At 40.3% G+C, this 57,671-nt stretch carries 49 protein-coding genes and 1 pseudogene (1 of these 50 running past the window's edge); 12 read left to right on the forward strand and 38 right to left on the reverse strand.

Going from position 1 to position 57,671, the window contains the following annotated elements:
- Positions 1–845: 845 nt before the first annotated feature.
- Positions 846–1,400 carry a thioredoxin family protein gene (locus M3183_RS18995; RefSeq protein ID WP_251472144.1) on the reverse strand — a complete coding sequence of 185 codons (555 nt, stop codon included), beginning with the start codon at positions 1,398–1,400 and terminating at the stop codon, positions 846–848.
- Between the two features lie 226 nt (positions 1,401–1,626).
- On the opposite strand from M3183_RS18995, the gene putP reads away from it, so the two are divergent.
- Positions 1,627–3,123, forward strand: coding sequence for a sodium/proline symporter PutP (gene putP / locus M3183_RS19000; RefSeq protein ID WP_251472146.1), 1,497 nt, complete (start codon positions 1,627–1,629; stop codon positions 3,121–3,123).
- A 678-nt stretch (positions 3,124–3,801) separates the two neighbouring features.
- Here the strand turns inward: putP and gatB are convergent.
- From gatB to gatC, 3 genes are read right to left on the reverse strand one after another with little or no spacing between them, the layout of a single operon-like run.
- Positions 3,802–5,229 carry an Asp-tRNA(Asn)/Glu-tRNA(Gln) amidotransferase subunit GatB gene (gene gatB / locus M3183_RS19005; RefSeq protein ID WP_251472147.1) on the reverse strand — a complete coding sequence of 476 codons (1,428 nt, stop codon included), beginning with the start codon at positions 5,227–5,229 and terminating at the stop codon, positions 3,802–3,804.
- A 13-nt stretch (positions 5,230–5,242) separates the two neighbouring features.
- Complete coding sequence (gene gatA / locus M3183_RS19010; protein WP_251472148.1) at positions 5,243–6,700, reverse strand: Asp-tRNA(Asn)/Glu-tRNA(Gln) amidotransferase subunit GatA; 1,458 nt, start codon at positions 6,698–6,700, stop codon at positions 5,243–5,245.
- Positions 6,701–6,711: 11 nt separating this feature from the next.
- Positions 6,712–7,005: an Asp-tRNA(Asn)/Glu-tRNA(Gln) amidotransferase subunit GatC gene (gene gatC / locus M3183_RS19015; RefSeq protein WP_251472149.1), complete on the reverse strand. Its 294-nt coding sequence runs from the start codon at positions 7,003–7,005 to the stop codon at positions 6,712–6,714.
- A gap of 276 nt (positions 7,006–7,281) precedes the next feature.
- Between gatC and M3183_RS19020 the strand changes: the two genes are divergently transcribed.
- Together M3183_RS19020 and M3183_RS19025 are read left to right on the forward strand one after the other, a co-directional pair.
- Positions 7,282–7,734, forward strand: coding sequence for an OsmC family protein (locus tag M3183_RS19020; protein ID WP_251472150.1), 453 nt, complete (start codon positions 7,282–7,284; stop codon positions 7,732–7,734).
- A gap of 14 nt (positions 7,735–7,748) precedes the next feature.
- Positions 7,749–8,405, forward strand: a complete 657-nt coding sequence (locus M3183_RS19025; RefSeq protein WP_251472151.1) for a lysozyme family protein — start codon at positions 7,749–7,751, stop codon at positions 8,403–8,405.
- 354 nt (positions 8,406–8,759) lie between these two features.
- Here M3183_RS19025 and M3183_RS19030 read toward each other — a convergent pair whose 3' ends face one another.
- The 6 genes from M3183_RS19030 to aceB all read right to left on the reverse strand — a co-directional run bounded on the left by M3183_RS19030 (position 8,760) and on the right by aceB (position 14,707).
- Positions 8,760–9,194 (reverse strand): YueI family protein, encoded by a 435-nt coding sequence (locus M3183_RS19030; RefSeq protein ID WP_251472153.1) that lies wholly within the window; start codon positions 9,192–9,194, stop codon positions 8,760–8,762.
- Between the two features lie 263 nt (positions 9,195–9,457).
- Positions 9,458–9,697 (reverse strand): hypothetical protein, encoded by a 240-nt coding sequence (locus tag M3183_RS19035; RefSeq protein WP_251472154.1) that lies wholly within the window; start codon positions 9,695–9,697, stop codon positions 9,458–9,460.
- Entirely contained in the window at positions 9,688–9,993 is a 306-nt protein-coding gene (locus tag M3183_RS19040; protein ID WP_251472156.1) for a hypothetical protein, read from the reverse strand. Before M3183_RS19040 ends, M3183_RS19035 begins: the two co-directional genes overlap by 10 nt.
- Positions 9,994–10,058: 65 nt before the next feature.
- Positions 10,059–11,594, reverse strand: a complete 1,536-nt coding sequence (locus M3183_RS19045; protein WP_251472158.1) for a peptide MFS transporter — start codon at positions 11,592–11,594, stop codon at positions 10,059–10,061.
- 192 nt (positions 11,595–11,786) lie between these two features.
- Positions 11,787–13,070 (reverse strand): isocitrate lyase, encoded by a 1,284-nt coding sequence (gene aceA, locus M3183_RS19050; protein ID WP_251472160.1) that lies wholly within the window; start codon positions 13,068–13,070, stop codon positions 11,787–11,789.
- 44 nt (positions 13,071–13,114) lie between these two features.
- Positions 13,115–14,707, reverse strand: a complete 1,593-nt coding sequence (gene aceB / locus M3183_RS19055; protein ID WP_251472162.1) for a malate synthase A — start codon at positions 14,705–14,707, stop codon at positions 13,115–13,117.
- Between the two features lie 279 nt (positions 14,708–14,986).
- Between aceB and M3183_RS19060 the strand changes: the two genes are divergently transcribed.
- Positions 14,987–15,622, forward strand: a complete 636-nt coding sequence (locus M3183_RS19060) for a hypothetical protein (RefSeq protein WP_251472164.1) — start codon at positions 14,987–14,989, stop codon at positions 15,620–15,622.
- A gap of 51 nt (positions 15,623–15,673) precedes the next feature.
- Here the strand turns inward: M3183_RS19060 and M3183_RS19065 are convergent, their stop codons facing one another.
- Together M3183_RS19065 and M3183_RS19070 are read right to left on the reverse strand one after the other, a co-directional pair.
- The gene (locus tag M3183_RS19065) at positions 15,674–16,654 is read right to left on the reverse strand and encodes a hypothetical protein (RefSeq protein ID WP_251472166.1); all 981 of its coding nucleotides are present in this window, start codon (positions 16,652–16,654) and stop codon (positions 15,674–15,676) included.
- 21 nt (positions 16,655–16,675) lie between these two features.
- Positions 16,676–16,903 carry a hypothetical protein gene (locus M3183_RS19070; RefSeq protein ID WP_251472168.1) on the reverse strand — a complete coding sequence of 76 codons (228 nt, stop codon included), beginning with the start codon at positions 16,901–16,903 and terminating at the stop codon, positions 16,676–16,678.
- Between the two features lie 330 nt (positions 16,904–17,233).
- Here M3183_RS19070 and M3183_RS19075 point away from each other — a divergent pair, with 330 nt between their 5' ends.
- On the forward strand, positions 17,234–17,425 hold the full coding sequence (locus M3183_RS19075) for a hypothetical protein (protein ID WP_251472170.1): 192 nt from the start codon (positions 17,234–17,236) through the stop codon (positions 17,423–17,425).
- Positions 17,425–17,511, forward strand: a pseudogene (locus M3183_RS19080) (hypothetical protein); the annotation flags it as partial. The gene M3183_RS19075 and the pseudogene M3183_RS19080, both read left to right, overlap by 1 nt.
- Positions 17,512–18,150: 639 nt before the next feature.
- Here M3183_RS19080 and M3183_RS19085 read toward each other — a convergent pair.
- The 14 genes from M3183_RS19085 to M3183_RS19150 form a co-directional block, all read right to left on the reverse strand.
- Entirely contained in the window at positions 18,151–18,798 is a 648-nt protein-coding gene (locus M3183_RS19085) for a DUF6198 family protein (RefSeq protein WP_251472172.1), read from the reverse strand.
- A 570-nt stretch (positions 18,799–19,368) separates the two neighbouring features.
- Positions 19,369–20,394, reverse strand: coding sequence for a proline racemase family protein (locus tag M3183_RS19090; RefSeq protein ID WP_251472174.1), 1,026 nt, complete (start codon positions 20,392–20,394; stop codon positions 19,369–19,371).
- 276 nt (positions 20,395–20,670) lie between these two features.
- Positions 20,671–22,191 carry an alanine/glycine:cation symporter family protein gene (locus M3183_RS19095; protein WP_251472177.1) on the reverse strand — a complete coding sequence of 507 codons (1,521 nt, stop codon included), beginning with the start codon at positions 22,189–22,191 and terminating at the stop codon, positions 20,671–20,673.
- An 887-nt stretch (positions 22,192–23,078) separates the two neighbouring features.
- Positions 23,079–23,678, reverse strand: coding sequence for a short chain dehydrogenase (locus M3183_RS19100; protein ID WP_251472179.1), 600 nt, complete (start codon positions 23,676–23,678; stop codon positions 23,079–23,081).
- Positions 23,679–23,771: 93 nt separating this feature from the next.
- Positions 23,772–24,521 carry an SDR family NAD(P)-dependent oxidoreductase gene (locus M3183_RS19105; RefSeq protein ID WP_251472181.1) on the reverse strand — a complete coding sequence of 250 codons (750 nt, stop codon included), beginning with the start codon at positions 24,519–24,521 and terminating at the stop codon, positions 23,772–23,774.
- A 136-nt stretch (positions 24,522–24,657) separates the two neighbouring features.
- Positions 24,658–25,341, reverse strand: a complete 684-nt coding sequence (locus M3183_RS19110; protein ID WP_251472183.1) for an SDR family oxidoreductase — start codon at positions 25,339–25,341, stop codon at positions 24,658–24,660.
- 66 nt (positions 25,342–25,407) lie between these two features.
- Positions 25,408–26,892: an alanine/glycine:cation symporter family protein gene (locus tag M3183_RS19115; protein ID WP_251472184.1), complete on the reverse strand. Its 1,485-nt coding sequence runs from the start codon at positions 26,890–26,892 to the stop codon at positions 25,408–25,410.
- Between the two features lie 137 nt (positions 26,893–27,029).
- Complete coding sequence (locus M3183_RS19120; protein WP_251472185.1) at positions 27,030–28,241, reverse strand: NAD(P)/FAD-dependent oxidoreductase; 1,212 nt, start codon at positions 28,239–28,241, stop codon at positions 27,030–27,032.
- Positions 28,238–28,570: a (2Fe-2S)-binding protein gene (locus M3183_RS19125; RefSeq protein ID WP_251472186.1), complete on the reverse strand. Its 333-nt coding sequence runs from the start codon at positions 28,568–28,570 to the stop codon at positions 28,238–28,240. Before M3183_RS19125 ends, M3183_RS19120 begins: the two co-directional genes overlap by 4 nt.
- Positions 28,567–28,839 carry a (2Fe-2S)-binding protein gene (locus M3183_RS19130; protein ID WP_251472187.1) on the reverse strand — a complete coding sequence of 91 codons (273 nt, stop codon included), beginning with the start codon at positions 28,837–28,839 and terminating at the stop codon, positions 28,567–28,569. Before M3183_RS19130 ends, M3183_RS19125 begins: the two co-directional genes overlap by 4 nt.
- Before the next feature lie 20 nt (positions 28,840–28,859).
- Entirely contained in the window at positions 28,860–29,654 is a 795-nt protein-coding gene (locus M3183_RS19135) for an aspartate/glutamate racemase family protein (protein WP_251472188.1), read from the reverse strand.
- Between the two features lie 81 nt (positions 29,655–29,735).
- Positions 29,736–30,665, reverse strand: a complete 930-nt coding sequence (dapA, locus tag M3183_RS19140) for a 4-hydroxy-tetrahydrodipicolinate synthase (RefSeq protein ID WP_251472189.1) — start codon at positions 30,663–30,665, stop codon at positions 29,736–29,738.
- A 57-nt stretch (positions 30,666–30,722) separates the two neighbouring features.
- Complete coding sequence (locus M3183_RS19145; protein WP_251472191.1) at positions 30,723–31,916, reverse strand: NAD(P)/FAD-dependent oxidoreductase; 1,194 nt, start codon at positions 31,914–31,916, stop codon at positions 30,723–30,725.
- Between the two features lie 38 nt (positions 31,917–31,954).
- A complete protein-coding gene (locus M3183_RS19150; protein WP_251472193.1) occupies positions 31,955–33,475 on the reverse strand; it encodes an aldehyde dehydrogenase family protein in 1,521 nt (506 codons plus the stop codon).
- 166 nt (positions 33,476–33,641) lie between these two features.
- Between M3183_RS19150 and M3183_RS19155 the strand changes: the two genes are divergently transcribed.
- The 4 genes from M3183_RS19155 to M3183_RS19170 all read left to right on the forward strand — a co-directional run bounded on the left by M3183_RS19155 (position 33,642) and on the right by M3183_RS19170 (position 39,479).
- Positions 33,642–34,523, forward strand: a complete 882-nt coding sequence (locus M3183_RS19155; protein WP_251472195.1) for a LysR family transcriptional regulator — start codon at positions 33,642–33,644, stop codon at positions 34,521–34,523.
- Between the two features lie 67 nt (positions 34,524–34,590).
- Positions 34,591–36,183, forward strand: coding sequence for a PucR family transcriptional regulator (locus M3183_RS19160; RefSeq protein WP_251472197.1), 1,593 nt, complete (start codon positions 34,591–34,593; stop codon positions 36,181–36,183).
- Positions 36,184–36,362: 179 nt separating this feature from the next.
- Positions 36,363–37,820, forward strand: a complete 1,458-nt coding sequence (locus tag M3183_RS19165; RefSeq protein ID WP_251472199.1) for a CoA-acylating methylmalonate-semialdehyde dehydrogenase — start codon at positions 36,363–36,365, stop codon at positions 37,818–37,820.
- Between the two features lie 324 nt (positions 37,821–38,144).
- Positions 38,145–39,479, forward strand: a complete 1,335-nt coding sequence (locus tag M3183_RS19170) for an aspartate aminotransferase family protein (protein WP_251472201.1) — start codon at positions 38,145–38,147, stop codon at positions 39,477–39,479.
- 1,501 nt (positions 39,480–40,980) lie between these two features.
- On the opposite strand, the gene M3183_RS19175 is transcribed toward M3183_RS19170, so the two are convergent.
- The 7 genes from M3183_RS19175 to M3183_RS19205 form a co-directional block, all read right to left on the reverse strand.
- Entirely contained in the window at positions 40,981–42,144 is a 1,164-nt protein-coding gene (locus tag M3183_RS19175) for a CamS family sex pheromone protein (protein ID WP_251472203.1), read from the reverse strand.
- Between the two features lie 17 nt (positions 42,145–42,161).
- Positions 42,162–44,168 carry an NAD-dependent DNA ligase LigA gene (gene ligA / locus M3183_RS19180; RefSeq protein ID WP_251472205.1) on the reverse strand — a complete coding sequence of 669 codons (2,007 nt, stop codon included), beginning with the start codon at positions 44,166–44,168 and terminating at the stop codon, positions 42,162–42,164.
- A gap of 240 nt (positions 44,169–44,408) precedes the next feature.
- Positions 44,409–46,664, reverse strand: a complete 2,256-nt coding sequence (gene pcrA, locus M3183_RS19185; RefSeq protein WP_251472206.1) for a DNA helicase PcrA — start codon at positions 46,662–46,664, stop codon at positions 44,409–44,411.
- 216 nt (positions 46,665–46,880) lie between these two features.
- Entirely contained in the window at positions 46,881–47,564 is a 684-nt protein-coding gene (gene pcrB / locus M3183_RS19190) for a heptaprenylglyceryl phosphate synthase (RefSeq protein WP_251472207.1), read from the reverse strand.
- A gap of 412 nt (positions 47,565–47,976) precedes the next feature.
- Positions 47,977–48,288, reverse strand: a complete 312-nt coding sequence (locus M3183_RS19195) for a YerC/YecD family TrpR-related protein (protein ID WP_251472208.1) — start codon at positions 48,286–48,288, stop codon at positions 47,977–47,979.
- A gap of 6 nt (positions 48,289–48,294) precedes the next feature.
- Positions 48,295–49,347, reverse strand: a complete 1,053-nt coding sequence (locus tag M3183_RS19200) for a DUF3048 domain-containing protein (RefSeq protein WP_251472209.1) — start codon at positions 49,345–49,347, stop codon at positions 48,295–48,297.
- Between the two features lie 67 nt (positions 49,348–49,414).
- Positions 49,415–51,160 (reverse strand): adenine deaminase C-terminal domain-containing protein, encoded by a 1,746-nt coding sequence (locus M3183_RS19205; protein ID WP_251472210.1) that lies wholly within the window; start codon positions 51,158–51,160, stop codon positions 49,415–49,417.
- Positions 51,161–51,326: 166 nt separating this feature from the next.
- On the opposite strand from M3183_RS19205, the gene M3183_RS19210 reads away from it, so the two are divergent.
- Together M3183_RS19210 and M3183_RS27475 are read left to right on the forward strand one after the other, a co-directional pair.
- Positions 51,327–51,644: a YgaP family membrane protein gene (locus M3183_RS19210; protein ID WP_251472211.1), complete on the forward strand. Its 318-nt coding sequence runs from the start codon at positions 51,327–51,329 to the stop codon at positions 51,642–51,644.
- 558 nt (positions 51,645–52,202) lie between these two features.
- Positions 52,203–52,307 (forward strand): EYxxD motif small membrane protein, encoded by a 105-nt coding sequence (locus tag M3183_RS27475; RefSeq protein ID WP_396953738.1) that lies wholly within the window; start codon positions 52,203–52,205, stop codon positions 52,305–52,307.
- A gap of 121 nt (positions 52,308–52,428) precedes the next feature.
- On the opposite strand, the gene purD is transcribed toward M3183_RS27475, so the two are convergent.
- The 5 genes from purD to purF form a co-directional block, all read right to left on the reverse strand.
- Positions 52,429–53,697 carry a phosphoribosylamine--glycine ligase gene (gene purD, locus M3183_RS19215; protein WP_251472212.1) on the reverse strand — a complete coding sequence of 423 codons (1,269 nt, stop codon included), beginning with the start codon at positions 53,695–53,697 and terminating at the stop codon, positions 52,429–52,431.
- 145 nt (positions 53,698–53,842) lie between these two features.
- On the reverse strand, positions 53,843–55,384 hold the full coding sequence (gene purH, locus M3183_RS19220; protein ID WP_251472213.1) for a bifunctional phosphoribosylaminoimidazolecarboxamide formyltransferase/IMP cyclohydrolase: 1,542 nt from the start codon (positions 55,382–55,384) through the stop codon (positions 53,843–53,845).
- Positions 55,359–55,961 carry a phosphoribosylglycinamide formyltransferase gene (gene purN, locus M3183_RS19225; RefSeq protein WP_251472215.1) on the reverse strand — a complete coding sequence of 201 codons (603 nt, stop codon included), beginning with the start codon at positions 55,959–55,961 and terminating at the stop codon, positions 55,359–55,361. Before purN ends, purH begins: the two co-directional genes overlap by 26 nt.
- Positions 55,958–56,992: a phosphoribosylformylglycinamidine cyclo-ligase gene (gene purM, locus M3183_RS19230; protein WP_251472217.1), complete on the reverse strand. Its 1,035-nt coding sequence runs from the start codon at positions 56,990–56,992 to the stop codon at positions 55,958–55,960. The genes purN and purM overlap by 4 nt, the downstream gene beginning before the upstream one ends.
- 6 nt (positions 56,993–56,998) lie before the next feature.
- Positions 56,999–57,671, reverse strand: partial view of an amidophosphoribosyltransferase gene (gene purF, locus M3183_RS19235; RefSeq protein ID WP_251472219.1) — the final stretch only. Its footprint extends 737 nt past the window's final position; the window shows 673 of its 1,410 coding nt (coding positions 738–1,410); its start codon lies beyond the right edge, outside the window — the gene reads right to left on this strand; its stop codon occupies positions 56,999–57,001.

Raw genomic sequence — 57,671 nt, forward strand, 5'->3', positions numbered from 1 at the left:
ATTTAGGTTAAACTGTACTTGAGTCATTTTATTCCTCTTTTCATTGTTTATCGTGGTTGAAAACAGTGTTGCCAGGAATGAATAAAATGACTCATTTTTTTTTACACAATTATACGGACTTTATCTTTCATCACGCTTATGATGGACAGGTTTCCTTGGTTTGTCGGTCATTTTGTCCTTCATCACACTTATGAACTACAGATTTCCTTGGCTCCCAGGTCATTTTGTCTTTCATCACACTTATGTAAGACAGATTTCCTTGGTTCCCAGGTGATTTTGTCTTTCATCGCACTTATGAAAGACTGGTTTCCTTGGTTGCCAGTCATTTTGTCTTTCATCACGCTTATGATGGACAGGTTTCCTTGGTTTGTCGGTCATTTTGTCCTTCATCACACTTATGAAATACAGATTTCCTTGGCTCCCAGGTCATTTTGTCTTTCATCACACTTATGTAAGACAGATTTCCTTGGCTCGCCGGTCATTTTGTCTTTCATCACGCTTATGATGGACTGGTTTCCTTGGTTCCCAGGTGATTTTGTCTTTCATCACACTTATGTAAGACAGATTTCCTAGTTTGCCGGTCATTTTGTCTTTCATCTTGCTTATGTAAGACAGATTTCCTTGGTTCACTTCAATTTTGTCTTTCATCACACCTATGAAAGACTGGTCTCCTTGGTTCCCAGGTGATTTTGTCTTTCATCACACTTATGTAAGACAGATTTCCTGAGTTCCACGATGATTTTGTCTTTCATCACGCCAATTAAGGACTGGTCTCCACGGTACCCCGAATATTTTATCTTTAATACCCTGCAAGTTTGCCCTCTATCCGTTAATACGAATCTAACCTATCTTCCAAGTGTAGATATAATACTTTCCGCCACCGTTTGCCAGATGGCTGGATCGGTTTGGTATCTTTTAGCAAGATTTTTGTACATGGCCAGCTGCTTTTCTTGGAAATCTGCAGCCTCCTTATCCGGTAATGCTGACCTCTCCTTTTCTACAAGAGCTTGTATTTCCGGTGCTCTTGGCCCCCACTTGGCGACTTCATTGCCTTCCTGATTTATAAAAACAAAGATTGGAATGGATCTGGCAGTGCCATTCGTTAAATATTGGTCCATTAATTCAAGATTAGAATCCCTTAGCAGAAATCGAACCTCGATGTCGGCTGCTTCAGCCACGCGAAGTAAAACGGGATTATTTACCAGGGCATCCCCGCACCAATCTTCGGACAACACAATTGCCCTTAATTTTTCCGGTCTTAGCCCCTCTAACTTCCTTCGGTCCTCTTCTTTTAATGTAAAACGCTCATAAATAGAGAGTGTCTCCTCCTTATTCTTTGTCATGGCATTTATGTACTCGTCTGCAGTCATTCCCTTTTGAAACCATTCATTTAATCCCATCACCATTTCACTCCTTCCATTTCTTATATCATAATGGTTTCGCCTGATGATTATCAAAGCTGGTGCTTACAGTTTGTCCCAAAAACTATTTCTACAACATTTTTCACTATGGTAAAAAAGTAACCTTTTTCCCTAGAAATACATATTACTTATTGATAGAATATAAAATAAGAAGAAAGGTATTATACAAATTATTATTTGAATTTTGAGAAAAGGGGGAAGTTATTTGTCAGAACAAACTCTACAGCTTGTTTCGATTTTAATTTATATAGCCGGCATGCTCCTTATTGGTTGGTATTCGTATCATAAAACAAGCAATCTTACAGATTATATGCTTGGAGGACGGTCATTGGGGCCGGCAGTAACTGCCCTAAGTGCCGGGGCGGCTGATATGAGCGGATGGCTGTTGATGGGGCTCCCCGGAGCTATATATGTAAGCGGTTTAGCTGAAGGATGGATGGCTATTGGTTTAACAATAGGTGCCTATCTAAACTGGCTGCTGGTTGCCCCGCGCTTACGTTCCTATACCAAAGTTGCCAATGATTCTATTACTATTCCAAGCTATCTGGAAAATCGTTTTAAAGACAGGTCTAAGTTATTACGTATCGTTTCAGGTATTGTTATTCTCCTATTCTTTACCTTTTATGTTTCTTCCGGAATGGTTTCCGGTGCTGTCTTCTTTGAAAGCTCCTTTGGCACAAGTTATCATACAGGATTACTCATTGTTGCAGGTGTTGTGGTGGCATACACATTATTTGGAGGATTCCTTGCCGTCAGCTACACCGACTTTATTCAAGGCTTAATGATGTTAATCGCCCTTCTGCTGGTACCCGCAATAGGAATTTTTAAGACGGGAGGACCATCAGAAACATTTGATACCATTCGTGCAATTGATCCTACATTACTGGATATGTTCAAAGGCACAACCTTTATCGGCATTGTTTCAGCTGCTGCTTGGGGGCTTGGTTATTTTGGACAGCCGCATATAATTGTCCGCTTTATGGCCATTAAGACTGTAAAAGAAACAAAAAGTGCCCGCCGCATTGGGATGGGCTGGATGATTTTATCCTTAATCGGTACCATTTTTACAGCATTAATCGGTATTGCATATTTCCATAACAATACAGTTCATACTCTGAATAATCCAGAGGCCGTATTCATTTCACTGAGCCAAATTTTCTTCCATCCACTGTTTGCGGGATTTGCTTTAGCCGCAATACTTGCTGCCATCATGAGTACGATTTCATCACAGTTAATCGTAACCTCCAGTGCACTTGTTGAGGATTTATATAAAGTTGTGATGAACAAAAATGCCACCGATCGCAGCCTTGTTTTCTTAGGAAGGATGGCCGTGCTAATCGTAGCTATAGTAGCTGCTGCACTTGCCTTTAAGCAGGATAATACCATTTTAAGCCTAGTTGCTTATGCGTGGGCAGGCTTTGGAGCTTCCTTCGGGCCGATTATTCTCTTAAGTTTATTCTGGAAAAAAACTACGAACTGGGGCGCTCTAGCAGGAATGATTGTCGGAGCTGTTACCGTAATCATATGGAAAAACGCCGACCTCGGAAAAGTCTTTTTCGGAGAATCCTTATATGAAATCATTCCAGGCTTTATCCTTAACTTGATTGTGGCTTTTCTTATAAGTTTAATTACTTATAAGAAGAATGATGCAATTGAAAAGGAATTTAATGAAAGTATCCGTTTATTAAAAGAAGAACGCTAATGAAGCAATACCCGAACAGGACTAATCAGCCTGTCCGGGTATTTTTTTACAAAAATTACGATAATTTCTCAAGTTGATTACGGATTTTCTGCTTTTTCGACAAAAACTCCCCCTAACATCATTTATCCAAACGTTTGATTAAAACAACTCTAAATATGAATCTCTCAATGATTTGTTCATTTTATACAGATGTAAACTGTCGATTTCAGGCGGTGAACTGACAATATAACCTCTATAACCCCATTTTTCAACAGCAGCAATGTTATGCAAACGTTTATTTAACCAGCTGTTTTTCCCCTCTACATTAAGCTTTTGAACACAAAACTGTATCGAGGATTGTCACAATTTGAATTTCAATTAAACGTTTGATTAAATCAACAAGAAAGCTTGTCCTTCTCAGGTTTTAGTAATGAATTACTGCAGAACTTTGTCGTCATATGCTCTAAATTATTTTAATCATTTTAAAAACTTGTAGAATGACAGCCTTCTATGGGATATCCCCCATCCTTCGACAAGTTATCTTATATTCCCTTATCAAACAAACGTTTAATTGAAAACATAACAATCCCCTGCTGTTAAAGGAACTTTACCCAGGAAATAATGAAAAGGATGTCGAAAACTGATTCGACATCCTCAAAAAAAAAGCTGGCAGAAACATCATTCTGCCAGCAACTCGTATTACCTTTTTTGTAATTCTTGCTGTAATAATTTGTTAACTACTTGCGGATTAGCTTTACCCTTTGTGGCCTTCATGACTTGTCCAACAAGAGAACCGGCTGCTTTCGCTTTACCGCCTTTGAAGTCCTCTACCGATTTCGGGTTCGCATCAAGAACCTCGGAAATAATTTTAAGAAGCGTGCTTTCATCGGAAATTTGCACAAGTCCTTTTTCTTTTACAATCGTCTCGGCATCGCCGCCGTTTTCAATTAATTCTTTAAACACTGTCTTAGCAATCTTCGAAGAAATGGTGCCATTCTCAATCAATTTGATCATGCTGGCAAGGCCTTCCGGTGTTAAGGCAACCTGATTCAATTCTTTTCCTTCTGCATTTAAATAACCCGAAACTTCACCCATAATCCAGTTGGATGCCTGTTTTGCATCAGCCCCCGCCTTAACAGCAGCTTCGAAGAAATCAGCCGTTTCTTTTGTCACTGTCAATACTTTGGCATCGTAAGCCGGCAGTCCCAGCTCTTCCACATAACGTTTTTGGCGTTCATCCGGCAGCTCAGGAATCTCGGAACGGATTCGAGCCTTCCAGTCCTCGTCAATATAAAGTTCAAGCAAATCTGGTTCAGGGAAGTAACGATAATCATCTGATCCTTCCTTCACCCTCATTAGAATGGTTGAACCTGTAGCCTCATCAAAGCGGCGTGTCTCCTGCTCAATTTTGCCTCCTGAAGAGACAACCTCTCTTTGACGTTTCTCTTCATATTCGAGGCCTTTTCGAACAAAATTGAACGAATTTAGGTTCTTTAATTCGGTTTTTGTCCCAAACTCTTTTTGTCCCACAGGACGAATGGAAATATTCGCATCACAACGGAGTGAGCCTTCCTCCATCTTACAGTCAGATACACCCGTATATTGAACAATCGACTTTAATTTTTCCAAATAAGCATAAGCTTCGTTTGGTGTCCGGATGTCTGGCTCAGATACGATCTCAATTAGCGGTGTTCCCTGGCGGTTAATATCCACCAATGAATACCCCTTTTCATGGTTCAACTTACCTGCATCTTCTTCTAAATGAATACGGGTAATGCCGATTTTTTTCGTGTAGCCATCTACCTCGATTTCAATCCAGCCATGTTCGCCGATTGGCTGATCAAATTGAGAGATTTGATATGCCTTCGGATTATCCGGGTAAAAATAGTTTTTACGGTCAAATTTCGTATGTGTCGCAATTTCGCAGTTTAATGCCATTGCGGCCTTCATGCCAAAGTCAACCACTTTCCTATTTAAAACTGGAAGTACTCCTGGATATCCTAGATCAATGACACTTGTATTCGTATTTGGTTCAGCACCGAAATGGTTCGGGCTGGATGAGAAAATTTTTGAGTCGGTTTTTAATTCTACGTGGACTTCAAGTCCGATTACTGTTTCAAATTCCATTATGTTTCACCCCCTACAATTGCGGCTTCTGATTATGGTAGTCTGTTGCCTGTTCAAACGCATGTGCGACGCGGTAAATGGTCGCTTCATCAAAATGCTTGCCGATAATCTGCAAGCCCAGCGGAAGCCCGCTATCAAAACCACATGGAACAGAAATCCCTGGTACACCGGCAAGGTTTACTGGAATAGTTAAAATATCATTCGCATACATTGTCATTGGATCATCAATGTTCTCGCCAATTTTGAATGCTGGAGTCGGCGTGGTTGGCCCGACAATCACATCATATTTTTCAAATACGTTTTCAAAATCTTGTTTAATCAAAGTCCGGACTTTTTGTGCCTTTTTATAATAGGCATCATAATAACCTGAACTTAAGGCAAATGTTCCAAGCATAATGCGGCGCTTAACTTCATCGCCAAAGCCTTCTGCTCTCGTATTTTTATATAAATCTAATAAGTTGTCAGCATTGGGTGTTCTGTATCCGTAACGTACGCCATCAAAACGTGCAAGGTTTGCTGACGCTTCTGATGAGGATAGCAGGTAATAAGCAGCGAGCGCATATTTTGAGTGCGGCAGTGATACCTCTTCCCAAACAGCACCAAGGCCTTCCAGCACCTTTAATGCATCTAGTACTGACTGGCGGACGGATTCGCTGACACCTTCCCCAAGATATTCCTTTGGTACAGCAATTTTTAAACCCTTTACATCACCTGTTAAGCTGCCCGGGAAATTAGGTACATCCACATTGGCTGAAGTTGAGTCCATTGGGTCTAGACCGGAAATAGCCTGCAGCAGATAAGCATTATCTTCAACAGTTCTCGTAATTGGTCCGATTTGGTCAAGAGATGATGCAAATGCTACAAGACCAAAACGAGAAACGCGGCCATATGTTGGTTTCAAGCCGACAACACCACAAAAAGCAGCTGGCTGACGAATGGAACCTCCTGTATCGGAACCAAGTGAAAATAAGACTTCCCCTGCGGCAACAGATGCGGCTGAACCGCCTGAGGATCCGCCTGGCACCCTGTCCAAATTCCATGGGTTATGTGTCTTTTTGAAACCAGAATTTTCATTGGATGATCCCATCGCAAACTCGTCCATATTTAATTTACCGATGGTCACTGTTTCTGCCTGGTTCAGCTTTTGTACAACAGCAGCATCGTAAATTGGATCAAAGTTTTCAAGAATTTTGCTGGCGCAAGTTGTCCTTAAATCCTTTGTGACAATATTGTCCTTCACACCGATAGGCATGCCAAACAGCAGCCCTTTCGCCGCATCGGTGCTTATTTTTTCATCAAGGGCTTTTGCTGTCTGCCGTGCCCGTTCTTCATCTAAAGTTAAAAATGCCTGTACCTTGCTCTCTACTTCTGTAATTCGTTTATACGATTCGTCTACAAGGTCAGATACTTTTAGCTCTTTTTTATGTAAAAGCTCATGAAGATCTGATACTTTATGATCAAATAAACTCACACTATTTCCCCCTACTCTGCTAAAATCGACGGTACTTTAAATTGTCCGTTCTTATGCTCTGGTGCATTCTTAAGTACAACTTCCTGCGGTAATCCCGGTTTTGGAATATCCTCACGCAAGACATTTTTCATATCAAGCACATGGTATGTAGGTTTAACATTTTCGGTATCTAGTTCATTTAGCTGTTCTGCAAACGTAATAATTTTATCAAGCTGCTTCGTAAATGTTTCAGCCTCTTCTTCTGTTATGGCAAGCCTTGCTAAATTGGCCACATGTTTTACCTGCTCTATTGAAATACGTGACATTACGGTCCCTCCGTTCCATTGATATTTTACTTTGATAATACCAAACTTTTTCGCTTTACCGCAATGATTCCTTCTTCAGTATGGACAAGTTCGTGATGTTTTAATTGAAGGTCAGTCCTTTTGAAAAAAACAATAGGAAATTAGAGAAAATATGGATGAATATGTAAGCGATAAGTTTTTGGAACCAGCCTGCTAACAATGGTAAAATAAAAGCCGAATCAGTACGAATATAAAAATCTATTATATGAAGATATCAAAGAGTAAGGAGAACCTAAAATGGCAGAACATATTTTTCATTTAAAAGCTAACTGGCCAGGCCTAAGGAACGATGTTGGTGAAATTGAAGCTGGAAATTTAAAAACAAAGATCTCCATCCCGCCGGAAATGGACGGACCTGGTGCCGGCACCAACCCAGACGAGATGCTGCTAGGGGCTGCTGCTACCTGTTATATCATCACACTTGCCGCAATGATGGAGCGCAGCAACCTTGAGAAAGAGAGCTTAACCATGGAATCAGATGCGGTAGTTGATGTGACCAACGGAGTGTTTACGTATAAAAAAATTACTCACCGGCCGCATATCATTTTAAAGGCAAATGCCGCTGAAAAGGATATTAAAATGGCGCAGCGTCTTGCTAAAAAGGCAGAAACCTCTTGTATGATCAGCAGGGCTGTTCAAGGAAACGTGGAAATTGAATTGCAGGCAAAAGTAGAAACAGCCGTTAACTAGTTTAGGAGAATCGCATGAAAAAACGAAAAAAGAAAAAATTTAAAACGTTTTTCGGTCTGTTTATCCTTTTCTGTGCCTTAGCAGCGATTCAAAATTACTTCCAGCACAAAACTCAGGAACCGCCGGTAATAGTTGACCCTTTTATGAAGGTAAAGGAATATCGGCCCCTGCTTGAAAGTGAGTTAGGAAAGTACAATCTTGAACAATACACGGATGTTCTGCTTGCATTAATGCAGCAAGAAAGCCGCGGACAGGGCGGCGATCCGATGCAGGCCTCCGAATCAGCGGGCCTGGCACGGAATACGATAAAGGACCCCAAGCAAAGTATTCAAGCAGGGGTAAAGCATTTTAAAGGTGTTCTATCTTATGGTAATCAGCAAAAGGTAGATTTCCCCACCATTATTCAGGCCTACAATATGGGCAGCGGGTATATCACCTTTGTTGCACAGCACGGCGGGAAGCACAGCGAGGAGCTGGCAAAACAATTTTCACGGATACAGGCAAAAAAGGAGCCAGATCTATATAATTGCAATGGCGATAAAAGCAATTTCCGCTATCCCTATTGCTATGGAGATTTTACCTACAGCACGAAGGTGTTGAAAAATATGCATTTGCTGGTAGACAGCATTCAGGTTAATGGGGATGACAAAAATAAAACCAGTGAGTTTTGAAAACAGCCACGGCAGCTATTTCGGCCGCTGACTGTTTTTTTGTATGGTTTCTTTCATTGAAAAGATTCGGCCTTGGGGAGGTCGACGGGGACCAAGTTACTCTGATGGTTTAAAAGAGTGTTGGCTGGGATTGTAGACCTTCCCTACGTTACTCTGGTGTTGCAATTTATAGCGGCTTAGGGCTCCGTAAACGGCTCCTGCGTTATTTTAAGGATTTATATTATTGTCCCTTGGGCACGTATATGGGCTTTATGTTACTGTGTTGGTTAGTTATTTTAGCTTTGGTTCGCAGGCGGCTCCTACTTTACGCTAAATGGTTTATCATGAAAAAAAGCGCACAATTCCAAGCTGGAATCACACGCCTTTACCAAATAATTTTGCAAAAAAGCCTTTTTTAGAAGCCTGCTGTATTTCCGGTGCCTTCATTGAAATAAAAATTTCATTCTTTTCAATGGCATAATCCATGGCTAACACCAGGCCGATGTTTGTATTCGATTCCTTATTTGTAACAATGGTATGCTTAATTTTATATTTAGCTGCCTTTTTTATATACTTTGATAGTTGGTCATAATTCAAATCCCCATTAAGGAAAAGATGTGCCTTTGGATATTCCTTCATATACTGCTCAACCTGCGGGTAAATCGTATCCTCCGCTACCTGTGCCTTCTTTAGGGCAACTACAATCCGTTCGCGCAGGGTCCCCAAATACTTTCGCCGTTCATCCGGCTTCGTTTCCAAGGCTCCATGGATTCCCTGCTGGAGAACCTCCTCAACGCTTGTTTTCTTCAATCCAATCAACTCCACAATAAGAACTACTATTACCTATGATTGGACCCAAAGGAATGTTCCATTATTTAGAAAATTTCGAGGTTATTCTTATGTAAACAGCTTTCATATTTTATTTTCGGTAATGGTAATTTACTTAGATTGACTCAATATGCCCTCTTTTTTTATTTTGGGGAAATCCAGCATGTCTGCTTGGACCGCAAATGCTCCTTTTTGAGTTTTTCGGGCAATCCGGCTTGTTTGCATTGACCGCGAACACTCCTTTTTTAGTTCTTCGGGCAATCCAGCTTATCTGCATTGACCGCGAATCCTCCCTTTGGAGCCTTTCGGGCAATCCAGCTTGTCTGCATTGACCGCGAACACTCCTTTTTGAGTTTTTCAGGCAATCCAGCTTGTCTGCATTGACCGCGAATCCTCCCTTTGGAGCCTTTCGGGCAATCCAGCTTATCTGCATTGACCGCGAATCCTCCCTTTGGAGCCTTTCGGGCAATCCAGCTTACCTCCATGGACCGCGAATCTTCTTTTTTGAGTTCTTCGGGCAATCCAGCTTGTCTGCATTGACCGCGAACACTTCTTTTTTAGTTCTTCGGGCAATCCAGCTTGTCTGCATTGACCGCGAACACTTCTTTTTTAGTTCTTCGGGCAATCCAGCTTGTCTGCATTGACCGCGAATCCTCCTTTTGAAGTTTTTCGGGCAATCCAGCTTACCTCCATGGACCGAGAATCCTCCCTTTGGAGCCTTTCGGGCAATCCAGCACATCGCCATAAGCCAAGAACATTTCTTTTTCATTCTGCTGGGCAACCAGGCCATCCCCCCATAAATGCAAAAAACTACGGAGCATCTAAGCATCCGTAGTTTTAACTTAATTACCTAATATCCTTCATAAAGGTCTGAATCCTTGGAGATAGAGCAAATAAAATAATCGAAAGAACGATTGCTACAACCCCAATTACTCCAAAGTAGGTCATTTGTGTTTCTGGAGTGTAGAATTTAACAATTTGTGCATTTAGTGCTTGTGCAGCCGCGTTTGATAACAGCCACATGCTCATCATTTGGGAAGAGAAGGCTGCCGGTGCCAATTTCGTTGTTGCAGACAAACCAACCGGAGACAAGCACAGTTCACCGATTACGACAATGAAGTAGCTAAGGACAAGCCATAATGGATTAACCAGTGCATGCGTACCGCCTAGCAAAGCAGGGACTAAAATAACGACGAATGATAAACCTGCAAATAAAAGGCCAAATCCAAATTTTACTGGAATCGTTGGCGCCTTTTTCCCCATTTTAACCCAAATCAAACCAATAATTGGTGCAAATACGACGATAAATAATGGGTTTAATGACTGGAACCATGAAGGATTAATATGAATTCCCGCAAAATCTAACTGTGTCCGTTTATCAGCAAATGCTGCAAGAATTGTTGATCCTTGTTCCTCGATAGACCAGAACATAACCGATGCCAAGAACAGCGGAATAAAAGCAATCAAGTGTGAGCGCTCTTCTTTCGTTGTTTTTGGGCTGCGGTACATATAAATAAAATAAATAGTTGGAATGACAAAACCGAGAATTCCGACAATATTAATAAAACTTTGGATGGTTAAAAGTCCTGCGTTAATGGCAATTGCTACAATTACAGCTATAATAACCGCTGCTAAGCCAAGTTTAGCAAATGTGCTTTTCCTTTCCTCTTGTGGTAAAGGATTATGAATAATTGAACCGGCAAGGCCAAGATTCTTTTTCCTAGTAAGAACATACGTAACTAATGCCAAGAACATCCCAATAGCGGCAATTCCAAAACCTAAATGGAAATTATAGTTCATTCCTATTGTTCCTACAACTAATGGAGATAGGAATGCACCCATGTTGGCACTCATGTAAAAAATACTGAAGCCGGCATCACGGCGGGCATCTTTAACATCGTACATTTCCCCTATAACGGCTGAAATGTTTGGTTTTAATAATCCGGTACCAAGGATAATCAGTATCATAGAAGCAAAGAACATGGTCATACTTCCCGGCACAGCTAAAGCGATATGACCGAACATAATAAGAATTCCGCCGTAAAAGATAGACTTAGATGAACCAATCAGTCTATCCGATACCCAGCCTCCGATAATACTAGACATATAAATCAATGCGCCATATACAGAAGCAATGGCAATAGCAGTCTGCTGATCAATTCCTAATCCGCCTTTTGAAACAGAATAATACATATAGTAAACAAGAATGGCTTTCATACCATAGTATGAAAATCTTTCCCAAAATTCTGTAAAGAATAACGTAAATAATCCTTTAGGATGGCCAAAAAAACCTTTTTGAGGAACGCTAGCCACAATTTTCTGTCTATTCGTGGTTTCTATCGGAACATTTTCTTCAATTTTCTGCTTTTTTATTGCTGACATTTTTTAATCCTCCAATCCTATATTAAAATAATATTTTAAACAGAGAAAGTTGTCAATTGTTAGTTTTTTCATGGTATAGTTATATTTTACCTCTAACTCAAATTATTTTAAAATAATGACTTATATAAATTTTTACACAAAAGGGGACCCCTTTCTCTATATAGAGAAAAGGGTCCCCTCTTGTCTGCAATATTATTTTGTATTTGTAAATTGCTCTTCTTCTGTTGAACCTTTAAGAGCAGTCGTTGATGATGTCCCTCCAGTGATAATCATGGATACTTGGTCAAAATATCCTGTACCCACTTCGCGTTGGTGACGTGTAGCTGAATAACCATACTGCTCGCTGGCAAACTCAGCCTGCTGCAATTCAGAGTAAGCTGCCATGCCGCGATCCTTATAACCGCGGGCAAGTTCAAACATGCTGTGATTAAGAGCATGGAATCCTGCAAGAGTAACGAATTGGAACTTGTATCCCATTTTGCCAAGCTCTCTTTGGAACTCCTCAATTGTTTTTTCGTCAAGTTTAGCTTTCCAATTGAAGGATGGCGAGCAGTTGTAAGCCAGCATTTTACCTGGGAATTTTTCATGAATAGCTTCTGCAAAGCGCCTTGCTTCCTCAATATTTGGTTCAGAAGTTTCACACCAAATCAAGTCAGCATATGGTGCATAAGCTAAGCCGCGTGAAATAGCCTGATCCAAGCCTGCTTTAGTCCGGAAAAATCCTTCTGGTGTACGCTCTCCTGTAATAAATGGTGCATCATACATATCGATATCACTTGTAATCAAATCAGCAGCATTAGCATCTGTCCGGGCAACTAAAACAGTTGGAACGCCCATTACGTCTGCTGCAAGCCGTGCAGCAATTAAATTGCGAACAGCAGTCTGTGTAGGAAGAAGAACTTTTCCGCCCAAGTGGCCGCATTTTTTCTCAGAAGAAAGCTGGTCTTCAAAGTGAACGCCGGCAGCACCTGCTTCAATCATACCTTTCATTAATTCAAAACAGTTCAGCTGTCCGCCAAATCCAGCTTCAGCGTCAGCTACAATTGGTGCAAACCAATCGATAGAGTCGTCCCCTTCAGTATGAGTAATTTGGTCAGCACGCTGAAGCGCCTGATTAATCCGTTTCACAACAGATGGGACACTGTTTGCAGGGTACAAGCTTTGGTCAGGATACATTTGTCCTGCAAGGTTCGCATCAGCAGCAACCTGCCATCCGCTCAAGTAGATGGCTTTTAAGCCTGCTTTTACCTGCTGTACTGCTTGGTTTCCTGTCAATGCACCAAGGGCATTGATATAATCTTCCTCATTGATTAGTTTCCAAAGCTTTTCAGAGCCTTTACGTGCCAAAGTATACTCGATATCCAGCGAACCGCGCAGCTTGATTACTTCCTCAGCAGTGTATGGTCTTGTAATCCCCTTCCAGCGTGCATCCATTTCCCAGCTTTCTTGTAATTTAGTTACTCTTTCATTTGTCATATTAAATTCCTCCTATTAAACTATTATTTTTTTATTTAAATTTTTTATAATTGCTCATAACCAGGCAGTGTTAAGAAATCAACAAACTCATCATTCAAAATTAGGCTGTCAAACAACTTCACCGCTTCGTCAAACCGGCTGTCGGCATAGGAAATATCACCGATTTCCCGCTTGATTTTTTCCAGTTCCTCCTGTTTCAGTTCTTCATACAGTTCCGCTGTTACTTTCCGGCCGTCACTCAAGACTCCTTTAGGGTGACGAATCCATTGCCAAAGCTGGGCCCTTGAAATTTCAGCTGTTGCTGCATCTTCCATTAGATTATAGATTGGCGCCGCTCCCCTGCCGGATAACCATGAGGCCACATATTGAATCCCGACATTGATGTTCGTACGAACGCCTTCCTCCGTTATTGTTCCATTAGGTACTTCAAGCAAATCCCCAGCAGTAATAGTGATATTCTGCTGCTTAGATGTATGGATTTGGTTTGGCGTCGGCATTTCACGGTTGAAAACTTCCATTGCTACAGGAACAAGTCCCGGGTGGGCAACCCATGTCCCATCATGACCGTCACGTGCCTCGCGTTCTTTGTCTGCCTGCACCTTTTCGAACGCCCCTTCATTTGCCTGCGGGTTATTTTTAACTGGAATCTGTGCGGCCATCCCGCCGATTGCCGGTGCTTTGCGCCGGTGGCATGTTTGAATCGTCAGTAAAGAGTAGGAACGCATAAACGGTGCTGTCATCGTTACCTGTGAACGATCTGGTAAAATCACATTGTCTTGATTCCGCAGCTTTTTCAAATAGCTGAAGATATAATCCCATCTGCCGCAGTTTAGTCCTGCTGAATGTTCTTTCAGCTCATACAGGATTTCATCCATTTCAAATGCCGCCATAATGGTTTCAATCAAAACCGTTGCTTTGATTGTTCCTTGCGGGATTCCTAGCTTTTCCTGTGCAAAGGCAAACACATCATTCCAAAGCCTGGCCTCTAAATGGCTTTCCAGTTTTGGCAGGTAAAAGTAAGGACCTGACCCTCTTGCCAATAATTCCTTTGCATTATGGAAAAAATAAAGTCCGAAATCGAGAAAGCTTCCCGAAATTGGTTTTCCGTTTACTAACACATGTTTTTCTTCTAGGTGAAGTCCGCGTGGTCTTACGATCAGCACAGCTGTTTGTTCATTCAATTCATACCTTTTTCCATTTGGGCTCTCAAAGGAAATTGTCCGTCTTACTGCATCTCTTAAGTTGATTTGTCCCTCGACAACATTTTCCCATGTCGGTGACGTGGCATCTTCGAAGTCAGCCATGAATAATTTTGCGCCTGAATTCAGAGCGTTTATCACCATTTTCCTATCTGTTGGTCCAGTAATTTCTACGCGGCGGTCCTGCAGATCCTGCGGCAGGGGAGCAATTGTCCAGTCACCGCTTCGAATATGCTTTGTTTCAGGAAGGAATTGAGGCAGTTTTCCATTGTTAATTTCTTCCTGGCGTTTTTGTCTGAACTGTAACAGTTCGACTCGTCTTGATCCAAAGTTCTGTTCTAATTCTTCAATCAATTTTAACGCTTCAGGCGTCAAAACCTCTTCATACTGGGCTTTCAAAGTCCCAAGCACTTCAATACCACGTGTCTGCGTCGACATCAACTTATCACCTCTTTGTTATAATACAGTAACTGTCCTCGTTTTGTATTATATAACACAATTTTCGAAAAAGGAACCACTTTTCTGAAAATTTTTATAAAAATAGGTAAATTTTACTCCCCCTTCGGAAAAGAAGTCCATAAACTATCTAAAAAGACTGTAAGGGATTGATTTTGCTTGGGCTTACAAAAAAATAATTGTACTCCGGTCGTGATAGGTAATTGGTCTGAAATTTACAGTGGATCAAACTTTCATATTCAATGCGGGGAGCAGCTGTTATTGTATGAAGCAATAATATTTCCTTTGCCGACTTTGACAATAAGCGGATATCAAATAACTGGGGAAACGGCGTGTAAGGCTGTAGTGGTTTTTGAACAAGGAGATGGAACAATTATTGAGGAAAACTTCTCTTCTGTCGATGTGCAGATTGCCTTAAATATTATGATTCCTAATGTTAAGAGGGTTTTCGTTCGATGTGATTCCATAACTGGCGGTACTGGGTGCCGGGGTCATCTTTCTTTTTCATTATCATATTGTGGTTGCAGCGGGGGCTGTTGTACATGCAGTGGAGGGGAAAAAATTAAATTAGGCGAAAACTCACTAAATACAGGTTTTCTCATTCCTTGCGGGACTGAAACAGGACCTCTATTTAAGTCATATTTAACCTGCGCACCCACTGTCACCATTATCCCTTATATTTATCAAGATACACCCCAATGCAACGCCACACTCCTAATCCAGTTGGAAGACGGATCTTTGGTTGAAAGGGATATTACACCACCTTTCGTTGAAGGCATCTATAATAGTCCGCCCATTTTCACAGTAGAAGGAGTTAGAGAAATTAGAATCCGCTGTCAAGAGGGTGAGGGAACAGGCTGTGAGGTTATTCTTCACTTTGTGGTAAGTTATTGTTAATTTATAGACCAAAATCAAGAGGGAGATCCTTAAAAAGGGTCTCCCTGACTTTTAAACAATTTGCCTTTTTATTGCCGGCAAAAACCTCAACTGTGAAATAACTACAGGAACTAATACACCTGTTACAGCAGCAGGGATCGTTTCCCACAAGACTAAAGGTGGCGTAATCAATATTCCCCATTCGTAAATGGCGAATAAACTTAGGAAGTATATGAGGCTTCCAATAAGACCCGCCATCCAATTAATTTTTCGAAATAATAAATAAACTAAAGGAATGAAAAGGATGGTCATTGGCACATAGGAGGTTGGATAGTTAACCGCGAAAAAGACACCCTTAAAAATAAATCGAATGAAAATATATAAAGCTGCTCCCATTAAGGGAATAGTAAAGCTGCGGCATATCCTAATTGTAAACACGGTAAGCAGGCTGACCATTAACACTGAATAAATCGGATATATCCACTCTGGGATGCCGCCGAATATTTGTGATGCAGGGTCAGAAATCAATTCTAAAATTTCATGGGAAGCAATGGATTTCCCGTGAATGTACTGATCATAAGAAATTGCCCCGTTTTCCTGCTGCATATTCGGAAACAAGAAGCATTCTAAAAGAAACATCGCAAACCAGGTATGCATAGACATCCATGCAGGCTGTACATTCCTGGTATAATGATAATAACCGCGCCAAACACCAAAAATCATAACAGAAGTGCCAATATAATAAATAAAATGGGTCGGGCTCCAAGTTGTCAGGTCAATCCCGTAAGCAATATGATACGTAAAATCGAGCGGTATCCCGATTAAGAATAATACATACCCAATGGTAATTAAGTTTCTTGAAAAAGGGTCCATAAACTCTTGTTTCCGCCATTCTTTAAACAGCAAATATCCCCCAAGGACAAATCCAATAAAATTGACGATATGAGGAATCGAATATTCTTCAAATAAGTATTTAAAATGATAGGATGCATCCCATGCTGAACCGATAAATTTTAATAAAAACGCTATTACCCATAATCGGTAATATTTCATTCCTTCATCTCCTCTCCCGCTTTATCCCAGAAGGTCAAATGGGTCTCCGAAAATCGCTATAGCGATATAATTGATGACAATAGCTGCTGCAAACGTAATGCCCGATTTTCGTACGTCTTTTTGGGTGAACAGTTTATACATGAAAATAATTCCCGATGCTACAACAAAAACATTACAAACAAGACAAGTCCAAAGTGCTGATTCACTATGTTCTACAGCGGTAACATGAAATAAATACAATGGTATCAAATATTCTATACCTCCATTTGCAGGATAGAGCTAAGCGGCGTTCTCATTCCTCTTATTTTAAGTCGAAATTCCTAGGAAAATGTTTCTACTTTTTATATTATCATCAACACCTATAGATTGGATACTTTTTACAAAAATGTCCTTGAATGAAGTTTGGTTGAATAAGGTAAAGTATTGAAATGGAAAGAAATGAAATGATCCAGAAAAAATAGTTGCTTTTATTTATCGTGCAAAGATTTATCTTATTTTCCCCATATTTATCCGGAATATGAAGGTAACGGCCTTTTCCAGTTGGCGGTGAATATAAATTGACTAACGGAGGTTACACCTGTGAGCGGGGTTGACGGCAGCGTTGAACATCACCTGGCAGAAGATTTCAGAGCGGGGGCACCTGTGAAGCCTGTTACGCCCGATAAGAATCTGACAAAAACAGTCGATGGCAATGACCGGCCAAACATCACCTTCATGAAAATTTTCCCCGAAAAAGACATCTACAAAATCCTGGGGCCATTTCCAGCTTGAAGGCGGAGAATAAGAACATTATTGAAATCATCATTGCCAAGAAGCCTAATGGCCCGGTTGGAACGAAGAGTCAGGCGTTTGTATAAGAACATAATAAATTCGTCAACTTAGAGAGATCATTTGATGACTTGTGAAAACCACAGAAAGATGCCTATGAATCCCTCCGCGAACGGAGTACATAATACCTTCAGTTAGGAAACCGTTCATTTTTTCGAGGTTAAGTGCTGCTACTTATCAATCAGGGTGGTAACATGGGGAACTTTCATCACTGTTTTGGGGCGGGATTTTTCAATTTACAAGCTGGTATACACTAGAACCCATTTTAAAAAAGGAGAGATCCTAAAAACCTCCACTCATGTGAGAAGAGGTTTTTAGGATAAGGATTACTACAGTACAGATATTGTTTTCCTTGCTTGAACAGAGTAAGAGTCTTCCACAATATCATTGTTGTTTAATCCGCCATATACTGCTTAACAGAAAATCTGCCATCAACAAAATCTGCATCCCTTTTATAAATGATGACTCATCAGACGAAAATATGAAGCATCACTTACTACATCACTCGGTTTCTTTTCCACTTTAGTACTGTAAGATTATCCCCCCTGTACTTATCAATGTCATGAAAAGTTATTAAAATATGATACATACAAAGGATGAAAGAAATAGAATGAAAATCCCACCCCTGCCTCTAGAACTATCTATACAGAAACCTGGCACATTCTTTCTCATGCCGGGTATGTATTTTGTTCTGGAACTTTATGAATCACAATCCAGCGATTATAATAATCAATTAAAACTCCCATTCCAAACATGTAAAACATCGTGCCTATTCCAAGACCAATTACCTTGTGTTGAAAGACTATAATAAGAATGCTGATGGATAACGGAATTGATGTACAAAGAATATTTCCCAATGTATAATTCTTCATTAGCTTTCCAAAAGCCTTCAACAAATAATCAGACAGCAAATACACCGAGCTTGATTGAAAATATATACATATTGCGACTGCCATAAGGTTGAGCCCTATAAATAAATATATATAACGAATCCATATGTTTTCCGGGACATATAAAATGTGATGTAAGTACACAAACAGATCAATAAATATTCCAAAAACGAAGGTGAGAACCATACTTTTGATAATCATGGACACGGTAAATTTTACTTTCATTAAATAACTGAGTATAAATGAAAAGCAATTCAAAAAAATAATGCAGACACCAACAGAAATCGGTAATACCGACGCAAGATTTTCCCTAGCAGCTGCCCAGGGGGCACTTCCTAAGTTGGATATGATCATAAAACTATTTGCTAAGGCATTTAACGAAATAGAACAAACAAACCATAATAAGTTTACAGGTAGACTCCTCATCGTGACCTCCGATAGTTCACTGCATTTTATTTGTACATCCCCAATAGGTATACTCCCTATCAGCTATTGGGATAGTTTCCCTCTGATTTCCATAGTTGAGTACGCTTCTTTCCAAAATTTAACCTAAACATTAAAAAAACTTTGGTTAGAATAACTCGTCATAACAGTAAAAAGCCCCTTCCAAAAGAATAGTGAGAAGAGGTTTTTACCTATAAGATTAATACAGCGGCCATATTTTCCAATCCTAAGCCTCTCAAACTCCATGCAAGTATTAGCAGACTTAAGCAACAATAGAAACATTAACCGCCCAAGTTAATTTCACTTTTCGGTTTATATAAATATATGCATTTCTGCCATGAAAGATGGGTCATTAGACTAGCTGGTAAGTGCGAATTAGAGCATAACTATTGCCGAAAAAGGAGTATTCAGATTCCTATTACTTCATCTTTTTCTATAGTGATATCGTTTTATCTTCTTTTTGACCTGGACACTCTTCTTCCCTATAGAAGCAATTGGATGTTAAACCTTTAGGACAGTTAATCTAAAAGTCCAGCTGCTATTTCTAATTGTCTAAAACCATATATCGCTTACCTGGTGACCATATGCAATTGGATCTGTTGGATCAGTTCCCAGCTCCATAATGCCAGTTATCCATGCTTGACCAGCAATGGCAGGCACTACTGCATCTTTATGCCCAACTTTCGTATAATCAACAATACGACTTACGAACTTGGTTCCAGTAATCGATTGATTTTCAAATCTTTCCCCCTTTTGGATTCTCCCTTTTGCCGCCATTACGGCTAAACGGGCACTGGTACCTGTCCCGCATGGTGACCTATCAAGCCTTCCGTGCAGCACGACAGTACCATTTTTACTTACCAGTCCTGATTCACTCCGCTGAACAGAACCTTCAAAGATAATATTTGAAACATCACGAATCTTCTCATTTTCTGGATGAACTATTGTGAGTTGTTCATTCACTGCTCGTTTAATTTTCTGACCTGCCAAGCACATTTCGTGGGCCTCATCAGGGGAAATCCTGAACCCAAGTTTTTCAGCGTTAACATGAGCGAACATCATACCGCCATAGGAAGTGTCAACCGTTACTGTTCCAATTCCAGGCACTTCAATAGGTACATCGAGGTCAATAGCAAAGGCTGGTACATTCGTAAACTCGACTTGAGTCACCTTTCCGTTTTCACATGTACAATCCACACTAATTACCCCGCAAGGAGCATCAAGGACCAACTTAGTAACAGGCTCCCGCATTGGCAGTATTCCTGTCTCCAAAAGTACCGTGGCTACACACATCGTATTCGAACCAGACATAGGCGGGTATTCCGTACTTTCCAGAATGACAAAGCCCATATCAGCCTGTGGGTTACTAGGCGCCAATAGTATATTGGCGTTATGGAATGGGCCTCCACGAGGTTCAAACAATAACATTCGCCTAATTTCGTCCATATGCCTCTCTAGATACTCCTTTTTTTCAAACATACTTTCACCTGGAATATGCGGGATACCACCCACAACTACGTTTCCTACCTCCCCCCCTGCATGTGCACCCACTACACTAACTTTTCGTGACCACCTCATGAATAGAGCCTCCTTGTTTTTTTACAAAATTCCATCAAACTATTTCATTCTGCAAAGAGCCGGTCAAATACGATTCTACTAATCTCATAGGAATTCCTCATCTTATTGTTAACTAAAAATTTTCAAGCAGGTAATCCCTTATTTGCAAATTTTCCCCTGAGGAATATATCTTTTTTCCTTTGCTTAAGTAATTGAATTGAGTTTTTGGCCATAAGAAAACAGAGCTGCCACGGCCTTAGCCCCATGGTATATAGGGCTGAATCCGCTTGGATATTTTTATAAATTCTGCTGACTACTCGACTGGGTGCTGTTTACAGAGAGGCCACTCTCTTTGTTATTTATGATTATTTCCTTTGCTTCTAGCTCCTCCCAGAAATCCGCATTTTTAATACCCACTTTACTTGGCCGGAAAACAGGATTGAGTCCTTGACTCTTTTGCTCATCATAGTCTTTTAGGGCTTTTACGGCTGTTTTTGATAGGAATAGTATCGTGATCACGTTCACCCATCCAAGAAGTCCAACACCTAAATCAGCAATTCCCCAAATTAATGCAGCTGAGTTAACTGCCCCAAAAATAACCATTGCGAAAAGACCAAAACGAAATAAATGATTTACAAAATTACTTGAGCTCTTAATATTGAGGGTTTCTTTAACAAACGCGATATTTGTATCCATTTTATAGAAATACGTAATTAAAGTTGTAAAACTAAACAAGAATAAAGAAGCAGTCATATAATATTGGCCGAATACTTGTGAAACTAGAGTTCCCATTGCGGACTGAGTATATAATTCTGGTCCTGAACCTGGCAGGTTATTAATAATCGGTTCCCCACCGTTTGGAATAACGTTATACTTGCCTGTAATTAAGATCATAAATGCAGTCGCAGTACAAATTAAAAAGGTATCAATATAAATCGAAAATGCTTGCACTAAACCTTGTTTAGCAGGGTGGGATACACTAGTTGCACCAGATTCAAATGTTTCAGTACCAAGACCTGCAGCACTCGCAAATGCTCCACGTTGTACTCCCATGGCAATAGCGGTACCTAATAGACCTGAGAATGTCGAATTTAAATTAAACGCACTAGAAATGATTAATGAAAACATAGCCGGAATTTCAGAAGCATTAATTGCTAATAAAATGATACAAATTCCAACATAACCAAGGGCCATAAATGGAACTAAATATTCAGAAACAGCAGCGATTCGTTTAACACCGCCATAAATGACAACAGCGATTAATAAAGCTAATAAAATCCCTGTCACTAAAGGAGAAATGTGAAAAGAATCTTGTACTGTTAATGCAATTGTATTCGCTTGCACAGTTGGCCATAAAATACCGATAACGACTGTTAAAATGATTGCAGAAAAAACAGCAAACCTTTTCAAGTTTAATCCTTTATAAATATAGAAAGGTGTTCCCCCACGATATTCACCCTCTAATTTACTTTTATAAATTTGAGTTAACGTAATCTCGATAAACGAAGTTGCACTTCCGAAGAATCCAGTGACCCACATCCAAAAGACTGCTCCTGGGCCGCCAAGGCTGATTGCAACAGCTACTCCAACGATATTACCTGTTCCAATACGACTTCCAAGAGACATCGCTAACGCTTGGAAGGACGAGATACCTGCATTATCATTATTTTTTTCAAAGAGTAACTTTATCATGTCTTTAAAGCGTCTGACTTGAACAAATTTTGTTTGAAACGTAAAAAATAGGCCGACGGCTAGGAATAGGAAGACAAGGGCCTTACCCCAAATATACCCATTCAAAAAGTTGACTATATCCGACATTAATATCACTTCCTTTTATATATTTTGATAAGCAAGAGACTGTTTGCGATTATGGTTAATAAGGTATAAACGATTTTCCAGTTTATTGAGCTACAGCCAAAAAATCAGCCCCAGGGCCGCCAAATGTTGTCGCAGTATCAATTCCAGTAATATCCCATGTATTCCCGCTGCTGCCTATTGACATTAAATTACCTGAAAGGATGATACTCCCCTCGCTGAGCATTTTCTTGGAATTGTCGATTTGGTCATTTCTTTTAAGCCTCTAACTTGTGCAAATCTCATTACTATTGTGAAAAACAAAAGACATCACAATTAAAAACAGTCAAGTTTAATTTTGAAAATAACTCCACATTATTTAAATATTCAATAAATTAAGTTTAGTATTATCCCACCCTGGCACTTAAATTTTTCCTCCGCTTTAGATGTTCCATAATGATATCAGCGAATACATATACTTCTTATAACTTCTTTCGGATAATGAATTCCCCATAAATTTGTTTTCATGCTTCCTGGAATAAAAATGGTTCCTTTTAAATGAATATCAATCATTTGATTAACTTCACTCTCATTCAGGTCCGCGGAAGACTAAAAATCCCTATCCCGGCGTTATTCAACAAACAATCAATTGACTCTCTGTCTTATAAAATTTTTGTTGCTGTTTTTTAACTTGGCTTTAGAAGAAACATCTACAGCAAAAATAGAATAGTCCTTTCCTAGTCCCATAGATGTTTCTTCAAGTTTTGATTTTGGTTTACCTGATTAACAGACTTTTCAGTCCAAACTGAAAAACTTTTTAGCCAAAGAAGAGCCAAATCCACAGCCTGATCCTGTAATAACAACAGTTGTTGGCAATTATAAACGCACCCATTCTATGAAGCTATTAACTTTTAGTAAACATAATAGCTTTGGCCTGTTTGAGCACCCAGAATGCTTTTTCTAAAGGCAAGTGCTGCCCTTTTAGCCGGTACAGGTTCAAATCCTACAAAGAAAGAGCCGTACTTTTCTTTCGATTCCTCAAGCATGTTCGGGCTTACGCTATTAATACGGATACCTCTTGGCATTTCAATAGATGCTGATTTAACAAATGCCCGAACCCCGCCATTGGCCATTGCAGAAGAGGCACCTCCAACCACTGGGTCGTCCATCAATATTCCCGTCGTTAACGTGATACTGCCGTTATCACGAATATAGGGAAGTCCAAGAAGCACCAGATTAATTTGACCTAGAAGCTTGCTATTTACTGCAATGCTATTGAGTTCCGGAGTTAATTCCTCAACACCACCGAAATGAGCAGCCCCTGTCGCACTTACAATCGCATCAATTTCCCCAACTTCTTTAAACATTTGCAGAATACTATCTGTTGATGTGATGTCTACTTTAATATCGGAATTACTCTTGCTTGCACTAATAATTTCTGCATCATTCTTCATTTCATTCACAACAGCTGTTCCAAGAGTACCCGTTGCACCTACTACTAAAATCCTCATTTTTTACATCACTCCTATATCTTCCTTCATAAACATCATTTCATGCCTTACCATTACGGGATAACCATATATTATTTTGCATCTCTTAATAGACTATTTCACTGAAAAGCCGCCATCTACAAATATATGAGTTCCCGTAATAAAAGACGATTCATCTGAAGCCAAAAAGATGGCTGGACCTACGATATCACTCGTTTCTCCAATTCGATTAAGCATGGTTAAATTACTTTCGCGCTCCATTACTTTTTGATCTGAAAGCCGCCCCTCAGTTAGATTGGTGCGAATGGTCCCAGGTGCAATCGCATTTACCCTGATATTCATATCTCCTAGATCTAACGCCATATGACGGGTCATAGCTGCAACTGCCCCTTTTGATGCACCATATTCCACGGTATTCGGTTCTGCTAGTACGGAAGTTGTAGATGATATATGAATAATTGCACCTCCGCCTTGTTTAGACATAACCCTGGCAGCTTCTTGACTGCAAAGAAAAACACCTTTTGCATTTACCTGCATGACTCGATCATAATCCTCTTCGGTTAATTCGAGGAAAGGTTTCCGAATTGTGATACCCGCGCAAGCCACAAGGATATCTAACCTTCCAAACTTCTGTACCGTCTGTTCTACACATTCCCTTACATCAACTAAATTGCCTACGTTGATATATTGTGCAAGACACACATCCTCTGGTGCCTCTGACTCTTGAATGGCTCTTTGTACTGATTCTATGGTAATATCTGCAAATACAACCTTCGCTCCTTCTTTCAAAAATGCTTTAGCAATAGCAGCGCCCATCCCCGATCCTGCTCCAGTCACCAAAGCAACCTTATCTTTCAGTCTCATCCTCTTCACTCCTAAAATATGAATTTAATCCTAAATTAAAAAATCAACCCTTCATTAAAAAATACTAACGTTCAAACTTAACGCAATTACTAACCATTCATTTTCAACCGCCGTTAGACAGCGCTTTCAAATCTTGCTATTTATTTTTAATTACGACTTCTTCAACTGAAACGTATTTTCGTGGCTTTATATTATCTATGATTATTTCAGCAACGTCATCAGGATCCATATACGTATCTTCTATACTATCATCACTAGTCCATAAGTTTGTTTTCATATTACCCATATAGGCTGCAAACACCCTTATGGCAGTGTCTTTGAGTTCGAGTGCTAAACTCTCAGTAAATCCTCTGACACCAAATTTACTTGCACTATAAACTGACTCGTTTATTTTTCCTCTTTTACCTGATAGGGATGCGACATTTACAATATACCCCATATCCCTATTTTTCATATCACCTAATACTTCTTGGGTACAAAAAATGGTTCCTTTTAGATTAATATCTATCATTTGATGAATGGATTCTTCTGATAAATTTTCTGTTAAACAAAAGTCACCAACACCTGCGTTATTGATTAATAGATCGATGGAGCCGTTCTCTTCTTTAATTAATTGAAAAACTCTTGCTGTATCCTTTTTAGACGAAACATCAACTTCGTAAATGGAAGAACTGTGACTTAATGTTTCAGCTGTTCTCATTAATTTTGCTTTTGTCCTTCCAAGTAAACAAACATGACATCCTTTATCAGAGATTTTTTTAGCCAATGAAGCACCTAATCCGCTCCCAGCACCGGTAATTACAACGACCTTAATGTTCAAACGGTGATCCTCCTTTCTACATAATTTTTAATGGATAAAAAGAGAAAAATACTGCAACTCCTTCTTTTAAGAAGAGATTTCTTCTTTTTGTTTAAAGTTATATTCATAATGTTCAGACCCTTTATATTCCTTTTCCCAATAATCTGCCCCTGTTATTCCCAGTTTTACAGGGTCAAATACAGGATCTTTTCCTTCCTTCTTCTGATTCTCGTAATCTTTTAATATTTTAAATGCTTGTTTTGAAAGGAATACAAGAGTAATGATATTTATCCAAGCCATACTTCCAATTCCTAGGTCTCCAAATGCCCAGGCAAGCGCCTCGGATTTAACACTGCAATAAAATACAATTCCTAATATGATGAATTTTAAAACACCCAGCACCCAAACTCGCTTTACTTTTCCCATAACATAAGAAAGACAAGTTTCAGCACTATAGTAATAGGCGATTAATGTTGTAAAGGCGAATAGGAGAATAGCAATTGCCACAAATGGAGAACCAAATCCCGGAAGAACAGACTCAACCGCTTTCTGAGTGAATGTTGTACCTGGATCAACATTTCCCAAGTTATTCACAATCGGTTTCATGCCTTCCGGCGTTACATTAAACATTCCAGTAGACAGAATCATAAAGCCTGTAGCTGAACAAATAAATAATGTGTCAACATAGACTGCAAAGGACTGTACTAACCCCTGTTTTGCTGGATGTGATACTTCTGCCGCAGCAGCTCCATAAATTTCGCTTCCAACGCCAGCCGCATTTGAATAAATACCTCTTCGAACTCCCCAAGCAATAGCTGAACCAATTATTCCTCCAAATGTTGCATCTGTTCCTATGGCACTTGATATAACAAGTGAAAACATATGTGGAATTTCAGTATAATTTGCACCTAATATAATAAAACACAGTAAAATATAGCCAATCGCCATTATTGGAACAAGTATCTCTGCACTTTTCGCAATTCGTTTTACCCCTCCAATAATAATAACTCCCAGGGCCAATACTAATAAAATACCGGTCCATGATGGCTTTATCCCAAATGCATTGTCCATACCCACTGCCACAGTGTTAGCCTGCAAAGCCGGTAATAACATACCTTGTGCAATTACAGTAACAATCGCATATAATACAGCAAGCCATTTCAGTTTTAGTCCTTTTTCCATATAAAACGATGGACCACCACGCAGCTGCCCGTTTTCCTTTACCTTATATACCTGGGCAAGTGTTGTTTCAACAAATGAAGTTGCCGCCCCTAAGAATGCCATCATCCACATCCAAAAAAGAGCACCTGGACCTCCATATGCAATAGCTGTGGCTACACCTGCAACATTCCCAATTCCAACCCTGCTAGAGAGTGTCATGGCTAATCCCTGGAAGGAAGATACTCCTGACGATGAACCTTTATTGTCAAAAATCAACTTCCCCATATCCTTAAGGTGTCTTACCTGAAGAAACCGGGTTGCAATAGAGTAAAACAACCCCGCTGCTAGGAAAACATAAACCAAGGCTGAACTCCAAACTATCCCATTTAGCCAATTAACGAATTCTTCCATAAACCAATCCCCCATCCGTAAATTAAAGTTCTTGAAAACACTTTCATTTAGATTTAAAACAAATCAAGATGAGGTTCTTAGCTGGGTGAGATCATACATTCCTTTGGAAATTTTTGTTCCTATACATAGATGGAGATTTAAATCATGCTTGCTTTTTCACTTGTTTCATAAAACTCGCTATAGAGTTTCTTTCGTGCTTCTTCAATGCCTGGCTGGAATTGAATGAGAGCATTTTTTCGTGTTTCCATTACTTCCATAATAGCTGCTTCAATTTTTTCATCAGCGTGGTCCGCTAAAGCGTTAAGTTCCCGTGCAATTGAAAGCCCGGCTGCTGTTCCCTGTGCCCTTGCCACTTTTGCACTTTCGACACCTGTGATATTGCCTGCTACATATAAACCAGTGAGATTCGTCTGCATATATTCGTTGTGCAATGGAACATGTCCTCCCAGTTCGGGAACAAAGCGGAAAGAACAACCAGCAACAGCTGCAAGTTCGGACAAAGGCGCAAGACCGCCCGCAATACAAACAAAATCTACAGATACTACCTTTTCCGTTCCAGATACAACTTCACCATTAGCAGTAATTTCAGCCACACGTACACCTTCCACTTGCTTTTCTCCCAGTATTTCAAGTGCAGATTTGCGAAGTTGGATTGGAATATCCCACATTTTAAATCCATTCTTCGGATACAAGCGGGCACCAAGTTTGGGGCTTACCCATTTTCCTCCAAACCTTATTAATGCTGAAGGGGCCAAATGAGATAATCGTAATAATGATTCCATCATTTTCTCTGGATTCGCGGCATCACCAGATAGAAGATTTGGTTGTGGAAGCAATATGCTTTCAATGTGAACACCGCATAATTGCAGTTCTCTCGCAATTGCTGCTGAAAGGACATTAACACCGATAATGATTCCTTTCTTCCCCGGTTTCACACGGTGCACATTCCCCATCACTTGAGCTGCTCCAATCGACATAACGCCTGGAAGAGTCCATCCTGGAATAGGAATAGGAGTTTCGGATGCTCCCGTAGCAAGCAAAAGACATTTACACTCCATTACATTATCAGTAGTATAAACACACCAGCCCTGGTCTAATTTCATTAAATCGTAAACGGATACTCCACATCGGATATTTACTCCAAGCTGAATGGCACGTTTATATAGTTTTTCTGCTTCAGCGATTCCGTTCACCCACTTGCCATCAGGCTCTTCATGCAGCTGCCCCAATAAGCGTCCCCCAGGTTTTACGAACTCATCTAGTATATATACTTCTAATCCATTTTCGGCTGCCGAAATGGCCGCACCTAACCCAGCTGGTCCTGCACCTATAATCACAAGATCAATCATAACTTACCTCCTTTAAAGGAAGCCGTTGCAAGTATACCTGATTCAATTCGCATCTTGTTTTCAACTGGAGTTAAACAAGCACGGACCGTATTTTGGCCGTGGACCCTGACCCGGCACTCAAAGCAATGACCAATATTGCAGTAAATCCCGCGTGGGGTTCCCTTATCCTCATGGCAGCGAAGGGTCCGAACTCCAGAAGCAAGTAAGGCAGATGCAATGGTATCTCCCTCATAGGCTGCATAGGGTTGGTCGTCAAAGTAAATCGTAATATTCTTTCGTTTTTCAAGACTGCCAAAAACCGGATGATTGTCAACTCTCATTGAATTCATTTTACGTCTCCTCCTAATACACCAAATGAAACTGGTCTGACCGGAGGACGATAGCTTAGTGATATTTCGTTAGAAATTGAGGGTCCGCCCAATTGTTCTACTAATCGATCAATCATACAGCGGCAAGTACGTCCCCCGCATGGTCCCATCCCTGCGCGGGTTCGTAACTTTACTTCACGTGCAGAACATTGATAACGCTCAATCGTTTCTTTAATTTCTTTCAATGTTATTTCTTCACATCTGCAGATAACGGTTTCATTATCTCCCATGGGATTTCTCCTCCATCTTATTAGATAAAACCATAATATGGTTTTTGACTTGTTGCATTATGAGCCCATTTAATCATTGTAATGAAATCAAATACAGGAAGTTTTACAGCTCTTTGTATATCAGCTGCATATGGCGGTAGATCACTGCATTCCAATAGAATCGCTCCAATATCAGGATTTTCATTTACCATCTTAACAGCTGCATCTACTACTTCTTTTCTAACCTTTTCGTTATCAAAAGATCCTCTGCTCTCAATGATAGCTGAAAACTCAGGCAGCCTGCCCAAATCTCTTACTACACAAATCCCTGGATCATCTATGCCGCAGCTTTTAAATAGGCGGGGGGTAATACCATGTGCATCTGCAGTCAACATGCCAATTTTTTGACTAGGTTTTAAACCTGTTTTAATCCATGGGATTTGAACAACACTTGAAAGATAGACTGGAATATCCACAGCCGCAGCTACTTTATCCTGGAAATTCCCAAAAAACCCACATGCCGCACAAATGGCACGTGCTCCCTCTGCTTCAAACTCTTTTGCCGCCTTTATAATATCCTCCAGTAATGTTTGGTCACCCGCATGGATTCTTTCTTGATTACAATTTGGTACTACCTTTAGTCTTACAGGAAAGTCATAGGTAGATAGATTTGCAACATTTCCGGGTAAAACAGGGTACCAGCATTCATCTAAATAAAGGATCCCAACTGAATATCCCGCTACATACTGGCCCTTTTTTATGGTAATGATAGTGCTCCCTTTTTCATTTCCTAAATAACCATATTCCCGTTCATCAAATAATGTTTTAGCGTTCAACTGTGGCTCCTCCTTAGTTTCAGAGAATACACTTGTATTCTCTGAAACCACCAATATCTTCATAAAAGAAAAGCTTTATTTTTACCCAGAAATAATAGATTCATCCAGGGATTTAACTTCATATCCTAACTTGATTAGTTCCTCTTTAATCAATGCTTTTATCTCATCAGTAGGTTGTGTTAAAGGTTTTCTCACCTTTCCACCTTTCATCCCAATCATGTCCATACCTGCTTTTACCGGACCCGGATATGGATTGCCTTCTGCCTCCATTAAGCCATAAATACCTGATAATTTTCGATTCAATTCACGAGCAGCAATTAAGTCATTCTTTTCAACTGTAAGTTCATAAAGAGATACAATTTCCTTAGGAAGCAAATTGACGAGGATTCCAAAAGCCCCCTGTCCCCCAATGGAGAGAGTAGGAAGTATAAAATGTTCTTCACCAGTAAATACGGAAAAATTATCGACATCTTTTGTTAAAACCATAACCTGACATAGGTGAGCAAAATCTGCAGATTCTTTGACAGATACAATATTTTCTTCCTGACTCAACTCATAAATCATTTCAGGCGTAATGGTAACGTTTGTTGCTCCCGGATAATTGTAAATGACGATTCCGACGTTTGAGTTTGCAGCTATTTCCTTGTAAAATTCAAGAATTCCTTCTTCACTTGTTTTATGATAATAAGGAGGCAGAACCAATCCCCATTTAGCACCGCATTCTGCAGCAAAATTGGCAAGTTCAATTGTTTCCTCAACAGTAGGGCATCCAACACCTGCCATAACAGGTACTTTTCCTGCGGCATATTCACAGCCGGCCTTGATTAAACTTTTACGTTCCTCTATTGACATCACATGATATTCTCCTGTAGTGCCTCCAACTAAAAGTCCATGAACTCCATTTTCAATTTGAAAGTCGATTACTTTTTTATAGGCCTGAAAATCAATAGTTTCATCGTCATTGAATGGGGTAATTAATGGTACAATAATTCCTTTTGGTGCATTGCTCATAACTTATTCCTCCTATTAAATAAACAAATATTTTGACCTAATTGATATTTATGAGTATTAGATATTAACAGCTTGATTGTTCTTGTATCTAGAAAAATTTAGTTTATCAATGTTAAAATCTGTTCGTTCACCTGTAATTAGCTGGGCTACCATTCTTCCAGTGATTGGAGACATACTAATTCCATCTCCTTCATGCCCGCTGGCAATATAAAAACCTGGTACTTCTTCCACTTCTGACACTATGGGCAGGTGATCTTCAACCCAAGGTCTTACACCTGCATAGGCTCTTATACAGTTAAGTTCTTTTAAGATTGGCAAAAAGCGAATGGCTCTTTCTGCTATTGCCCGCATGACTTCAATTTCCGATCGAATGTCAAACCCTCTAAAGGCCCGGTGCCCGCCTACCAAAAAGTTATTTGCATCTGTAGGCTCAATCGTAAACGCTACATTATGTTTTTCTACTAATTCACTTACATTTCTTTTAAAATGAATATCTTCGAATTTAGATAACATGTATCCAAATTCATGAACCTTTTGATGAGCCACTTTCAGCGGTGTTTTCTCAGAGATTAAGACCATGCCTTTTCTAGGTTTAATCGGTATGTGTACTCCTACCATTTCTGCAATTTTAGGCGACCATACACCAGCACAGTTCACAATCCTTTTTGTATGAAAGGTACCTCGGTCCGTTACAACGCTTTCGACCCTGCCTCTGTCATCCAATGTAATATTCTGCACAGCATGATAATCATAAACCTGCAAACCTAGCTTCTTCCCCTCTTCAACAAACGCATAACATAACTTATAAGGATTCATGGTAGAATCTACTTCCGTCCATATCCCGCCAGCCAAATCATCAGCTAAATAGGGTTCAATTTCCTGTAATTCATGGCGATCAACCATTCGCATTTCATAACCATCTTTAGCTTGTTGTGAAACATACTCTCTAGCAACTTCCAGCTCTTGTTCAGTTTCACAAACATATAAACTGCCTCGTGAGGAAAATTCAAAATCAACTGAAAATTCATTTGCCAACTGTTTAAAAAGCTGAATACTTGCAAACCCTATTTCCGTATCAATACCTGGTTTTTTATCACAAATTAATGCTACCGCGTCACATCTGCTTGAAGTTCCTGATGCAACACCGCCTTTTTCAACTAAGGCCACCTCAAGACCTTTTTTGACTAAATGATAGGCAACACTGGATCCGATTACCCCCGCCCCAATGACAATTACATCAAAACTCCTCATTTATAAGTCCCCTCTAAGAAAATATGGTCTCTATCCTGTTATTTCCCTTCAAAAAATCCAGATGGTTCTACTTTAAGATTTACATTGATTTGCTTTGTTTCTAAATATTCTTCGAAACCATATGTTCCTAAATCTCTGCCGATCCCGCTCTGCTTGTATCCTCCCCATGGAGCTTCGTTAAATGTTGGATGATACGTATTAATCCATGTAATTCCTGCACGCAGCCCGCGAATCACACGATGTGCTTTCGCTCCATCATTCGTGAACACCGCACCAGCTAAACCAAATGCTGTCCCATTCGCTAATTCAATTGCTTCTTCTTCTGTTTTAAACGTTTGAATGACTAACACCGGACCAAAAATCTCTTCCTGAACTATTCTCATGTTAGGTGTTGTATCCCCAAAGATAGTAGGTTCCACAAAATACCCCTTTGCCAAATCACCTTCGACAATTCGATTGCCGCCACAAAGCAGGGCAGCTCCTTCACTTTTTCCAATCTCAATATAATCAAGCACAGTGTTCATATGATCTTCTGAAACAAGTGGTCCCATTTCTACGCCTTCCACCCAGCCTGGACCTACTTTGATCATCTTGGCGCGTTTAACTAATTCGGGCACAAACTTTTCATACAGGCTTTCTTCAAGCAATAAGCGCGAGCCCGCTGAACACACTTGTCCTTGATTGGCAAAAATAGCAAATAACGCATAATCAACTGCGGTTTCAAAATCGGTATCAGCAAAAACTATATTTGGTGACTTTCCACCTAGTTCTAAACTAATCTTTTTCACTGTATCCGCTGCTGATTTCATTAACCTAATTCCTGTATCCGTACCGCCGGTAAAAGAAATTTTATCTACATCAGGACTAGAAACCAATTCCGATCCCACCTTGCCTCCAGATCCTAACACTAGATTAACGACACCAGGAGGGAATCCGACTTCATCTAGAATCTCAAATAAGCGAATGACTGAAAGTGGTGTTATTTGTGCTGGTTTTACTACCACGGTACAGCCGGCAGCAAAGGCAGCAGCAATTTTTTGATTTGCCATTACTAACGGATAGTTCCATGGAACGATTAACCCCACAACACCTATCGGCTCACGGACAACCATTGCTTGAATATCATCCGGAACATCATAGGTCTGCCCATGTGGTTTTGTTGCCAGTCCAGCGTAATAACGTAATTGATTTACGGCATCTTCAACATCTGCCAATGATTCTCTTAATGTTTTTCCATTATTCAATGTATCCAGATAGGCAAATTCTTCTTTTCTTTCTTCTAATTTATTTGATACTTGGAGAAGAAGTTCTGCACGATGTCTGGCTTTACTATTGATCCATCCATCTTTATAAAATGCCTTTTTGGCTGCACTTATTGCCTTCTTGGCGTCCTCTGCTGCACCCTCAGTAACAATACCAATTACTTCCCCATTTGCTGGATTGATAATCTCCTTCGTTTTCCCTGACTCACTTAAAACCCACTTGCCATTGATATACATTTTTTGCGGCGTCTCGCAGCTTCCTAACACTTCCTGAAATTCTTTCATTGCTAAAGCCATTTCACTCACCTCTTCATTATTGATGCTAAAAAAACGCTTCCAATATAATATTTAAATTTTCATTAAATTAAAAACTTTATATTTAAACTATACACTCCCCTCTTTTCATTAGTAAAATGAATATTTATAATATTAAACATGAGATAAACTGATTAAGGAGGATATTATGACACTAAGTAGATTCGAGGTTTTTAACGCTATTGTTGAAACAGGGAGCCTTACGAAAGCCGGCGAATTGTTAAAAATATCTCAATCGGGGATAAGCCATGCGATTACGAGTCTAGAAACAGAATTTGGATTTTCCTTAATCACAAGATCAAGAACTGGCATTTCCCTAACGAAGAATGGGGAACATATGCTTACATATGTAAGGGATATATTGGAATTAAATGATAAAATGAAACAAGAAGCAGCATTAGTCAATGGAATAGAAATTGGTGAAGTAAGAATTGGTACCTTTACTAGTGTTTCTTCACTATGGTTACCAGAAATCATTAAAAACTTCCAAAGCGAATATCCGCGAATTTGCTTAAAATTGGTTGAAGGTGATTATGCTTCTTTGGAACAATGGATTTTAAACGGGGAAATTGATTGCGGCTTTCTTACCTCGCCCACAATGAAAACGTTAGAATTTATTCCTTTAAAAAAAGATAAAATGCTTTGTATCGTATCAAATGAACATCCCCTTCATGATCAAAAGGAAATAACCTTTCAACAAATTGAAAAGGAACCTTTAATTATGCCAAAAGCAGGGTGGGATAGTGAGATTAGAAAGTTCTTTAATGATCATAACATTAAAGCCGCTGTTAAATTTGAACTATCGGATGATCAAGCAATCTTTGCTTTTGTACAAAAAAATTTAGGCATCAGTATACGGCCAGAAATGTCATTATCGCGGATGCCTGATAATATTGATATTCTTAATTTAGAAAGTGAGCCTTGTCGTTTAATAGGTATTGCTGCCAAACCAGATTGTTCCCCTGCTACAAAGAAATTTATTGATTACGTCCAATCGTGGCTAAGGGAACGCCATTTATCTGATTTTTAATCATTAGAATTCCCTTCATAAACTAGTTTTCAAGACTAAAACTTTCACTGAAAAGGGGAGAAAATGAATGAGCGCTGATAGTATAGTAACAGTACAGGAAATACTAAATAATAGAAATTTCAAACACGCAGAAGTGATTGCGGGTAGAGGCGGGCTCTACCGAACGGTTAAATGGGTTCATGTTATGGAAATTACAAGAATAGAAAAACTTCTTAACGGAGGCGAACTAATTCTTTCAACAGGGATTGGCTGGAAAGAAAATCATGAGTTCTTTCTGACTTTTTTTAAACAGCTGATTGATTCTAAGGCCGCTGGACTTTGCCTGGAATTAGGAACATATATCCATTCCATTCCTGAAAATATACTTGAATTAGCTAATGCAAACAACTTTCCCCTAATCATTTTTAAAGATAAAGTACGATTTGTTGATATTACTCAGGATATACATACACTGTTAATCAAAAAGCATTATCAAATGATCTCAGATTTAGAAACGTACTCACATCAATTGAATCAATTACTGCTTACATCTGCACCAGAAAAAAGTATTCTTCAGCTGCTGCATGAACATTTAAAAATATCAGTAGTTCTTATTCCCAATCAAGGCAAAATACAAATCTTATCTAAAAGTTCGCCGAAAGAAAAGGACCAAATACTTGAGCTTTTGAGAGAAAATAAGCTCCAAAGCTGCATGAATATTGCCCATCAATCTATACAAGCCTTGAATCAAAAATTAGCTGATTTATATATCCTATCTGAATCACATTTAATAACAGAATATGAATCACTTATTTTAGATCGTACGGCAACTGCTCTGGCGCAAAATACTTTGCGGGATCTTTATGTTGAAGAACGAAGAAAGGCAAAGGAAACGGAGTGGATACAAAAATGGCTGGAAGGCAGTCATAGTGAAGAACAGATAAAAAGATACTTACTAGATATGGAACCCGCTCTCAAGGCGAATGGCTGCCTGGTTTTACTACTTAAAAGCAATCAAATGGATGAAGGGAATTCTGCCATTACCCTTCTGAAAATACTATTTCGCTCCATATTTCAGGCACAAGGTTTTTATATGTTGTCCGCTTTTCAAAGGAACCAAATCGCCTTTATTTTAGTAAATGAGCGAAAAAGTAGTGACTGGAAACAAAGAATTCAGACTGGAATTAATCAAATTCAAAAAACAATGATGGAAAATCAACAATTTGATCAAACTAAAATTGGTGTTGGCAGATATATTAATAACCTTAAAGAAATCAAAAAAAGCTATAATACAGCTCAAGAAACCTTAATCATTCAAGAAAAAATGCAAAATAACTGCCTTAGTTATTTTTATGAAGATTTATATATATATCGCCTTATATCAATAGCCGATCAACAAGGAGCACTAGATGATTTTATTCAAGATTATTTAGGTCCTGTCTTCCAATATGATCAGCACAATAATGGAAAATTAATAGAAACATTAAGTACCTATCTTAAATGCAATGGTTCTAAAAAAGAAACGGCAGCAAATCTATTTATTGTCCGCCAAACACTTTACCAACGACTCGAAAAATTAAATGAGCTATTAGGGGAAGATTTTATGGAAAGCACTAAAAGGCAAGCGATTGAATTTGCTATCACAGCTTATGAATATATTTCATCCTCTAAACTAGACTAAAGATCTCCGAAACCAACTCGTTTGGTTTCTTTTTTTCCACTTTGTCTATTTTCCAACTTCCTATTCCAATTATGTTAAGAAATCCACATTAAAAAACTTACATTTTGTCTAATGAATGGGGTTTCCCCCATCGTTATAATAAGCACAAAGAGATAAATTCCAAAACGGGAGGTTTACAAATGGTTCTAACTCAAAATATCCAAACACTTAAAAACTATATTGGCGGAAAGTGGGTAGAGTCTGCCAGCTCTAAGATTGAAGAAATACCTAACCCAGCTACAGGTGAGGTCATTGCCCGCTTACCGATTTCTACAAGAGAAGATTTAGATGCAGCAGTTGTTGTTGCCAAGGAAGCATTTAAAAAATGGAAAAAGGTTGCTGTTCCGCAACGTGCCCGCATTCTATTTCGTTATCAACAGCTATTGGTTGAAAATTGGGAGGCATTAGCCAAACTTATTACTTTAGAGAATGGAAAAAGCTATTCGGAAGCTTACGGCGAAGTACAGCGAGGGATTGAATGTGTGGAATTTGCTGCAGGGGCACCAACCTTAATGATGGGCAGCCAGCTTCCTGATATTGCATCCGGAATCGAATCAGGGATGTACAGATACCCAATCGGAGTAATCGGTGGAATAACACCATTTAATTTTCCGATGATGGTGCCATGCTGGATGTTTCCTCTTGCCATTGCTTGTGGAAATACCTTTGTATTAAAGCCATCTGAAAGAACTCCAATACTTGCTAACCGATTAGCAGAACTATTCCAAGAAGCCGGGCTGCCAGATGGTGTTTTGAATATTGTGCATGGTGCACATGATGTGGTAAATGGAATTCTTGAACATGAAGACGTAACGGCTGTTTCCTTCGTTGGTTCTCAACCAGTAGCAGAGTATATCTATAAAACAGCTGCCGCTAACGGAAAACGGGTTCAGGCTCTTGCAGGCGCAAAAAATCATACCATTGTTATGCCGGATGCAAATTTGGACAACGCGGTTAAAAATATTATCAGTGCTGCATTTGGCTCTGCAGGTGAACGCTGTATGGCTGCCTCTGTAGTGGTAGCAGTTGGAGAGATTGCCGATGAATTAGTCAGCCGACTTAAAATAGCAGCAGATGAAATTACAATTGGAAATGGGATGAATGATGGCGTATTTCTTGGTCCCGTTATTCGTGAATCACATAAAAAGCGCACAATTGATTATATTGAGCTTGGTATAAATGAGGGAGCCGCCCTGATTCGTGACGGTAGACAAGATGTTGTGAACGAGCAAGGATACTTTGTTGGCCCAACTATCTTTGATCATGTTCAAACCAGCATGAAAATTTGGCAAGATGAAATTTTTTCTCCTGTCCTATCTATAGTCCGAGTGAAAAACCTGGAAGAGGCCATTGAACTTACCAATCAATCCGAGTTTGCAAATGGATCATGTTTATTTACAGATAGTGCTAAAGCAATTCGCGAATACCGCGATGAAATTGATGCAGGCATGCTTGGCATTAACCTTGGAGTTCCAGCCCCTATGTCCTTCTTCCCATTTTCAGGATATAAGAAATCATTCTACGGGGATCTCCACGCAAATGGCAAAGACGGAGTAGAATTCTATACCCGGAAGAAGATGCTTACTGCCCGTTACTAAAAAAAGACTGTTGATCTGCGGTCCACAAGAAAGTCTTCGGCAGAAAAGGTTTCACACGAATAAAAGCAATAGCTTTAGTCGGAGGCACTTCGCCTGCTGCGGGCAGTTCAGGATCTCTCCGGGGGCCTTCCCGGCGCTAAAACGCCTATGGGGTCTCCCCTCCTCCCGCAGGGCACTGAATTTGTATCCATGAATCTGCCTATACACAAGGAAATGCGTTAGCATTTACGTGGAGTCTTCGTGTCCTCCGCTCCATCGATATATTAATAGAATCTGGACTGACCTTTAAACACAGCCAAAAAATAAAAAACAGGGGTGATCCTTATGGAGGTACAAACAAAAAATCTGCAAGAGACCGATGAAAAATATCTCTGGCATGCAATGCGGGGGGCCGGTCCAAGCCCGTCAAATTTAATTGCTGTAAAGGGAGAAGGAGCTTGGATTACAGACATTAATGGGAATCGTTACTTAGATGGTATGTCAGGACTTTGGTGTGTGAATGTTGGATACGGCAGAAAAGAGCTTGCCAAAGCTGCCTACGAACAGCTTAAAGAAATGCCATACTTCCCCTTATCACAAAGTCATATCCCTGCCATTAAGCTGGCAGAAAAGTTGAATCAATGGCTTGGAGATGAGTATGTCATCTTCTTTTCCAATAGTGGATCCGAAGCCAATGAAACGGCCTTTAAAATCACGCGTCAATATCACCATCAAAAAGGTAATCCTGGGCGATTTAAATTTATCTCCCGTTATCGCGCCTACCATGGTAATTCAATGGGGGCACTTGCAGCAACGGGCCAAGCACAACGAAAGTATAAATATGAACCACTTGGACAAGGATTTTTGCATGTAGCACCCCCGGATTTGTACCGTAATCCAAGTGATGCAGATACACTCGAAAGTGCAGCAGAAATTGACCGAGTGATGACTTGGGAGTTAAGTGAAACGATTGCCGGGGTCATTATGGAACCTATTATTACCGGAGGAGGAATTTTAATGCCTCCAGAAGGATATATGGCAAAGGTAAAAGAGATCTGTGAAAAACATGGTGCCCTTTTAATATGTGATGAAGTAATATGCGGATTTGGCCGGACAGGGAAGCCATTTGGATTTATGAATTATGGTGTGAAGCCTGATATTATTACGATGGCAAAAGGCCTTACCAGTGCATATCTTCCATTATCGGCAACAGCCGTAAAAAGAGAAATTTATGAAGCTTATGTTGGAAATGAAGATTATGATCGCTTCCGCCACGTCAATACATTTGGGGGTAATCCTGCTTCCTGTGCACTGGCTTTAAAGAATTTAGAAATCATTGAAGATGAAAACCTGATCGGGCGCTCTAAGGAATTGGGCGAAAGACTTTTACGTGAACTAGAGGAGATCAAAGAACATCCATATGTCGGGGATGTTCGAGGAAAAGGGCTTCTCTTGGGAATAGAACTAGTGGAGAATAAACAGACGAAAGAACCTGCCTCCATTGAAAAGATGAATAAAGTCATTAGTATCTGTAAAGAAAAAGGCCTAATCATCGGGAAAAATGGTGATACCGTTGCAGGCTACAACAATATTCTGCAGCTATCTCCTCCATTAAGTATTACCGAGGAAGATTTCTCATTTATTGTCAAATGTCTAAAAGAAAGCATTATGCAGTTATAATTCAAAAAGATGATTCGTAAGTTGAATGGCTTAGTGCGGATATCTTCTATAGAGCTTAATAACTTACAAGTTAAAAACCCCTTCCTACTAGATTAACGGGTTAACTTATGGGGTGCAAAGCAGTAAATCACCGTTAAAATCAAACTGGTTAATTCCTAAGTTTTTTAATACTAAATTCTAAGGATAAATCACATTTATTATTGGCGACCAAAACCGGGTGAATCGAGCGTCTTGGGCAGCCAATTAAGACTATTGGCTACTCAAAGTGATTGTATGGAACCCTTTAGGTCGCCAATTAAGGCTATTGGCGACTCAAAGTGGTTGTATAGAACCATTTCGGGCGATAATTAAGGCTATTGGCTACTCAAAGTGGTTGTATAGAACCCTTTCGGGCGACTATTAAGGCTTTTGGCTACTCAAAGTGATTGTATAGAACCCTTTAGGTTGCCAATTAAAGCTATTGGCGACTCAAAATGGTTGAATAAAACCCTTTCGGGCGACTATTAAAGCTATTGGCTACTCAAAGTGGTTGAATAAAACCCTTTCGGGCGACTATTAAAGCTATTGGCTACTCAAAGTGGTTGTATAGAACCCTTTCGGGCGACTATTAAAGCTATTGGCTACTCAAAGTGATTGTATAGAACCCTTTAGGTTGCCAATTAAAGCTATTGGCTACTCAAAGTGGTTGAATAAAACCCTTTCGGGCGACTATTAAAGCTATTGGCTACTCAAAGTGGTTGAATAAAACCCTTTCGGGCGATAATTAAGGCTATTGGCTACTCAAAGTGGTTGTATAGAACCCTTTCGGGCGACTATTAAGGCTTTTGGCTACTCAAAGTGATTGTATAGAACCCTTTCAGTTGCCAATTAGGACTATTGGCGACTCAAAGTGGTTGTATAGAACCCTTTCGGGCGCCAATTAGGACTATTGGCTACTCAAAGTGGTCGAATAGAACCCTTTCGGGCGACTATTAAGGCTTTTGGCTACTCAAAGTGATTGTATAGAACCCTTTAGGTAGACAATTAAGGCTTTTGGCGACTCAAATTAGTTAAATAGAACCTTTAGGTCGCCAATTAAGACTATTGGCGACTCAAAGTGGTTGAATAGAGCACTCTGGGTAGTCAATGAGTATTGGCTGCCCAAATTTAATTGAAAGAACTAACGCCGTACCATTAAAATCCTCGCTTAAATTCACATTATAAATCAGACCAAATCCACATACTCTCCAATATATTTTTGCTTCCTTGTGATTTACCCCGGGATCTTTTATATAAAAAAATATTAAAAACGCCATTAAACCTTGATAATAAAATAAAAATGCACACGCTATATCCTAAATGCGGTAGCGTGTGCATTCCATTGTTTGGACCCCTAAAGTAAAGCCGTTGCTCTTAGATAGCTTTCTGTATTACTATACTAGATTATAATAGCCTTCAGTTTAATAGTAAGGTCATCGCCAAGGAAAACGAACAACCGTCCCGCTCCTAGGCAATTTATTGTTTATTGATAAATATACACAAAGGGTTCTGTTTCGTTTGCCTTTTTGACTATAAGCGCCTCTGGTCCATTAACGGAGGTGACACTTACCGATACTGGGAGATATTTAGGAAAATATTGCATAACCAATCCAGTCACATATTGGGTGAATCCAACCCCTTCTGTTTTTCCATAAAATTGGATTGGAATCGTGATCGATAGATCCTGCATTTGATCTCCCACATAAAAAGCTTTGCCAATCACACCGTTGAAATTTGGAAAATAATCTTCCACGTCCTGCTTAAAATTCAAAAAGGAAGTCACATCGTCACGATGATCATTTTGTGCATCGGCCGACGGAAACAAATAATATTTTTCATTAATTTTTTGCCAGCTATTTAAAGTGGAACTTCCACTGTCAACCGTTGTATAGGCAATAAAATTCCCAGGAACGACAGAAGATTTGACCTCCTGTTTAAAGATGGCAATCGTAATCGGAATGTTTGATAAACTTTTTATTTTCCTCATCCGGTTGACGACTTCAGCAGCAATCTTCTTCCCTTGGCTTTCTATTTCAGCTTTAGGAATAGTTTGATCCTTTTGAAGTGTCCCGCCACCGACAGGCACCTTATAATAATAGGTTGAGTTCATTGCCAGACCAATCGTAACACCGCCTAATTTTACATTTCCTTTATCATCCTTCGTTAGATAATCATGCTCCAATATATGAGCTAAATAGATAGGTGAACTTGGATTGGCAACTGTACCTGTATTAACCGGATTCAAGCCAATATTTTGAGATGCCTTCAGTTTATTTTCCTTTAATTGCTCTTTCGTATATTTTCGGTTTAACCATAATTGAACGGTTTCTGCTTTAATTTCCTGCCCCTCGCGGAAATAATATTTGTCCGTATCAAAGCTGTGCTGGGCAATACGCATTAAACCCATTTCAAATTCATTCAAATCATATCTTGTATTGATATTATTAACGACAAGTCCTCTGGCTTCCGCTGGTTTAAAGGGTAAAATCGTCCGATAATACTTGTCTGAAATATTATATTTTGGAATAATGGCTTTCCCCTTTGTTTTTTCCTTTGTCTGAACCTCTTCATTCGAATTTCCAAAATTCGGTGCGCAGGCACTTAGCAAAAAAACAAGTATAAGGGTAAGCAATGAGAGCTTTCTCATAAAATTGTGAACACCTCTTACTTATTTAGTTCCTCCAGCATTTTCTCTTCATCCCACACTTCAATTCCTAATTCTTGTGCCTTTGCCAGCTTCGAACCCGCATCGCTCCCTGCAACAACCAAATGGGTTTTTTTGCTGACGCTGCCGGCCACATTACCGCCGAGGGCTTCAATTTTTTCCTTCGCTTCATTTCTTGTCAACTGTTCAAGTTTCCCAGTAAGGACAACTGTTTTCCCGGCAAAAATTGAATCAGATTCAGCTGGCGAGACAGGTTTTGCCCCTTTATATTCCATATTTACACCAAAAGACTTTAATTCCTGAATAAGCTCCTTTGCTTCTTCCTGTTCAAAAAAGCTGACAATGGAATCGGCCATCTTATCGCCAATTTCATTGATGGCAATCAGCTCCTCTTTTGAGGCAGAGGCAAGCTGATCCATTGATCCAAATTCAAGTGCCAGTGTTTTCGCTGCTTTTGCTCCGACATGTCGGATTCCAAGTCCAAACAACAGCTTTTCAAGCGAATTACTCTTCGATGCTTCGATGGCTGCCAGCAGGTTTGAAACAGATTTTTCACCCATTCTTTCTAATGCTAACAGCTGCTCACGGGTGAGCCTATAAATATCCGCCACATCGTTGATTAATTTTTCTTTAAACAGCTGACTGATGACTTTTTCACCAAGACCGTCAATATTCATGGCATCACGGGAAACAAAGTGAATCAGCCCCTCGCGTATCTGGGCTGGGCACTTCGGATTAATACAGCGTAATGCAACCTCTCCATCCAATCGGACAAGCTCACTTTCACACTCCGGACAATGTGTCGGCATGTGAAAATCGACCTCTTCCCCAGTCCGCTGATCGGCCAGGACATTCACCACTTCCGGAATGATATCGCCGGCCTTTTTAATGACAACCTTATCACCAATTTTAATATCCTTTTCGCGGATAAGATCTTCATTATGGAGGGAAGCTCTCTGAACCGTTGTCCCTGCCACTTTAACCGGCGTAAGAATGGCTGTTGGAGTTATGACGCCTGTCCTGCCGACACTAAGTTCAATATTTAGAAGCGTCGTGACAACCTCTTCAGCAGGGAATTTATAGGCAATCGCCCAGCGCGGACTTTTTGCCGTAGTCCCCAGCTCTTCCTGCTGAGCGAGTGAGTCTACCTTCACTACGATCCCATCAATTTCATAGGGAAGATGTGGACGCTTTTCAACCCAGCCATTGACATATTCAATCACATCATCAATGGATGCACATTTGCGCCGCTCTTTATTTGTTTTAAAACCAAGCTTATCAAGGTAATCGAGACCTCCGCTATGTGTCGATGCCCTAATTACCTCAGGATTGCCTATTGCATACAAAAAGGTGTCCAGACGTCTTGATGCAGCAATTTTGGGATCAAGCTGCCTTAGTGATCCTGCCGCTGCATTTCTAGGGTTAGCAAACTGTTCTTCACCGCGTTCACGTCTTGCTTCATTTAATGCTTCAAAGGAACGCTTTGGCATGAAAGCTTCACCGCGTACTTCGATGGAAATTGGCTCCTTTAGACGCAGCGGGACCGATTTAATGGTCTTTAAATTCTCAGAGATATCCTCACCAATGGTCCCGTCACCGCGTGTCGAGCCCTGAACAAACAGACCATCTTCGTATCGTAGAGAAACTGCCAGTCCGTCAATTTTCAGTTCACATACGTAGGAAACATGATCGCCGACACTCTGGCGTACTCTGCGGTCAAAATCCCGTAAATCCTGTTCATTAAAGGCGTTCCCTAAACTTAACATTGGAATGCGGTGTTCCACTTTTTCGAACATATCAAGTACTGATCCTCCGACGCGAACTGTTGGAGAATCGGGGGTTTTTAATTCTGGAAACTGTTCTTCCAATACAATCAGTTCCTGCATCAGACGGTCATATTCCGCATCCGGCACCGACGGTTTATCCAGTACGTAATATTCATAGCCATATTGGTTTAATAAATTTCTTAATTCCTTTATTTTTGCTTCAGCCGTTTGAAGGTCCATACATCCAGCCCTTTCTAAAACTAATATGTTGAGCATACCACTGTTTACGATGAAAAAGCATTCAGAGAACATTCCCTGCCAATCAAGACGGTATGAACAGGCAGGCCGCAATATCCTGCGCAAATAAATTTATTACAGACGTATTTTTGCAGCACTCCGCCCCTTTTCCAAACCATCACATCAGATTGGACTCAGTTTCATAAGAATTCGTTACACATAAAAATGGAATACTCCCTGAAATTACGCTTTTTGGATGGGAGCGAATTTTGCCAGAAGCCGCTTGACCCCAACTGGACTTGGAAATGCAATATCAAGCTCTGTGCTTTCTCCTTCTCCTTTCACACTGACCACCGTTCCAACTCCCCATTTTCCATGTTGAGCTTTATCGCCGACCTTCCAGTCCACACCTTCTCCTCCTGTTGAGACTGGGCGCATGACTGGTTTTCTTGGTGCAGCAGGAGAACCTGCAGAAGATCTGGTTGTTCTGGATGTTCCAAACGAAGAGGAATCTGTTCTTCCAAATGGTCTTGAACCAAATGGGGATTTTCTTTCAGCCTCAACTCCTTCTATCAGATCTTCAGGAATTTCGCTGATAAAGCGTGATGCTGGATTCATGTTGGTACGGCCAAACAAGGTTCTCATCTGGGCATTGGTAAGGTATAAATTTTGTTCTGCCCTTGTAATACCGACATAAGCAAGGCGGCGCTCTTCTTCCATTTCTGCCTCTTCAGTCAATGAACGGTTATGAGGGAAGACACCTTCTTCCATCCCGATTAAAAAGACAACCGGGAATTCCAGACCTTTGGCTGAATGCAAGGTCATCAAGACAACAGATTCCGCCTTCTCTTCTTCATCATCCATCGAATCGATATCCGCTACTAAAGCTAAGTCTGTTAAAAACGCAACAAGTGATTTATCTTCGTTTACCTCTTCGAAGTTTTTCGTGACAGATAAAAATTCCTCAAGGTTTTCCAAACGGCTCTGTGCTTCCAGTGACTTCTCAGCCTTAAGCATTTCTGTATAACCTGTTTTTTCTAATACCTCTTCAACTAATTCCGTAACAGAGAGATACTCCTGCATTCGCGTATAATTGTTAATTAAATCCCGAAATTCTCTTGCAGCCTTTGTAATTTTGGGACTTAACCCCATCAGTTCAATCGAGTCAAGTGCCTGGTAAATAGACAGATCATGAATTGCTGCAAAGTTCGTAATTTTATCTAAAGAAGTCGAACCAATGCCCCGTTTTGGCACATTAATAATCCTTTGCAGGCTGATGTCATCATCTGGATTAGAGATTAACCGTAAATATGCCAGCATGTCCTTAATTTCTTTACGGTCGTAGAACTTTGTTCCGCCGACAATTTGGTACTCAATATTTGATTTTAATAAAACTTCCTCCATAACACGCGACTGGGCGTTTGTGCGGTAAAGAATCGCAATATCAGAAAGTTTATATTTATCCCTGCCCAATTCTTTAATTTTTCCAGCAACAAACTGTGCTTCACTCTGCTCGCTGTCAGCACGGTAATAAACAATTTTATTCCCCTCAGGGTTTTCGGTCCAAAGATTCTTCGCCTTACGGTTAAAATTGTGTTCAATTACCTTATTGGCCGCAAGCAGGATTCGTTTCGTTGAACGATAGTTTTGCTCTAGAAGAATAACCGTTGCATTAGGATAATCCTTTTCGAATGAAAGGATATTCGCAATATCGGCGCCCCGCCAGCGATAGATAGACTGGTCTGAGTCCCCGACCACACATAGATTTTGAAAGCGGTTGGCCAACAGCTTTACGAGCATATACTGTGCTCTGTTTGTATCTTGATACTCATCGACGTGAATATATTGAAATTTACGCTGATAATATTCCAGCACTTCTGGTACCCGCTGAAATAACTGAATAGTTTTCATGATCAGGTCATCAAAGTCGAGGGCCTGATTTTTACGCAGGCGTTTTTGATATTCTTCGTATACATCACTTACAGTTTGTTCATAATAGCCGCCGGACATTTTAGCATATTCCTCAGGGTCCACCAATTCGTTCTTCGCAGAACTGATCGTGCCGAGAATAGCCCTTGGGTCAAATTTTTTCGGATCAATATTTTTATCTTTTAAAATCCCTTTAATCACTGATTGCTGATCAGTTGTGTCGAGGATTGTAAAATTGCGGTTAAAGCCAATCCGGTCAATATCCCGGCGTAATATTCTAACGCACATCGAGTGAAAAGTAGAAATCCAAATTTCCTCTGATACGCCGCCCATCATTTTAGCAATCCTTTCTTTCATTTCACGTGCAGCCTTGTTGGTAAAGGTAATCGCTAAAATATTATAAGGATTGACACGTTTTTCTACAATAAGGTAAGCAATTCGGTGCGTTAATACTCTTGTTTTACCACTGCCCGCACCAGCCATTATAAGCAGCGGTCCGTCTGTTGCTTTAACTGCCTTCTGCTGTTCAGGGTTCAAACCATTTAAAAGTTTATCAGTTAAGTATTGCAATTATTCCACCACCATTACTAACATATATTCTTATTTTATCCCGCCTCAACGGGCAGCAGGGCTCCCACCACATATTATGAGTAAATAAAGAAGCTGGACAGAAGATGAACTGCCCGTAAAGGTCCGATTGGTTCAGCTAACCCTCAGTGGGAGATGAAGAAAACCCATACTGAGGGAAGTTTCACTTTATCTTTTATTTCGTACGCAAGCATTTTTTCAGCGTACAGCTTTGATTGTTTCTAATGCTTTGTCGAAGTCCTCATAGAGAGCATTGCCAACCACAATGACATCGGCATGCTCAGCCATTTCCTGGGCTTGTTCGAATGTTGAAATACCGCCTCCGTAAAAAAGAACCGTATCCTCAAGTGTCGTTTTCACCTCAGCCGCTATAGCCGGATCCCCGTACTTTCCGCTATATTCCAAATAGAAGATTGGCAGATGAAACATTTTATCAGCCATCATTGCATATGCCTTTACTTCATCTGATGATAGATGGGTATTGGCCGTTGTCAGCTGGGCCGCTTTGCACTCATCATTAAGGATGCAATAGCCTTCCATGATAATCTCATCCCAGTTCATGATTTCGCCAAATTCTTTTACAGCTTCATGGTGCAATCCGGTAACCCATTTAGGATCACTGCTGTTCAGGACGGTTGGAATAAAATAAAGGTCAAAACCTGGAGTAACCGTCTCAATACTGGAAACCTCTAATACGCATGGAACTGTATAGCGGCGAATTTTCGCCATTAAATTCAAAACACCATCAAGTGTAACTCCGTCTGTTCCCCCGACAATCACAGCATCCGTTCCAGATTCACATATTTTTTCAAGTTTTTCGTCCGAAATTTCCTTATTAGGGTCGAGTTTAAACACATGGCGCCACTGGCTAACATCGTACATCTATTAAATCCTCCCATATTCATTTCCATTACACCATTATAGCATTTGCTCAATCGATTCAAAAAGAAAACAATAAATCTAGTGTTGGAAATATATAGGGGCGGGGATGGCTATCCGCGTATATTGGTTATTTATCTGCGGGTTGTCCAATATATCTGCGGGTTTCGGACGCTTATCTGCAGGTTTTTCCAATATATCTGCGAATTTCGGACGCTTATCTGTGAACTTACAATATATCTGCAGCTTTCAGTCACTTATCTGCAATTTAGTCCAATATATCTGCAAAATTAGTCACTTATCTGCGAGTTTGCCAATTATATCTGCAGCTTTAAACACCCGCCTCTCTTTTTTTATAATAGCAGCTGTTACCCTTCAAAAAGAAAAAACCGAAGATTCGTTATCTCCGGCTAATTTATTCCTCTTCATTTGTATTATCTTCTTTGAGCCGTTCAAGCACCATTTCATAGGTGTCGTTACCAAAATTCAAGCAGCGTTTTACCCTTGAGATGGTTGCTGTGCTTGCACCTGTTTCGGTCTCAATTTTGTGGTACGTATTTCCTTCGCGAAGCATTCTGGCAACATCCAGACGCTGGGCTAATGATTGAATCTCATTAATGGTGCATAAATCGTCAAAAAATCGATAACACTCTTCAAGATCCTTTAATGAAAGAACTGCCTTAAATAACTGGTCAAGCTCTTTACCTCGCAATTTATCAATTTGCATTATTTTTTACTCCTTTAAGCCATGAAATGAAACACTTTTTTCTAGACCTGGTTTTGTCGGCACTACATTAACCCATGTTTTACCTGGTACCATTCCTATTTCTTGCCCATTCTTCACCGGAATAATTAAGCCATCGCGATTTTCCCAATCCACTTTCATCAGCTTTCCCTTTTGGATTAAATACCCCTTGCCGCCTGATGTTAAGTCAATGTCCCGGCGTCCATAAGAATCAATGAACCGGTGAACGGCCTCAATAATCAAAACATTATCGACTAAAACAGGGTCATTCGTGTTTAAATCGACCGTTTGTTTGCCTCCGGAATACCGTTTAAATTTACCAAGCTTGCTGTCATATATAAACGAGGAATCCGAAATACCGCCCTTGGAATACGTAATATTAACCGAATCCGCTTCATTGCCGGTTATATTTTTACTTTCTTCATTTGTTAAAAATTGAAAGCTTGGCGGCAATGATTTCATTGTATACTTTTTCTGCTTTGCGCCCTTTAGAATATTGTTATACGTTATATAGGAATTATGCGGTGCTTTTCGAGTTTTGGACCGTTTAAACAAAGTACCATCATAGACCATTCCGTTCAAATTATCAATATAATTGCTGTTTAGCATCTTCTTAGCTTCTGGACTATAACCGTGGGCAATATAAAGAGCATTCAAACCCTTTGCTAATTCAATATAGTAATCCCTTGCACTCCTGACAGGTCCAATATTTTTCGGCCTTTCACTTTGAAAAACAGCAAGGAAACGTGTGATATCCCCTTCTGCAAGAATTTCGTAAACCACGTCAGCTTTCGTTAAACCTGATTGCGGCCTTGCCTTGGGGTGATTATTAATCATCACCGCAACAGCCCTTTGATCAGGCTCTTTTTCAGTCCCCATGCCTGTTAACGGAAAGGAATACATAGACTGTGTCTTTGGCGTTTCTTTTTCCACGGCTTGTTCAGCTGGTTTTTCTTTCGATTCCGGTGCCTTCACCTGTTCCTTATTGCATCCTGAAAGCAATAGAAGAACAGCGGCTGCAGCGGCAGCCCATTTTTTCATTCAAGGAACACCTCATTTCCATCTGGCAGGAAGCCTTTTTACTTTAGTTCTGTACCGTACTTATATTTTAACGCATTATTGTCGGAAAGAGTACTGTTTTATTCATTACATCATACATTCCCTGCTGTGTCACGCGAATATATGGTAAATGTGTGGATGAAAAGAACAATAAACTGTAAATAGGATCATTAAAAGCATAGCCGCGTTCTGTCAGCTCAGCAAATAGCCTTTTTTCTTGAACCATCAGCTCTTCAATAGGAAGATCTGACATCGTCCCCCCCAATGGCAGCGGCACTTCACACACGACTTCTCCATTTTCTACTAAAACAATTCCTCCGCCTAATTCTTTCATTCTATTAAAAGCAAAAATCATATCCTGCTTATTTTTTCCAATCAAAATAATATCCCCTGTATTGGAAAACGAGCTTGCCAATGCACTGACTTTAGAAGTGAAGCCCTTTAATAAAGTATTAATCCTCCAATGTCCATTTCGGTCAAGCAGGGTGAAAAAACTTTCATCATGGTCAGTTGGCAGCTGATCACCGGAAACATCAATGGCAATGGAATATGGCTTGGTTATGACTGAATTCTCCATTTTTATTCCAAAAGGCATAGAAAATTGCAGGTCATCCATTGTTAAATTCCATTTTATTTCTAATGGTTTCAAACCATACTGGCTCCAATTTACAGCAGCATAGGTATTTTCAACCTTTATTCCATCACGCTTTACCCATTTTCCTTTGGCTAAAACGGAGACAGGAGTAGGGTCTTCCACGCTTGATAAAAAGTTAATATTTGCGACACGGCCAGTTGCTATATTACCATGTAAATGATCAATATTGTAATACCTGGCGATGTTAACTGTTGCCATATTATAGGCATCGATTACCGGAATCCCTTTTTCAATCGCAATCCGGATCATCATATCGTTAATTCCATTCTCGTAAAAAGGCGATGAAGAACCATCCGTGTTAAACATTAGACGATCATATGCGTCAATGCCGAGTCGTTTCATATCATCTAATAAATTGGGAAGATCCGGGCGGATAGATGAATGTCTTAATGACACCATATATCCCTGCATTAAACGGTCATAAACCTCTTCCCCATTAATGGCTTCATGATCGCAATCCGCACCAAGAAGCTTCAGTTTTGCAAGCGTTTTTTCTGAAGACCCAGGGAAATGCCCCTCAATTTTCTTCCCCATCCTTTTTGCCTCCTGAATCCAGTGAAGCATCATGTCATCACCGTCAAGAAGCTTTGGCCATCCTGTTAATTCTCCGCCTTGCAGGACACCGTCATACTCAAGCCAGGATTTAATTTTACTATGTGAAAAAGTTTCTTCTTCATGTTGAAGTTCTGTTTGAGAGTCAAAACGGCACCACCAATACATCGTGGTTGGTATCCGCCGAAGGTCTCGTAATAATGAAAACGCTTCCTTATCTTTGAAGTTTAAAGCCATATGCATATTATCATTGATGATGGTTGTTGTTCCAAACTGTGATGCATATTCCGCAAGTGTATGGGGATTATATAATTGAAACGGATGAGCATGCGGTTCAATATATCCAGGAACAAGAAATTGATCTGTACAATCGATAATTTCACAGTTATCCAAATATGGCGGTAAGTTATCGCCCACATAAACAATCCGATCATTATAAATCCAAATGTTGCCCTTCATCCATTTCCGAAACGTTTGATTTAGATAAGTTGCATTTTTTAATAAGATGGTAGGTGATACAGCTCCATCTAAAACGCCCACATGCGTGCGTAAATGTTTGTTTTTCCAACGATAGCGTTGTTCCAGCATGTGAAGTCCCTCCCTTATATGTGTGTCTGATCTATTTTAAAAGTTTGATTATATAAAAAAGAAAACCCTTACAAAGATTCCTTAGTTACTATACTATCATATTTTTTAGTTTAACGCAGTAAAGAATTGATAAATATTGTAAACATTTTGTGAAGGAGTGAACATCATGAATATCAAACCAAATATTGGTATATTAAATGCATTAATTCGGATTACTGCAGGGTTGACCATCCTGACTTGGTGTACAGCAAAATTAGTGAAACGGCCTTGGCGGGACTCCTATTTGCTTGTGGCCATCTGCGGGGCAATGAAAGTAGCAGAAGGGATTGTCCGTTACTGTCCAGTGACAGCTATGTATGAAAAATGCCCAGTCATGGAGCCGATTAAAAGTTATACCTCTTCAACTGAAAAATCTTCAGAGTCTGCTTCCATGGATGGGATGGAAGGGCTGAATGATGAGGTTATGACTCAGAATCCAAGTTAATTTGCTTTTGTTCAAGAAATAGGCTTGATCGGGGTTATGAGAACTGGGGTGGGCGTATAAAAACTTTTCTTGTTCTCATGACCGGTTCATGAGAATTGATTCCGGGGTATTAACTCCTTTCCTGTTCTCATAAAAGGTTCATGAGAACTAATTCTGGGTAATATCGCAGTTCTTGTTCTCATCACGGATTCACGGATTCCGGGGTATTAACTCCTTTCCTATTCTCATAAAGGGTCCTTGAGAACTGTTTCTGAGGTAATATTGCAGTTCTTGTTCTCATAACGGATTCATGAGAACGGATTCTGGGTATTAACGCCGTTTCTGGTCTAATAACGGGTCCATGAGAACTAATTCTGGGATAATATCTCAGTTCTTGTTCTTATAACGGATTCATGAGAACGGATCCCGGGGAAATTGCGCAGCTTCTGTTCTTCTAACAGGTACGCGAACGGAATCAAAAGAAATATCAATTTTCAACTCTCACCATCATAATCATTTTTTAAAAATCCAGGACTGCTCCTTTATAAAAAAGTCCTTTGGAAAGGAAGTCGATAACAAATGGATTGGTTAGTCCATTCAGCTTTTGTCTATATTTTATTAATTGGCGGTATCATCGCCCTCTTTTACGCATTCAAGCGCCGTTCAAAAAATCGGGCCCGATAATTCGGAGCCCGATTTTTGTATTATCCGTGGATTTTTAAGCATTATCCGCGGATTTGATTCACTTATCCGCGTTTACATTCACATTATCCGCGAATTTGGCACAGTTATCCGCGTTTCAAATTTATGCCTGAACAGAAGCTGCAATTGCTTTCCATCCGATATCCTTTCGGTAGAAAACGCCGTCACAGTTTAATTTTTCAAGTTCTTTGTACACTTTCTTCTGTGCTTCTTCCAGTCCTGCAGCTTTGGCCCCAACAAGGAGAACCCTGCCGCCGGCTGTTACAAATTCACCAGCATCATTTTGGGCAGTACCGGCATGGAATACATACTCATCGATTTTTTCTAAATCACTTAGAACTGCTCCTTTTTGATAGCTTTCAGGATAACCATTGGAAGCTGCAACCACCCCTAACATGGCCTGCGTATCCCATTTGAGGACAGGTGTACCCCCATTTAAAAGATCTAAAATGACTTCCACCAAATCCGATTCAAGTCTCGGCAATACTACCTGGGTTTCCGGGTCGCCGAAGCGGGCATTAAATTCAATAACTTTTGGCCCTTTATCTGTTTTAATCAGACCGGCATATAAGATTCCGCAGAAACTTCTGCCCTCCTGCACCATTGCTTTGGCAGCAGGAATCAAAATTGTATCTATAGCGGTGTTCACAGTTTCAAAACCAATCTGTGGAACCGGAGAATATGCCCCCATTCCACCAGTATTTGGTCCTTTATCACCATCAAATGCCCGCTTATGGTCTTGGGCGATTTCAAGCGGTATAACAACTTCTCCGTTGACAAAAGCCATTAATGAAAATTCCTCGCCGCTCAAAAATTCCTCAATTACCACTCGAGAGGATGCTTCTCCGAATTTTTCACTTACAAGCATTTCTTCAAGGCTTTCTAATGCCTCTTCTTTCGTCATGGCAACTGTTACACCTTTTCCGGCGGCCAAACCGTCAGCTTTAATAACGATAGGGGCGCCTTTTTCCTCCACACACTGGCGGGCCTCTTCAAAAGAAGTAAATACTGCATAATCAGCCGTAGGGATTTGGTACTTTTTCATTAATTCTTTTGCAAACGATTTGCTTCCTTCAATTTCAGCAGCTGCTTTTTGAGGGCCGAACACTTTTAACCCTGCAGCATGGAACTCATCAGCTAATCCCGCTAAAAGCGGAACTTCAGGACCGATGATAGTTAACCCTACATCCGAATCTTTAGCAAATTGAAGCAGCTGTTCATGGTTGGATTCATCAATCGCAACAAGCTCTGCTACATCTGTCATCCCAGGGTTTCCGGGTGCTGCGAACACTTTTTCCACAAGCGGACTTTCACTGACTTTCCTGCAAATGGCATGCTCACGGCCGCCGCGTCCTATGATTAAAACCTTCACTGCTGCCCACCTCCGTTCATTCATCTGCTTAATTAGCGAATTTTAATGTTTTATGAGCGAATGAAAGGGTCCTATTAAAGAATGGGACCCTTATATTAACGTTTTCGAACGATATTATTTGCAATTTTAAAATCAGCACTATTTCTTAGTGTTTAAAATGTCTGACTCCAGTAAATACCATGGCAATGCCATATTCATCAGCTTTTTTAATGGAGTCAGCATCTTTAATCGAGCCGCCAGGTTGAATGATCGCTGTAATGCCTGCTTTTGCTGCTGCTTCAACAGTGTCATCCATTGGGAAGAAGGCATCTGATGCAAGGGCTGCTCCCTCTGCTTTTGCTCCAGCCTGCTTCAATGCAATTTCCGCTGAACCGACACGATTCATCTGTCCGGCACCGATACCAAGTGTCATATCCTTATCAGAAACGACAATAGCATTAGATTTCACATGTTTTACAACTTTCCAGCCAAGTTTTAATGCTTCCCACTCTTCAGGAGTAGGTTCTCTCTTCGTTGGAACCGTGATAGAAGCATCTTCTAATGTATAGCGGTCACGGTCTTGGACAAGCAGTCCGCCTTCAACTGTTACCATTCTTTCTTCCGCCTTTTGCTCTTGGCCGAATGGAATCGTTAATAACCGCAAGTTCTTTTTCTTCGTTGTTAAAATTTCCATTGCTTCATCTGAGAATGATGGGGCAATAATAATTTCTAAGAAAATTTCATGAAGTTTATGCGCTGTTTGAGCATCTACTTCACGGTTAAATGCAATAATACCGCCAAAAATGGATACTGGATCTGCCGCAAATGCTTTTTCAAATGCATCAAAAACTGTTTTTCCAGTACCGACTCCGCATGGGTTCATATGTTTTACTGCAACCGCTGCTGGATCTTGGAACTCTCTTACGATTTGCAATGCTGCATCCGCATCATTGATATTATTGTAAGATAACTCTTTTCCATGGAGCTGCTCCGCATACGCAATAGAGAAAGTCGAGCCAAGCGGCTTCCGGTAAAATGCAGCCTTTTGGTGCGGGTTTTCCCCATAACGAAGAGTTTGTTTTAAATCATAAGTAACAGTTAACTTTTCAGGAGTTTCTTCACCAGCAAGATTGGTCATGTATTCAGCAATAAGGGCATCATAGGCTGCTGTATGACGGAATACTTTAGCTGCAAGCTTTCTGCGGGTTCCAAGTGTTGTTTCACCAGAGTTCTTTAATTCAGTCAGAACCGTTTCATAATCTGCCGGGTCTACCACAACCGTTACAAATTGATGATTTTTCGCAGAGGAACGCAGCATGGACGGCCCGCCGATATCGATATTTTCAATCGCATCCGCTACAGTTACATCCGGCTTTTCAATCGTTTGCTGGAATGGGTAAAGATTCACACATACCACTTGAATTGGATCAATCCCGTGTTCCTCCAGCTGTTGTTGATGTTCTTCATCATCCAGCTTGGCAAGCAAGCCGCCATGAATAAATGGATTTAATGTTTTCACCCGTCCTTCAAGAATTTCCGGAAAACCTGTCACTTCACTCACACTTAGAACAGGAATACCTTGTTCTTGAAGCATCTTTTTCGTACCGCCTGTTGAGATAATCTCAAATCCTAAGTCAGCAAGTGCTTTTGCAAATTCTCCAACTCCATTTTTGTCTGAAACACTAATAAGCGCGCGTTTTTTCGTCATGTTTAACATCTCCTATTGTTAGCAGCATTTGCAGAATTGATGGGTATAGTTTGTGTTCTATCGCTTGAATCTTTTGTTGTAAACTTTCTCTGGTCTCATTTGCTTCCAGCCTCGTTCGTTCCTGAGCAATAATCGGACCCGTATCCATTCCCGCATCCACATAATGGATGGTTACCCCTGTCCATTGCGCCCCTGCAGCCAGTGCCTGGCCAATAGCATCCTTACCAGGAAAGTTCGGCAAAAGGGAAGGATGAATATTGACAATTCGACCCTCGTATTGTTTTAATAATGTCGGCCCGATTAAGCGCATATAGCCGGCAAGGACAATCCATTCGACGTTTCGATTGCGTAAGAGGAGAGCAATTTCCTTTTCATAATCCTCTTTGTTTTGATAATCCTTCGCACGAAATACAAATGATGGAATTTTAGCTGTCCTTGCTCGTTCAATCACATAAGCACCAGGCTGGTCACAAACAAGAAGAGAAATATTCGCCTCAATATGACCCGCTTGAACAGCCTCGGAAATGGCTTGAAAGTTACTTCCGCTTCCTGATGCAAAGATCGCAATATTTTTCATCGGCGTCCACCGCGTCCATTAATAACAATTCCTTCTTGCTCTGTAACAACGCCCATTTCATATACCGTTTCACCACATTCTTCAAAATGAGACATAACGGCTGCAGCGTCCTCGCGGCGGACAGCAATCACCATTCCAATTCCCATATTAAAAATATTATACATCTCTTTATAATCAATTTGGCCAACCTCGGAAATCAATTTAAAAATAGAAGGAATATACCAGCTCTTTTCATCCAGTTCTGCACCAAGTCCAGCCGGCAGCATGCGTGGAATGTTTTCAATAAAACCGCCGCCGGTAATATGAGCCATTCCTTTAAGATCGAATTTCTTTAACGCAGACAAAATCGATTTCACATAAATCCTTGTTGGTTTTAACAGTTCATCTCCTAATGTGCACTCGAGTTCATCTACAAATTCCAGCAGTGACCAGTTGTTAAATACTTTTCTGACCAATGAATAGCCATTGCTGTGAATACCGCTTGACGCAAGGCCAATCAGTACATCTCCCGGCATAATATTTTCACCCGTAACAAGTTGTTTCTTCTCGCAGGCACCAACGGAAAAACCAGCAAGGTCGTATTCATCTTCACGGTAAAGTCCCGGCATTTCTGCCGTTTCCCCGCCGATTAATGCGCAGCCAGCCTGTGCGCAGCCTTCCGCCACTCCTTTAACAATTGCTTCAATCTTGGCAGGTTCTGCTTTTCCGCAGGCAATATAATCTAAAAAGTAAAGCGGCTCCGCACCTTGAACCACAATATCATTCACACACATGGCCACGGCATCAATGCCGATTGTATCGTGGCGGTCCATCATGAAAGCAAGCATAATTTTGGTACCAACCCCATCGGTACCGGATACCAGTACAGGTTCTTTTAAATTCAATGATGATAGATCGAACATCCCGCCAAAGCCGCCAAGACTGCCAATGACACCGGCCCTGGCTGTTTTTTGGACATGCTTTTTCATTCTTTCCACTGCTTCATAACCTGCTTCGATATCAACGCCTGCTTGTTTGTATGCATTTGCCACAGCCGTTTACCCCCTTTGGTAATAATACTGAAGTGTATCTGGATAGATTTCTGTTGGATAATTTCCTGTAAAACAGCCAAGGCAGAAGCCATGGGCTCCTTCTGTCTGTCCGAGAGCTTCAACCATTCCCTTAACGCTTAAGAATGTTAATGAATCAGCACCAATAATTTCACGGATTTCTTCAACTGATTTATCAGAAGCAATTAATTCTTCTTTCGAAGAAGTATCAATTCCGTAGTAGCATGGATTTTTAATCGGCGGTGAACTGATGACCACATGGACCTCTGTTGCACCTGCATCTTTTAACATTCTGACAATTCTTCTGCTTGTGGTGCCGCGGACAATGGAGTCATCCACCATGACAACACGCTTTCCTTCTACAACCCCGCGCACTGCCGAGAGCTTCATTTTCACGCCCTGCTCTCTCAGCGACTGTGTCGGCTGAATAAATGTCCTGCCTACATACTTATTCTTAATTAACCCCATTTCATAGGGAATTCCGGATGCTTCGGCATAACCAATGGCCGCTGATATACTTGAATCAGGAACTCCAGTTACCACGTCAGCTTCAATCGGAGCTTCAACTGCCAAACGTTTACCCATATTTTTACGTGCCGTATGGACATTGAAACCAAGAATATTACTGTCAGGTCTTGAAAAATAAACATATTCCATCATA

The sequence above is a fragment of the Neobacillus mesonae genome (genome assembly GCF_023715155.1).
In the GTDB taxonomy this organism is placed as follows: Bacteria; Bacillota; Bacilli; order Bacillales; family Cytobacillaceae; genus Neobacillus; species Neobacillus mesonae_A.

What these genes read in the sequence shown, in the direction of transcription:
- M3183_RS19115 (WP_251472184.1), bottom strand. Translation starts at nt 26,892, where the DNA reads ATGGAAGAATTCGTTAATTGGCTAAATGGGATAGTTTGGAGTTCAGCC.
- M3183_RS19195 (WP_251472208.1), bottom strand. Translation starts at nt 48,288, where the DNA reads ATGCAAATTGATAAATTGCGAGGTAAAGAGCTTGACCAGTTATTTAAG.
- M3183_RS19020 (WP_251472150.1), top strand. Translation starts at nt 7,282, where the DNA reads ATGGCAGAACATATTTTTCATTTAAAAGCTAACTGGCCAGGCCTAAGG.
- M3183_RS19090 (WP_251472174.1), bottom strand. Translation starts at nt 20,394, where the DNA reads ATGAGGTGGTCACGAAAAGTTAGTGTAGTGGGTGCACATGCAGGGGGG.
- M3183_RS19045 (WP_251472158.1), bottom strand. Translation starts at nt 11,594, where the DNA reads ATGTCAGCAATAAAAAAGCAGAAAATTGAAGAAAATGTTCCGATAGAA.
- pcrB (WP_251472207.1), bottom strand. Translation starts at nt 47,564, where the DNA reads ATGTACGATGTTAGCCAGTGGCGCCATGTGTTTAAACTCGACCCTAAT.
- M3183_RS19120 (WP_251472185.1), bottom strand. Translation starts at nt 28,241, where the DNA reads ATGATTGATCTTGTGATTATAGGTGCAGGACCAGCTGGGTTAGGTGCG.
- purN (WP_251472215.1), bottom strand. Translation starts at nt 55,961, where the DNA reads ATGAAAAATATTGCGATCTTTGCATCAGGAAGCGGAAGTAACTTTCAA.
- purH (WP_251472213.1), bottom strand. Translation starts at nt 55,384, where the DNA reads ATGACGAAAAAACGCGCGCTTATTAGTGTTTCAGACAAAAATGGAGTT.
- M3183_RS19145 (WP_251472191.1), bottom strand. Translation starts at nt 31,916, where the DNA reads ATGAGGAGTTTTGATGTAATTGTCATTGGGGCGGGGGTAATCGGATCC.
- M3183_RS19210 (WP_251472211.1), top strand. Translation starts at nt 51,327, where the DNA reads ATGAATATCAAACCAAATATTGGTATATTAAATGCATTAATTCGGATT.
- M3183_RS19155 (WP_251472195.1), top strand. Translation starts at nt 33,642, where the DNA reads ATGACACTAAGTAGATTCGAGGTTTTTAACGCTATTGTTGAAACAGGG.
- M3183_RS19035 (WP_251472154.1), bottom strand. Translation starts at nt 9,697, where the DNA reads ATGGAGGTAAGCTGGATTGCCCGAAAGGCTCCAAAGGGAGGATTCGCG.
- M3183_RS19085 (WP_251472172.1), bottom strand. Translation starts at nt 18,798, where the DNA reads ATGAGGAGTCTACCTGTAAACTTATTATGGTTTGTTTGTTCTATTTCG.
- M3183_RS18995 (WP_251472144.1), bottom strand. Translation starts at nt 1,400, where the DNA reads ATGGGATTAAATGAATGGTTTCAAAAGGGAATGACTGCAGACGAGTAC.
- M3183_RS19125 (WP_251472186.1), bottom strand. Translation starts at nt 28,570, where the DNA reads ATGAATTCAATGAGAGTTGACAATCATCCGGTTTTTGGCAGTCTTGAA.
- M3183_RS19025 (WP_251472151.1), top strand. Translation starts at nt 7,749, where the DNA reads ATGAAAAAACGAAAAAAGAAAAAATTTAAAACGTTTTTCGGTCTGTTT.
- M3183_RS19165 (WP_251472199.1), top strand. Translation starts at nt 36,363, where the DNA reads ATGGTTCTAACTCAAAATATCCAAACACTTAAAAACTATATTGGCGGA.
- aceA (WP_251472160.1), bottom strand. Translation starts at nt 13,070, where the DNA reads ATGACAAATGAAAGAGTAACTAAATTACAAGAAAGCTGGGAAATGGAT.
- M3183_RS19160 (WP_251472197.1), top strand. Translation starts at nt 34,591, where the DNA reads ATGAGCGCTGATAGTATAGTAACAGTACAGGAAATACTAAATAATAGA.
- M3183_RS27475 (WP_396953738.1), top strand. Translation starts at nt 52,203, where the DNA reads ATGGATTGGTTAGTCCATTCAGCTTTTGTCTATATTTTATTAATTGGC.
- M3183_RS19095 (WP_251472177.1), bottom strand. Translation starts at nt 22,191, where the DNA reads ATGTCGGATATAGTCAACTTTTTGAATGGGTATATTTGGGGTAAGGCC.
- M3183_RS19175 (WP_251472203.1), bottom strand. Translation starts at nt 42,144, where the DNA reads ATGAGAAAGCTCTCATTGCTTACCCTTATACTTGTTTTTTTGCTAAGT.
- gatB (WP_251472147.1), bottom strand. Translation starts at nt 5,229, where the DNA reads ATGGAATTTGAAACAGTAATCGGACTTGAAGTCCACGTAGAATTAAAA.
- aceB (WP_251472162.1), bottom strand. Translation starts at nt 14,707, where the DNA reads ATGTCGACGCAGACACGTGGTATTGAAGTGCTTGGGACTTTGAAAGCC.
- ligA (WP_251472205.1), bottom strand. Translation starts at nt 44,168, where the DNA reads ATGGACCTTCAAACGGCTGAAGCAAAAATAAAGGAATTAAGAAATTTA.
- M3183_RS19105 (WP_251472181.1), bottom strand. Translation starts at nt 24,521, where the DNA reads ATGAGACTGAAAGATAAGGTTGCTTTGGTGACTGGAGCAGGATCGGGG.
- M3183_RS19205 (WP_251472210.1), bottom strand. Translation starts at nt 51,160, where the DNA reads ATGCTGGAACAACGCTATCGTTGGAAAAACAAACATTTACGCACGCAT.
- dapA (WP_251472189.1), bottom strand. Translation starts at nt 30,665, where the DNA reads ATGAGCAATGCACCAAAAGGAATTATTGTACCATTAATTACCCCATTC.
- M3183_RS19170 (WP_251472201.1), top strand. Translation starts at nt 38,145, where the DNA reads ATGGAGGTACAAACAAAAAATCTGCAAGAGACCGATGAAAAATATCTC.
- gatC (WP_251472149.1), bottom strand. Translation starts at nt 7,005, where the DNA reads ATGTCACGTATTTCAATAGAGCAGGTAAAACATGTGGCCAATTTAGCA.
- M3183_RS19150 (WP_251472193.1), bottom strand. Translation starts at nt 33,475, where the DNA reads ATGGCTTTAGCAATGAAAGAATTTCAGGAAGTGTTAGGAAGCTGCGAG.
- M3183_RS19200 (WP_251472209.1), bottom strand. Translation starts at nt 49,347, where the DNA reads ATGAAAAAATGGGCTGCCGCTGCAGCCGCTGTTCTTCTATTGCTTTCA.
- M3183_RS19100 (WP_251472179.1), bottom strand. Translation starts at nt 23,678, where the DNA reads ATGAGGATTTTAGTAGTAGGTGCAACGGGTACTCTTGGAACAGCTGTT.
- M3183_RS19065 (WP_251472166.1), bottom strand. Translation starts at nt 16,654, where the DNA reads ATGAAATATTACCGATTATGGGTAATAGCGTTTTTATTAAAATTTATC.
- M3183_RS19130 (WP_251472187.1), bottom strand. Translation starts at nt 28,839, where the DNA reads ATGGGAGATAATGAAACCGTTATCTGCAGATGTGAAGAAATAACATTG.